The sequence below is a fragment of the uncultured Devosia sp. genome (assembly GCF_913055165.1).
Classification (GTDB): domain Bacteria; phylum Pseudomonadota; class Alphaproteobacteria; order Rhizobiales; family Devosiaceae; genus Devosia.
Genome location: NZ_CAJXJS010000003.1, coordinates 56,008 through 112,821, shown reverse-complemented (window position 1 = coordinate 112,821; position 56,814 = coordinate 56,008). Strand labels below are relative to the sequence as shown.

Below are 56,814 nucleotides of genomic sequence, written 5' to 3'. Positions count from 1 at the left end.
AAGCCAATCTCTGGGCAGGGCGGGTCTCTGTCCGACGTTGGTACCGGTGCGGCGCCACCCCCGCCACCGCCCCCGCCACCCCCGCCACCGAAGCCCCAAGAGCCCGTTGTGACCGAGGAAGAGGAGGAGGAAGAGGAAGTGGTGGATCCGTGCCCCGGTGGCAGCGTCAATCCCTGCGGCGGTTGCTTCTACCCGACCTGACATGACCAAGCGGGTCTTGCTCGCCTGGGAAGGCGGCGCGGGCCGAGGGCATGTCGTGACCCTGAAGGTCATGGCCGAAGCGCTCGGCCCGCAGCATCACTACGAAGCCGCACTCTGTCGCATGGAACATGCAGCGGAGCTGTCGGCTGTTTGCGATGAGGTCTACCCTTCGGCCGGGCTTTACCTCCATGCCGGTCCCCGCAAGAAATTGGGCTGGCCACGGACGGCAAACTGGGCCGACTTTCTCGGCGATCTGGTGTTCGCTTTTCCTGAGCGCTTGAAAGTGCAGTTTGACTGGTGGATCGAGGTCTTGCGCTCTCGCCGCATCGACCTCGTCATCGCCGACTTCGCACCGATTTCCATGCTCGCGGCAAAGGCGCTCGATATCCCCTCGGTCTGTGTGGGAACGGGCTATTCGGCGCCTCCGCCAGGTATGAAAACGTTCCCCATCCTGCTGCCGGAGTACACGACGCTGGTGCATGACGAACGACACCTGCTGGACAACGCCAACGCCCTTCTGGCGCCCTTTGACATCGAACCCCTCAAGGCATTTTCCGATGTCTATCGTGCGTCTGTCTCCATGCCACGCACCATCAGGCAACTTGATCCCTATGATGGATTGAGGTCATCCCCTTTGCTCCCGCCGTTGAACGAAGCAGTGCCGCGTGGAACCGGCGCTGGTGAGGACATTTTCGTATATTTCTCGACCGCCGAGACCGCCTATGCCCCGCTGGTCGATGCCTTGTGCGGGCTGGATCTTCCGGTGCGCGCCTTTCTGCCGGGCGCAAGCTTGGAATTGCTTGATCGACTGGGCCGGGCTGGCGTCATAGTGGAAACCGCGCCAGTGCCGGTGGAACTGATTGCCCAGCGCAGCCGGCTGATGCTCAATGCCGGCCAGCACGGCTCGCTTTGCATGGGACTGGGACTGGGCATTCCGCAACTCACACTCCCCCAGCACCTTGAGCATCTTTTTCATGCTCGGCGCGCCTCCGATCTTGGAGTGGCCGAAATCGTCCCTTATCGGTCTTGGGAAGCCTGGCAGATCATCGCCCTGGCACGCGAGATGTATTTTGATCCGACCCGCCAGAGCCGTGCGCGCGAACTGGCCGATGCGCTCTATCCGGATCTCTTCGGCGACATCTCCGGCCTGGTGCGGGAGCGTGTCGAACCGCTTCTGGCCTGAACGCGGCAAATCAGTCTTTGCCCCCCGCGCCATGCCTTGCTAAAAGGCGCGCAAATTCTTCCCGAACCGATTGCCGATCCATGAACGACACCGCTCAAAGCGCGACCGATAAAGACTATTCGGCCACGCTCTTCCTGCCGGAAACCAACTTCCCCATGCGCGCCGGGCTGCCGCAGCGCGAGCCCGACTGGCTCAAGCGTTGGGAAGACATGGATATTTACGCCCTGCAGCGCGAGCAGGCCAAGGATCGGCCACTGTTCACCTTGCATGACGGCCCGCCCTACGCCAACGGCAACATCCATATCGGTCACGCGCTGAACAAGACGCTGAAGGACCTGGTCAGCCGCTCCATGCAGATGCTGGGGTACAACTCGGCCTATGTGCCGGGCTGGGATTGCCACGGCCTGCCCATCGAATGGAAGATCGAGGAGCAGTACCGCGCCAAGGGCAAGGACAAGAACGAGGTTCCCGTCGTCGAATTCCGCCAGGAATGCCGCGCCTTTGCCGAGCAATGGGTCGATGTGCAGCGCGAGGAGTTCAAACGCCTCGGCATTCTGGGTGAGTGGGACAATCCCTACCTCACCATGAGCTTCGACGCCGAAGCCCAGATCGCTCGCGAGCTGATGAAGGTCTCGATGACCGGCCAGCTCTATCGCGGGTCCAAGCCCGTCATGTGGTCGGTGGTCGAGCGCACGGCATTGGCCGAAGCCGAAATCGAATATGCCGACTATGAGAGCGACACCATCTGGGTGAAATTCCCGGTCTCGCGTATCCAGTCGGTCGACGGCAAGGACACCGATGAGGTCATCGCCCATCGCGAGCACTTGACCGGCGCATCTGTCGTCATCTGGACCACGACCCCCTGGACCATCCCGGCCAACCGCGCCATCAGCTTCTCGAACCGCATCGAATACGGCCTCTACGAGGTCACCCATGCGCCGGCCGAAAACTGGGCCAAGACCGGTGACAAGTTGATCCTTGCGGACAAGTTGGCAACCGAAGTCTTCGCCAAGGCCAAGGTCGAGACCTTCGTTCGCCTGCAGAGCGTGCCCGCTTCGGTGCTGGCCGGTATTTCGGCACACCACCCCCTGCGCGGCCTCGGCGGCGGCTACGAATTCGATGTGCCCCTGCTCGATGGTGAACATGTCACCGACGATGCCGGTACCGGCTTCGTGCATACCGCGCCGGGCCATGGTCTTGACGACTTCGGCATCTGGATGGAATCCACCCGCCTCCTCCAGGAGCGCGGCATCGATCCGCGCATCCCGTATTGCGTGGATGATGGCGGCTTCTACACCAAGGATGCTCCCGGCTTCGATGGCGCCCGCGTCATCGACGACAACGGCAAGAAGGGTGATGCCAATCAGCGCGTGATCACGGCGCTGGCCGAACACGGCAATATCATCGCCCGTGGCCGCGTGAAGCACCAATATCCCCATTCCTGGCGCTCCAAGAAGCCGGTGATCTTCCGCAATACCCCGCAATGGTTTGTCTATATGGACAAGGACATTGACGGCGCGGCGGGCGACACATTGCGCACCCGCGCGCTTGCCTCGATCGACAAGACCAGGTTCTACCCCGCTGCCGGACAGAACCGCCTGCGCGCCATGATCGCCGATCGCCCCGATTGGGTCCTGTCGCGCCAGCGCGCCTGGGGCGTGCCGATCACGGTTTTCGTGCATAAGCAGACCAACGAAATCCTGCGCGACGAGGCGGTCAATCACCGTATCGCCCAGAGCTTCGAGGAAGAGGGGGCCGACGCCTGGTTCAAGCCCGGTGCTGCCGCGCGCTATCTCGGGTCGGACTATAAGGCCGACGACTACGAGATGGTCACCGACGTGCTCGACGTCTGGTTCGACAGCGGCTCGACCCATTCCTTCGTGCTGCGCAACAAGCAGAAATGGCCGCATCTGAAATTCCCGGCCTCGATGTATCTCGAAGGCTCGGATCAGCATCGCGGCTGGTTCCATTCGTCGTTGCTCGAAAGCTGCGCCACCAATGGCTACGCGCCCTATGACAGCGTGCTCACCCATGGCTTCACCATGGATGGCGAAGGACGCAAAATGTCCAAATCGCTGGGCAATGTCGTTGCCCCGCAGGAGATCATTAAGCAGTTCGGCGCCGATATCCTGCGCCTCTGGGTCGCTTCGTCCGACTATTCGGAAGATCTGCGCCTGGGCAAGGAAATCATCCAGACCACGGTCGACAGCTACCGCAAGCTGCGCAACACCCTGCGCTGGCTCCTCGGCAATCTCGCGCACTTCAAGGCCGAGGATGTCGTCGACGCCAAGGACATGCCCGAGCTTGAGCGGTTGATGCTGCATCGTCTGGCCCAGCTCGATGCCGGTGTCCGCGCCGCCTACAAGGAATATGACTACCGCAAGGTCGTCACGCTCCTCTCCAACTTCATGAATATCGAGCTATCGGCCTTCTATTTCGATATCCGCAAGGACACGCTCTATTGCGACCCGATCTCCTCGATCAAGCGGCGCTCGGCGCTGACCGTGCTCGACCACCTGTTCAATGCGCTCACCGCCTGGCTCGCGCCGATCCTCGTCTTCACCATGGAAGAATGCTGGCTGGAGCGGCACCCGGAAGACGGCTCTTCGGTGCACCTGCGTCTCTTCCCGGAAATCCCGCAGGCCTGGCTGGATAATGACCTTGCCGCCAAATGGCAGCTGATCCGCGCGGTCCGTCGTGTTGTGACCGGGGCTCTGGAAATCGAGCGCCGCGAGAAGCGCATCGGGTCTTCGCTCGAGGCGGCGCCCAAGGTGTTCATTGCCGATCCGCGCTATGTAGTGGCGCTCGAAGGCCAGGACCTGGCTGAAATCGCCATCACCTCGGCGATCCAGGTCAAGCAGAACGAGGGCCCGGCCGAGGCCTTCCGCCTGGACGATGTTCCTGGCGTGTCGGTGGTCCCGGCTTTGGCCGAGGGCCAACGGTGCGCCCGCTCGTGGAAAGTCCTGCCGGAAGTCGGCTCCGACCCCGAATATCCGGATGTCTCCCCGCGCGATGCCCAAGCGCTGCGCGAACGCGTTGCCGCGGGTCTCTGATCTTGAACTTGGTTGCAGACCAGCGCTTCAACATCTCGGTGATCGCCTCTCTGATGGCGGCGATCATCGCCTTTGGTCTGGATCGGGCACAAAAGGCCTATCACATAGCTGCCGAATGCTATGCCGTCGGTCAGTCTGTTTGTGTCGGGGTCCCGTATTTTTTCGAGCCACCGACCCTTACCGGCTGGCGTGGTGGCGAAATTCTGAACATCACGCCGTTCTTCGACTATGTGCTGGTCTGGAATACGGGCATTTCCTACGGCCTGTTCGACAGCCTGCCGGTCTGGGCATTGGGCGTTCTCATGCTGGTGGCCATCGCCGCGCTGTCGGTCTGGTGGTGGCGCAGCCGGGATATTCTGGTCCGCCTCGGTCTGGCGCTCTGTGTCGGCGGCGCCCTCTCGAACGCGCTTGATCGCCTGATCTATGGCGCGGTGGCCGACTTCTTCCATTTCCATTGGGGGAACTGGTCGTTCTACATCTTCAATCTCGCCGATGTAGCCATTACCCTCGGCGTGGTGCTGCTGTTTGTCGACCTGCTGGGTCTGTTCAAACGCCGCGCCAAGGGGACGACTTAGCCTGGGGCAATCACCTTGCTGCCAGAATCTGGCCTTACCGCTGGGAATGCGCTATAGAAGCCGCCGATATCTTAAGGGAAGTTGCATGCGTATCGCATTGACCAGGCAGAATGCTGCCGCTTCTGCCGCCATGCGTCTGGGTCTGGCGGCTCTCGGGCTTGTTGCAGGTCTGGCCCTATCGGCCTGCACGACGGTGGAAGGCACCAATGCCATGGGCGACTTCGGCACTTTTGAGCGCGAGGTGTTGAACACCACCGCGCGCGGTGTCGGCCTCATCCCCGGCGATCCGCCAAAGGAAGATCTGACGGCCGCCCGCGCGCCCCTCGTGCTGCCCAAGTCCGACGCCAGCCTGCCAGCGCCCACCACTCAGGTCGCGGCGGCTCAACTGCCCGCCAATAGCGATACCGTGCAGCTCGATACCACCAACCTTACCCAGGCTGACATCGCGCTGCTGCGCAATGCGCGCGTTGTTGACATGCGCACACTTGGCGGCCGTCCACTGACCGAGGCCGAGGCTCGCCAGCTTACTGCTCGCATGGTTCAGGCCAATATGGCGGTCACTGCCAATAATGAGCGTCCTCTTTATCTGCCGCCCGCCGAGTACTTCACCCGCGTCGGTGATGCGCAACTGGTCTGCCGCGCCGCGTCGGGCGAGCTTGTTCCGCTCAGCGACGATCGCTGCCCCGCCGATGTGCGCCGGGCGCTACAGAAGCAGGGGCCGACCTCTGGTGGCCTGGGTACGCAGGGCGCCCGCTTGACGGCATCAGACACCCAAAACTGAGCTGCCTGAGCTCTAGACTATCGGCGGCCGGGTTATCCGGCCGCTCTGCATTCATTACCGCGCCGCCCGCCCCAGCGATCCCGCTCGGGGCATAATGGGTCCCGCATGTCAGAAAGTGCTCCAATGAGCGACACTCCCAAACAGCCCGAATCCGCAGACCGCTTGGCTAAAGTCATTGCCCGTGCAGGCCTCTGCTCCCGTCGGGATGCCGAAGGCTGGATTGCCGATGGCCGCGTATCGGTCAACGGCAAGAAGGTTATCACCCCGGCCTTCAATGTCACCAGCAAGGACAAGATCGAGGTCGACGGTCTGCCGCTTGCAGCGCGCCAGGGCACTCGCGTCTGGCTTTATCACAAGCCTGCCGGTCTGGTCGTCACCGAGAAGGACCCTGAGGGCCGGCCGACCATATTCGAGGACCTCGACCGCAAGGGCTTGCCGCGCGTGCTCACCGTCGGTCGCCTCGATATCAACACCGAAGGCCTGTTGCTGCTGACCAATGACGGGGGGCTCAAGCGGGTGCTCGAATTGCCCTCCACCGGCTGGCTGCGGCGTTATCGCGTGCGCGCCTTCGGCTCGGTCACGCAAGCCCAGCTCGACAGCCTCAAGCACGGCATCACCGTCGACGGTGTCCAGTATGGCCCAATCACCGCCACGCTTGAGCGCGAGCAGGGCAGCAATGTCTGGATGGTGCTCGGTCTGCGCGAAGGCAAAAACCGCGAGGTCAAGAATGTTCTCGGTTCTCTCGGTCTCGAAGTGAACCGCCTGATCCGCATCTCCTATGGTCCTTTCCAGCTCGGGGACCTGCCCGAAGGCGGCGTCGAGATGGTCAAATCGCGCATGCTGCGCGATCAGCTCGGCAAGAAGCTGGCCGAGTCGGCCGGTGTCGACTTCGAAAGCGAAGCGCCCGATATGGTCCAACCCGCGCCGCGCGACGATCGTCCCGTACGCTCACCACGCGATCGCGCGCCACTGCGTCCGCGCCCGGCAGGTCGTGATTCCGATCAGCGCGGCTTCCGGGATGAGCGCGAGGCGCGTCCCGGACGCCCACGTCGCGTCCATTTCGAGGATGAGGAGGGACGCGCACCTGAGGCCTATGAGCCCAAGGGCGCTGGTCGCCCGCGGCGTGATTCCGAGGAACAGCCGGCCCGCAGCTTCGGTAAGCCGGCTGCCCGTCCTGAACGCGGCGAGCGCCCGGATCGTGCCGAGGGTCGCAAGTCCTTCGGCGACCGGCCCAAGCGCGACTTCGGCAATAAGCCCGCCCGTTCCTTCGGCGAGCGTCCGGCGCGCGGACCGCGTCCGGAGGGGCGCGTCGAGGCCCGTCCCAAGCGCAGTATTGGCGACAAGCCGGCGCGCGGTGGGTTCTCCGACCGTCCGAAGAAGGATTTTGGGGATCGTCCCAAGCGGGACTTTGCTGACAAGCCCATCCGCTCGTTCGGCGACAAGCCCGTCCGCGGTCCACGCCCGGAAGGCCGCTTCGAAGACCGGCCGAAGCGTGACTATGGCGATCGGCCGCAGCGCTCCCATGGTGACAAGACGGCCCGCGGTCCACGGCCCGAGGGCCGTTCCGGAGATCGTCCACGCCGTGATGGTGCTCCGGGTGGCAAGCCGTTCGGTGACCGCAAGCCCTTTGCTGGCCAACGTGACGAACGGCCGCAGGGTGGTCGCCCGGGTGGCAAACCCTTTGCCGGCAAACCCGGCGCGCGTCCCACGGGTGGCCGCCCTTCTGGCAACCGTCCTTCCGGCGGTCGGCCCTCCGGCCCGCGCAAGCCGCGCGGCTAGACCATGCGCATCGTCGCCGGAAAGTTTCGTGGCAAACAACTGAGTTCGCCGTCGGACGACAGCGTTCGTCCGACGTCGGACCGCGCTCGCGAATCCATCTTCAATATTCTGGGTTCGCGTCTTGGCCCGGTTCTGGTGGGAAAGCGTGTGCTTGACCTGTTTGCGGGCACCGGTGCTCTGGGGCTCGAGGCTCTGTCGCGTGGCGCCGAGCATGTCACCTTTGTGGATACCGGCGTCGAGTCCCGTGGGCTCATCCGCGACCATATTCAGGCCTTTGGTGTCGCAGGCATCACCAAGCTGTTGCGCCGTGACGCCACCGCCCTCGGCACGCCTGGCACTTTTGGTCAGTTCGACCTCATCTTCCTGGACCCGCCCTACAATCGGGGCCTGGGCGAAAAGGCCCTTGTCGAACTCGCCTCCAATGGCTGGATAGCCCCGGGCGCCACCATTGTCTGGGAGGAGGCCGTCGACGCTGATGTCTCCATCCCGCCCGGCTTCGAACTGGAAGATACGCGCGAATATGGTGCCGCGGCCGTTCGCTTTCTGACGTTCACATAACACACCAGAGGCGTCTTTGCCGTTACGCGGCCGCCTTCAGGCAGGCGGCGCATTTGCCGCGGATTTCCATGGTTGTGCGTTCGGTCTTGAAGCCCGTATCCTTGGCCCAGGCCCCCAGGCGCTCCTCGATGACCTCGTCGGCGAATTCATCCACCTTGCCGCAGGCCTCGCAAATCGCGAAAGCGATCAGGCCTTTGCGGTGGCAATGGGCATCTGCGCAGGCCACAAAGGCGTTGAGGGATTCCAATCGATGCGCAAGGCCGCGCTCGACCAGTTTGTCCAGGGCTCGGTAGATCTGCAAAGGCGCCCGCAAGCCCTCGCTCCTAAGCTTGTCGAGAATGTCATAGGCGGATAGCGGGGCCGGGGCGTGGTTCAAAGCACCCAACACCAGTTCCTGGTTGCGGGTCAGGTCCGCCGGCATTCCATGGTCATGCGCCATTGCGTTCTCTCCTGCCAAACAGTCGCGATGTGGGCACTGCCAGCGACACAAGGAAAAGCGCCAGCGCCATCACCACGATGGATGGTCCAGAAGCGGTATCCCAGGTCCGCGATCCGAACAAGCCGCCGACGACCGACAGTCCTCCGAGAACGGCGGCCACCAAGGCCATCATCTCTGGCGTCGCGCTTAGCCGTCTTGCGGTGGCGGCGGGGATGATCAGCAGCGAGGTGATTAGCAACACGCCCACTAGTTTCATGGCAATCGCGATGACGCTGGCCATCAGCACCATCAGAATAATGCGGCTGACTTCTGGCCGTAGCCCCTCGGCCTCGGCCAATTCCGGGCTCACCGTGGCGGCCAGCAGGGGCCGCCAGTTCAGCACCAGGATCGCGAGGATGGCAGTGCCGCCGCCATAGATGATGGCAATGTCTTCCACTGATACAGCCAGGATGTCGCCGAACAGGAATCCCATTAGGTCGATGCGCACCTGCGTCAGGAATCCCACGATCACCAGACCCACGGCAAGGCTCGAATGGCTGAGAATGCCCAGCAGCGCGTCGGTGGAGAGTGTGTTTTGTCGCTGCAGCAACAACAGGGCCCCGGCCACCAGCGCCGCCACAGCAAAGACACCCAACGTCACATTGACTGAGAGCAGGATGGACAGGGCAACGCCCAGCAGCGCCGAATGTGCCATGGTGTCCCCGAAATAGGCCATGCGCCGCCAGACCACGAAGCAGCCCAGCGGGCCGGTTACCGCCGCAAGGCCCAGTCCCGCGATCAGCGCGCGCGAAAAGAAATCACCGAACAGGGGTGTGCTCCCCATGCTCGTGATGGTGATGCACGTGCTCATGGCCATCTTCAGCGCCCACCACGCACCCATCGTCGTGATGTTCATGGTCATGGTGATGCTGATAAAGTGCCAAGGCCGAACTCCGCTCGCCGAAAAGCCGCAGATATTCTGGGCTCGTCTTCACCACGCTGGGCGTGCCCCGGCAACACACATGCCCGTTGAGGCAGATCACCGTGTCGGTTTCGGCCATCACCACATGCAGATCGTGGCTGATCATCAAGATACCGGCATGCGTCGTATCCCGGATTTTCCGGATCAGCTTGTAGAGCGCCACCTCCCCGGAAAAGTCGACACCCTGCACAGGCTCGTCCAGAACCAAGAGGTCAGGCTTCCGGATCATCGCCCGGGCAAACAAAACCCGTTGAAACTCACCCCCGGACAGCTCCTGCACCGCCGCCTTGAGCAACCGCGTCGCACCGACTGCTTCCAACGCGGCGTCGATTTCGGCCGGCGAGAAGCGCCCGGTCAGTGTCATCAGCCGCTCCACCGTCAGCGGCAGCGTCCAGTCGATGCTGAGCTTTTGCGGCACATACCCGATTGTCAGGTCGGGCCTGCGGTTGACTGTACCCATGCTAGGCTTCAATACGCCCGTGACCATCTTTGCGGTCGTCGATTTGCCTGAGCCATTCGGCCCGATCAATGTGACGATTTCGCCGCGGGCAATGGTCAGGTCTATGCCCTCGACCAGCACGCGGCCACCACTCCGTACCCCCGCATTGCTGAGGGTGATCAGGTTTTCTTTGGGCGCTTTGTCCAGCATCGGGCAGCTCTACTCCTTCGCCCCTTCGAAAGGCGGGGCGGGGTGTGAAGTCGGGTGGCCGCCTGGGATCAGCAGAAACGCAGACAATCCGTCTTGACGACCTTGAATACGTTATAGCATAACGTCGCCGCAAGCGTAATAACATAACATGTCGCTTCCGATCTTCCACTCCCAAGAGGCCCGACGATGACCAGTAACTCCTTTGCCCTTGCAGCCTTGTCGACGGCACTGCTCACTGGCACCGCCTGGGCCGCCCCCGCTGTCGTGGCATCGACCAAGCCCGTCCACTCGCTCGTATCGGCTGTCATGGGTGATCTGGGTAGTCCCACATTGTTGGTCAAAGGCGCCAATTCGCCCCATACCTATTCCCTCCGGCCCTCCGATGCGGCCGCACTTGAAAGCGCCGACCTGGTCTTCTGGACCGGTCACGGCATGGAGCTTTTCCTGGCCGACGCGCTCGAAGCGCTCTCTACCAATGCCACGGTTGTCGAATTGGCCGAAGCCCCCGGCATCACGCTGCTTCCCGTCCGTGAGGGGGGCGCCTTTGAAGCACACCTGCATGACGGCGACGATCACGATCATGATGACGCTGGTCACGAACACGATGACCACGATCATGACGGCCATGAGCACAGCGAAGGGGACATGCATTTCTGGCTCAATCCGGACAATGCCAAGCTGATGGTGACCGAAATCGCTACCGTATTGGCCGAAGCCGACCCCGAAAATGCGGTGACCTATCAGGCAAATGCGGCGGCCGAACGGGTTCGTCTCGATGAATTGAGTGAAGAGATCCGCCAAACCCTGGCGCCCGTCGCGGACAAACCCTTTGTCGTCTTCCACGACGCCTACCAGTATTTTGAGAACCGCTTTGGCCTGGCTGTCGCCGGTTCCATAACCGTCTCGCCTGAGGCAATGCCCGGGGCAGCCCGCATCGATGAATTGCGGGCCAAGGTCGCAGAACTTGGCGCCACCTGCGTCTTTGCCGAGCCCAATTTCGAACCAGCCATCGTCAACACCATTATCGAGGGGACAACAGCCAAGGCCGGCACGCTCGACCCGGAGGGCGCTGCCCTCTCGGAAGGACCCAACCTTTACCCGGAGCTTCTGCGCAGCCTCGCTGCCGGTCTCGTTGATTGCCTGGGATAGCCGGTGGCATCGGCTAGCTGGCAACGGTGAAGACGCCGCCGGACCTGACTGGACTTTGGTCAAAGCGCAATGGCGGCTGAATGAACATCGAGCTGCGCTCGGCCCATCGGTAGCCCTTGCCATTTCATCCGGGGCTTTCATTCGATCTCGTCTCACCGATCTGGTCACAACACTCAAGCTTCATCCCATTCGCGCAAAACGAATGTAATGTGCTAACATTTCAGAGGTAGATATGCACAAGACCCTTCTCCTGTCCCTGCTGGCCGTCACTGCGCTCAACGTGCCGGTTTTCGCCGATGATGAGATCAGCGCCTGGCGGCTCTTCGTGGGGGACCATACCGCCCCGCAGGTCACGGCTATAGACCTGACCACTGGCGCGCCCCTTGCCACTTTTCCCCTTGCCGGTCCTGCCAGCCTCTACACCACCGATGGCGCCGTCTTCGCGGTGCAGGGAGCGGCCAATCAGGTTTCCGCCATCGCCTCCGGCATAGAGATCGATGATCATGGCGACCATGGTGACATTGAGATCACCGAGCCAGCTTTGCTCCAAGCCACCCTCAGCGGAGAGAAGCCGGCTCACTTCGTCGAACACGATGGCAAGGTTGCCATGTTCTTCGATGGCTCGGGCCTGGTTAGCCTCTTTGATCCGCACACCTGGGTTCACGACAGCGCTTTGACGACGACGGAACTGGACAGCGGTACCGCCCATCATGGCGTTGCCATTCCTTGGGGCGACTACACGCTGGTCTCGGTCGCCGACGCCGATGATGAAAAGAAGCCCCGCCTTGGTCTCAACGTTCTCGACGCGGAGGGAAAGGTCGTTGGCGAAACTCATCTGTGCCCGGATCTGCACGGCGAGGCTGCCTCGGGCGACATGGTGCTCATCGGGTGCAGCGACGGTCTGCTGCTCGTTTCCGGTTCAGGCGCGCCAAGTGTCCACAAGATCACCTATGAGGGCCTGCCCGAGGGCAAATCAACCACGCTGATCGGTGGCCAGGGCCTGCAGTACTTCGTTGGCAATTACGGGGCCGACAAGGTCGTCATCATCGATCCTTCCGAAGACAACCCGTACCGTCTCATCGATCTCCCAACGCGCCGGGTCCACTTCGTCACCGATCCGGTGCGCCCCAAATACGCTTACGTGTTCACCGAAGACGGGCAACTTCGCCAGCTTGATGTCGTCAAGGGCGAGATCACCAACGCGATCGAGATCACCGAGCCCTATTCCATGGATGGCGAGTGGAGCTTGCCACGACCGCGCCTGGCAGTCGCTGGCGGCGTAATTGCTGTCACCGATCCCCTGGCCGGCAAGGTGCATCTGGTCGACGCCGAGACCTTCGAGATCACCCGCGACATCACCGTGGAAGGCCTGCCCTACACCATCGTGGCCGTTGGCGGTTCTGGCACCACGCACTGACGCCGAACGGTTGCTAGCCGCATTTTACGGCAATCGAGCCAGTCGGGCAGGGGCCCGCACACGATCCTTTGTGTGGGCCCAGCCGATCCTCCCCATCGGGAAAGCGGCGGCGCCTGTCAGCTGGCAAGGCGAAACCCACCCGAACAATCTAAGGTTCCTGCAATGGCCCCGAAGAAACTCCCCGTCACCGTGCTTTCCGGTTTTCTCGGTGCTGGGAAGACCACGCTCCTCAATCACATCCTCAACAATCGCGAAGGCCGCAAAGTCGCGGTGATCGTCAACGACATGAGCGAGGTAAACATCGACGCCGCCCTCGTGCGGGACGGTGGCGCCAATCTCAGCCGCACAGAAGAAGCACTGGTCGAAATGTCCAATGGCTGCATTTGTTGCACCCTGCGAGACGACCTGCTGGCCGAAGTCACGCGCTTGGCCGGTGAGGGGCGCTTCGACTATCTGCTGATCGAATCGAGCGGTATTTCCGAGCCGCTCCCCGTCGCCACCACCTTCGACTTCCGCGACGAACGCGGCTTCTCATTGTCCGACATCACCCGGCTCGACACCATGGTCACGGTGGTGGACTGCGCCAACCTGCTCAAGGACTATGCCTCGCATGACTTTCTGCAAGATCGGAGCGAGACGGCAGGCGAGGGCGATGATCGGGCGCTGGTCGACCTGCTTGTCGAGCAGATCGAATTTGCCGATGTCATCGTGCTCAACAAGATTTCGACAGCGAGCTCGGCTGACCGGCAGGCGGCGCTGACGATTATCAAGGCTCTCAATCCGGTCGCCCGTATCATTGAAACCGACTTCGGCGCTGTAGCGCTGGAAGAGGTACTGGACACGGGGCTCTTCAACCTTGAGGCCGCCGAAGCCAATCCACTTTGGTTCAAGGAATTGAATGGCTATGCGAGCCATGTTCCCGAGACGGAGGAATATGGTGTGCGCTCCTTTGTCTATCGCGCCCGCAGGCCTTTCAATCCTTTGCTTCTGCATCGCTTCATCAATTCCGCCTGGCCAGGCGTCATTCGTGCCAAGGGCTTCTTCTGGCTGGCGACGCGACCCCATTTTGTCGGCGAGCTCAGCCAGGCTGGCTCCTTGGTACGCACGCAACGGCGTGGTTTGTGGTGGGTCGCCGTGCCCTCGCAACGTTGGCCCGATGACAGGCAATGGCGGGAGTCCATGGCGCCCTATCTCGACCCTGTCTGGGGAGATCGGCGGCAGGAGCTTGTCTTCATTGGCGCCGGGCCGATGGACGAAGCCGACATTTGCCGCAAGCTTGATGCTTGCCTGGTGCCAGGGCGCAGCATGGCGCCGGACGATTGGGCCGGCCTGCCTGATCCGTTCCCGCTCTGGAGCTGAACCTAGCCGCTACTTCAGCGGTCCCTTGAAGATGAAGAAGGCGCCGAGCGCAATCAGACCGAAGCCGATGCCGTGGTTCCAGGTGAATTTTTCGCCAAGGTAGAACACGGCGAACAGCGCGAAGACCGAGAGGGAGATCACCTCTTGAATGGTCTTGAGCTCGGCGCCTGAGTACACCCCATAGCCAATCCGATTGGCCGGGACAGCCAGCCAATACTCGAAAAAGGCGATGCCCCAGCTCGCCAGCACCACGACCCACAGCGCTGCGCCGGGAAATTTCAGGTGCCCGTACCAGGCAAAGGTCATGAAGAGATTGGAGGCAATGAGCAGGCCTATTGGGGCCAGCGTGGCAAGGTTGAGACCCAATTGGTCACCTGATGAGACGCGAATCGATACGGCACGGTGCCGCCTCGCCATCTCATCCGCGATTGATCGACAGGCAAGTGCCATCAGCGCAAATGCTTGGTCGGTTGCTCGAGCGAGAAGATCTCGTCGCTGACATCATCGATTTTCTTGCGCACCAGCGCTTGCGCGTCATAGAGGCCCCGGTTGTAGAAATAGGCGCCCATCTTGTCGGCAAAGAACTGCATCAGCATCTCGGCCGGAATGGCGCCGATCGACTGGTCCAGATCCTCGCGGAAATAATCCTGAATCTCCCCGACAATGGCTTTGGTTTCCTCTCGGCTGAATGTGATCGGCTGCATGGGCTGGATTTCGCTTTCCTGAGTTTTGATGGTTTAAAGCAAGTGAATGATATCGCGATACTTTTCGCGACGGGCGCAGTTGAAACTACAGCTTTTGCGGCCAATAAGGCTGCGTTGGGCGGGTACTGAAAATCAATGGTAATTACCAAGCGTTCTGCGTCTATCTTCGGACTTGCGGTGGCGGTCTGGCTGGTTACGGCCATCGTGATCGCTAACCGCGACATTGTCGTAACCAGCAATGGAAATGACTATTACGATGGCGGCGGAGGCATCGACACCATTGTCTTCAAAGGCCAGATCGTGCCGGTCTTGGTCGATCTCGGCCAGGGGTGGGCCCAAGGCGAGGGCATTGGTTCCGACACCCTCGTCAATCTGGAAAATATCGTCGGTGGGCGCGGTTCTGACCGCCTGCACGGTGACGCGGTCGACAATCTTATCCAAGGCCTGGACGGCGACGACGAGATCGCCGGACGCGAGGGCAATGACACGCTTGAGGGCGGTCCGGGTAACGATGTGCTGGTCGGCGGCACTGGCAATGACCGCTACATCATGCGCGCCGGCGATGGCTTTGATCACATCATCGAGGGGTTGTCCGGTGGCGGCAAGGATGTGCTGGTCTTCGAGACGCCGAATGCGCAAATGGACGTGCAGCGCTGGGGCAGTGCCCTGCTGATCAGCATCACCACAATCGGAGGCACCGATCAGGTGGTCGTCTGGGATCACTTTCTGTCTCCCGACGCCAGATTGGACGAGATCGAGCTGAACGGCAAGACCTGGGAGATCGCCCTCTGGTCCGAAGACATCGAGCCAAAGTCCGATCTGGATTGCACGCTGCTTTGGCTGTTCAACGATTGTCCCGATCGCCCTTCGATTGCGCCAATCGCGTTCAATCCAGGTCTGTAACTGGCGCATTGCGCTTCGAACGCACTTGGATCACCCTGCAAACGTCCGAGGGAGACCCTGCAATGCGCATCCGTCATCTTCTGTTCCCGCTCCTGCTTCTTGTTACCCCCGCAATGGCCGGTGACTTCACCTGTGAAGGCGCCTTTGCCCCCGACACCTCCGAAGCCCGCTTGATCGAGATCTACGGCACAGAAAATGTCTGGACAGGGATTGTACCGGGCCCGGAGGGCACCGAGATGCTGGCCACGCGAGTCCACCCCGATAGCCCGAAACGCATGCTCGAATTCGTCTGGTGGGACGAGGAGAACCGCGAGGGTCTCAGCTATGTGCAATTGCCGGCCAAGATGTCGGGTCCTGGTGGTGTCCGCACGGGCATGAGCGTGGCCGAGGTGGAAACGCTCAATGGCGAACCTTTCACTCTCTCCGGCTTCGGGTGGGATTATGGCGGCTATGCCGGGTTTGAAAGCGGTGCGCTGTCCAATTTGGCGGGAGGCTGCAATCTCTCATTGCGCTTTGGTCCCGCTGACTACCCGCCGGGCCTGGATGTGGATTCGATCATCGGCGACCAGACGGTGCAGTCGACCAATCCCCTGCTGGCCGAGGTTGAGGCACGGGTAGAGTCGGTCGCCATCGGCTATCCCCATCCTGACTTCCGCGATTGACCTGAGCACACCGCGCGCATAACACTGCCATCAGGTTGGTTCCCCGCGTCCGCAGCGGCAAGGGGATTAATAGGGAACACGGCGAGGCGTACCCAAAAGGGACCGAATCCGTGGCTGCCCCCGCAACTGTGAACGGCGAGTGCCCTCCGAAAAGCCACTGACACCCATTCGGGTGTCGGGAAGGTGGAGCGGCATGGCGACCCGTGAGCCAGGAGACCTGCCAGCCTCTGATAGATTTCCCGACTGTCGGTGGGACAGGTGGAGGCCAAGATGATCAAGCCGTCCGGCTAGCTCTGGATCGGGACTAGCTGTCCCACGCGCCTATGCTGCGAGAGTTGCATGACGCCCGTTCCTGTATTTCCCAATTCTCATCTTGGATGCCCCGATGCACATCGAACCCGAACTCGTATCCCCCGAAAAGATGCTGCTGGCCTATGGCACGGCGGCCGCCGCCGGAGCCATGACCGTCAAACTCGCAGGCGAAGCGATCCGTGAGCACGGCCCGATATCGCTGCTGGCGCGCACTGTTCTAGCGACTGCCGCTGTCTTCAATTTCTTCGAAATCTTCCCCCACTACCCAGTCGGCGTCAGCGAGGTGCACCTCATCCTCGGTTCCACCCTGCTCCTGGTATTCGGAGCGGCCCCTGCTGCGGCCGGACTGGCGCTGGGATTGCTTATTCAGGGCCTGTTCTTCGCACCCTTCGACCTGCCGCAATATTTTGCCAATGTCACCACGCTGGTGGCGCCGCTCGTCGCCATCAAGTTCGTGGCTGATCGCATCATTGCGCCCAACACGCCCTATGTGGACCTGCGCTACGGCCAGGCTCTTGCCCTCTCGGCAACCTATCAGGGCGGCGTCGTGCTCTGGGTCGCCTTCTGGGCGCTCTATGGCCAGGGTTTTGGCGCGGAGAACCTTACGTCGATCGTCACCTTCGGCGGCGCCTACATGCTGGTTGTCCTGCTCGAGCCGCTGGTTGATCTGGCCGTTCTCGCCGGTGCCAAGCTGGTGCGTGGCCTGGGCAAGACCGGTCTTGTCACCCCGCGCCTCTACGCCTGAGGCCCACACCCATCAATCATATGCGCGCCCCCGGAAACGGCGGCGCGCCATTTGACTTGCAGACGGAAACGACATGACCGCCAAGATTCCCACCACCGTCATCACCGGCTTCCTCGGCGCTGGCAAGACCACCCTCGTGCGCCACATGCTGGCGCATGCCCCCAAGGGCAAGCGCATCGCGCTCATCATCAATGAGTTCGGCGACCTCGGCGTCGACAAGGATATTCTCGCCGGTTGCGGCGACGAGACCTGCCGCGAAGAGGATATGGTTGAACTCTCCAATGGCTGCATCTGCTGCACCGTCGCCGACGAGTTTATTCCAACCATGCAGGCCCTGCTGGCGCGCGACGAAAAATTTGATCACATCGTCATCGAAACCTCCGGTCTCGCTTTGCCGCAGCCGCTGATCCGCGCCTTCAACTGGCCCGAGATCAAGGCCCAGGTGACTATCGACGGTGTCGTTACTGTCGCCGACGCTGCCGCGCTGGCAGAAGGCCGCTTTGCCAGTGACGAAGCCGCCGTCGACGCCCAGCGCCGCCAGGACGAGATGCTCGATCACGAGACGCCGCTGGGCGAACTCTTCGAGGACCAGCTCTCAGCCGCCGACATGGTCATCATCAACAAGACCGATCTGGTCGACGCCGCCATGCTCGACACCGTCGAAAACACCATCAGGGCCGAACTCCGCCCCGGTGTCGGCATCGTCCGCGCTGCCAATGGCCATGTCGATATCACAGCATTGCTGGGCATGGGTATGTCCTCGGAAGACGACATTGCCAACCGACCCAGCCACCACGAACTGGAGCATGGCGGGCAAACCCACGAGCACGACGATTTCGACAGTTTCTCCCTGACCTTGCCGTACATTCAGGGCAAAGATCACCTGCTCTCGATCATCGAGGACACCATCAAGGCCCACGATGTGCTGCGGCTGAAAGGCTTCGCCGCAATCCCCGGCGCCGCAGCGCGTCTCGCCATCCAGGCCGTCGGTCCCCGCGTCACCGCCTATTTTGATCGGCCGTGGAAGCCCAACGAAAAGCGCGAAACTGCGCTCGTCGTCATCGGCGAACAGCCGCTCGATCGCGCCGCCATCACTACGAGCCTGGAGCAGGCAGCGGCCTAAGATATGCACCTCCTCTCCGCCCAGGCCGGTGCGATCCAGCAGGAGGGCGAGGCCATTGACCTCGCCCAAAGCCCCGGCGCCTACATCTTCGCCTCCTCGGCGGACAGCGAACTGGCCATGCTGGCCGGCGCCGCCGACAGGGCGGGAGAGGACGGCCTACGCCTCGCCAATACCCTGCGGCTCTCGAACAATCTCTCCGTCGACATGTGGGTGGAGCAAACCGTCAGCCGTGCCCGCCTCGTCGTTCTCCGTCTCATCGGCGGTGCTGCCTATTTCCAGTATGGCGTCGACGAGCTAACCGCCCTCTGCACCAATCACCGCATCCCGCTGGTTCTCTTGCCCGGCGACGCCAATCCCGACCCCATCCTGCAAGCGCGCTCCACCATCCACCCCGACGACTGGGCCACACTCCACCGCCTCTTCATCGCCGGCGGCCCCGACAATGCCGACGCAATCTTGCGCGCCATCGCGGCCCTCGCCACACCTCTCCCTGGGGGGAGAGGTCGCCGCGAAGCGGCGGGTGAGGGGGCCTTGCTGTCCGACGAACTGCCACCCCACCCCTTCCCCCGCTTCGGCATCTGGCACCCCGCCACCGGTATGACCGAGGAAGCCGGCCTGCGCGCCCTTCACGTGAAGTGTTCCGCCAGCCCTCATGGTGAGGTGCGCCCACAGGGCACCTCGAACCACGAGGGCGACCATCCCGGCCCCCACATCCCCATCCTCTTCTACCGCGCTGCCCTCGAAGGCGCCGGCACCGCCACGCTCGAAGCCCTCATTGCCGAACTCGAAGCCCGCGGCCTTGCCCCGGTCCCGCTTCTGGTCTCCTCCCTCAAGGAGGCCGCCTGTGTCCGTTTCGTCCAGAATGCGCTCGCCGCCTTCCCGCCCTCGGCGATTCTCAACCTCACAGCATTTGCCCTCGGCGTGGCTGATCTCGACGACAAATCGAACCCCTTCGCCGGCACCGACGCTCCGGTAATCCAGCTCATCCAGTCGGGCCGCTCCGAGGCCCAATGGCTGGCTGACCCGCAGGGTCTCTCCTCAAAAGACATGGCCATGTATCTGGTCATGCCCGAAGTCGATGGCCGCATCGGCGGCATCCTCGTCGGCCACAAGGCCGACGCCGTCTGGCACGAACGCACCCAATGTCCCCTCAGCGCTTATGCTCCCGATCAAGGCGGCATAACCCGCGCCGTCGATCTCGCCTTCAACTGGGCCCGCCTGCGCTCGACCTCGCGCGCCGACCGCCGTATCGCCCTTGTCCTCGCCAACTACCCCATCCGCGACGGGCGCCTTGCCAACGGCGTCGGCTACGACGCGCCGGAATCGACGGTGCGGATGCTGATGGAACTGGAAAGGGCGGGATATGAGGCGTCGGACTATCCCCACACCTCTGCCGACCTCATCACCCTCCTCACCTCCGGCCCCACCAACGCCGACCCACAGCGCGGCCAGTCCGACGCGATCCTCCCCCTCGCTCACTACTCCGAGCTCTTCGCCACCCTGCCCGAAGAAATCCGCACCGCTGTTACTGCCCGTTGGGGCGATCCCGCTTGCGATCCGTTCATCCGCGACGACGCCTTCCACCTCCCGGGCCACCGCTTCGGCAATATCACCATCCTGCTCCAGCCCGCTCGCGGCTGGCAGGTCGACGAGACGCTGAGCTATCACGACCCCCATCTCGTACCGCCCCACGCCTATATCGCCGCCTATCTCTGGCTGCGCCACGACTTCGGCGCCCACGCCCTCATCCACAATGGCAAGCATGGCACGCTCGAATGGTTGCCCGGAAAATCCGCGGCTCTGGATGCCGACTGCTATCCCGACGCCCTTTGGGGCCAGTTGCCGCATCTCTACCCCTTCATCGTCAATGACCCGGGCGAGGGCACCCAGGCCAAGCGCCGCACCGGCGCCGTCATCATCGACCATCTCGTGCCCCCGCTCACCCGCGCGGAAACCTATGGGCCACTCAAGGACCTCGAAGCCCTGCTCGACGAGTATTACGCAGCCGCGGGCATGGACCGCCGCCGCCTCGCCGATCTCCGACGCCGCATTCTCGACTTCACCCGCGACAGCCGTCTCGATCAGGACATCGGCCTGCCCGAAAGCGAGGCCGAGGCCCTGATCAAGATCGACAACTTCCTCTGTGATTTGAAGGAAGCGCAGATACGCGACGGGCTGCATGTCTTCGGCTCGTCGCCAGGGGTAGGGATGGCGCGAGACCTTGCCGTCGCGCTGGCCAGAGTGCCAAGGGGCGAAACGCCCGGGGATAATTCGCTGATCCGCGCCGTGGCCGACGATCTCAAACTCGGTTTCGACCCACTGGCGGCCAAACTGGGCGACCCCTGGTATGGGCCGCAACCCAAATTCTTCTCCTCCCCCTGCCAGGGGGAGGCCGAGCGGGGGTCTCTCATCCGCACCGCGGGCGACATAGTCGAACGCCTCGAGCTGATTGCCGCCGATCTCGTCTCCGGCACCATGGCCTGCCCAACGGACTGGCGCGCCACCCGCGCCGTTCTCGACACGGTCGACACCCTCATCAAGCCCCGCCTCGTCGCGTCCGGCCCCGCAGAAATGCAGGCCTTTCTCGATGCGCTCGATGGCAAATTCGTTGCCCCCGGTCCCTCCGGCGCCCCCTCGCGCGGACGCCTCGATGTCCTGCCCACGGGGCGAAATTTCTACTCCGTCGATGCCCGCGCCGTCCCCACGCCAAGTGCCTGGGAACTCGGCAGAAAATCTGCCGAAAGCCTCGTGTTGCGGCACCTCCAGGACCATGGTCACCACCTGCGCGCCGTCGCTCTTTCGGTTTGGGGCACGGCCAATATGCGCACCGGCGGCGACGACATCGCCCAGGCACTAGCGCTGATTGGCGCAAAACCCACCTGGGATCCCGGCTCGCTTCGCGTTGCGGGCTACGAGATCATCCCGTTGGCAAAACTCGGCCGCCCACGTGTCGACGTCACCCTCAGAATTTCCGGCTTCTTCCGCGACGCCTTCCCGGCCCAGATTGCCCTGTTCGACCGCGCCGTCCGCGCCATTGGCGCACTAGACGAACCAGAGGATGACAATCCCATCGCCGCCCGCATGCGCGCTGAAGCGCTAGGTCTCATGGCGCAAGGCCAATCCGAAGCCGACGCCGCACTTGCAGCCGGCGCGCGAATTTTCGGTTCAAAACCTGGCACCTACGGCGCCGGGCTCGGCCAGCTCATCGACAGCGGCAACTGGTCAAGCAAGGCCGACCTCGCCGATCAGGCCGTGATCTGGGGGCAGTACGCCTACGGCGCAACCGTCACTGGTACGCCCATGCATGACCGCTTCCGCGCCCGTTTGAGTGAGATCGACGCCGTCATCCACAATCAGGACAATCGCGAGCACGACCTGCTCGACAGCGACAATTACTATCAGTTCGAGGGCGGTCTCTTCCTCGCTGCCGAAACCCTGTCCGGGCACAAACCCGCCGCCTATCACAGCGATCACTCTCGCCCCGAAACGCCGAAAATCCGCACGCTGGACGAGGAAATCAGCCACGTCATGCGCAGTCGCGTCGTTAACCCGAAATGGATTGCCGGCATGATGCGTCACGGCTATCGCGGCGCCTTCGAGATCATCGCCACGGTCGATTTCATGTTCGCTTTCGCCGCAACAACCGGCGCGGTGAAAACCCATCATTTCGACCTCGCCTTCGAGGCCTTCATTGAAGACGACGCCGTGCGGCAGTGGCTGATCGAGGCCAATCACTTCGGTTATGACGAATTGATCGCCAAGTTCAACGAAGCCCGTAGGCGCGGCCTCTGGTCGCCGCGCTCTAATTCCGCCTATGCTTTGCTTGGGGAGTAATCGTGAACAACACCATCGTCTACCTCATCGGCCACTTTGGCGTGGGCAAATTGACGGTTGCCCGGGCAATCTGTGCCCTTACCGACGCCAGGCTGTTCGATAATCACTTGGCCAACAACGTCATTTTCTCCCTGATCCGTGCTGATGGCAGAACGCCCCTTCCCGAGGGCGTCTGGGACCTGATTGGCATCATCCGGGACCAGGCCTTCAAGGCAATCGAGGAGATGACACCACGCAATGCCAGCTTCGTGTTGACCAACTGCCTAATCGAAAGTGACCCTAGAGATCACGCTGCCTATGAGCAGGTGAAGGCCGTCGCCGCGCGGCGAGGCAACGTGTTTGTCCCAGTCCTTTTGGCCGCGTCGGATGCGGCCCACGCCGCCCGAGTCAACTCTCCTGACCGATCCGAGCGCCTGAAACTTACCGATGTCGAGGGCGCGGCGCGTAAGCGGCGCACGGAAGACTTGCTGCGCATTGAACACCCGAACCGTCTCGATCTCGACACCTCGGATATGCCGCCTGAAGAAGCGGCGCGCAGTATCATTGCCCACGCGGAGCGCCTGAAATGACTGACAAGCCGATCAAGAAGACCGACCTCATGACCGAGGCGGAGCGTGACGCGTACCACGCCGAAAAGATGAAGAAGAAGAAGGCGGCGCGCGACAAGATCCTCTCGACCAAGACTGAGGAAAAGGGCCTGCTCGTTGTCCATACCGGCAAGGGCAAAGGCAAGTCGACGGCCGCCTTCGGCATGGTGTTCCGGGCTCTGGGCAATGGCATGCGCGTGGGCGTGGTGCAGTTCGTCAAGGGTGTCTGGAACACCGGCGAGCGCACTGTGCTCGACAAGTTTCCCGACCAGGTGACCATCAATGCCATGGGCGAAGGCTTCACTTGGGATGTCGCCGACCGCCAGCGCGATCTCGCCGCCGCCCGCAAGGCCTGGGATCAGGCCAAGGCGCTGATCGCCGATCCGAGCTACAATATGGTGCTGCTCGACGAGCTCAACATCTGCCTGCGCTACGACTACCTACCCATCCAAGAAGTGGTCGAAGTTCTCGCCAACAAGCCGCGCGACAAACATGTCATCGTCACTGGCCGCAACGCAAAGGATGAACTGATCGAAATCGCCGACCTCGTGACCGAAATGACGGAGATCAAGCATCACTTCCGCGCTGGGGTGAAGGCGCAGAAGGGTATCGAGTTCTAGCAGCCTATCGGCTCAAACGACCGCACAAGACCCTCTATCACCGCATGCATCCCTGCGAGATCGCTGGCCGGATACACTGCCCGGAACGCCGCATAGCTGTTTGCGCCGCACAGCAGGATCATGCGTTGATACATCACCGTGTCATCGTTGGTGCCAGACCAGCTTGCCCAGTGCGGCGTCGCGGCGTGGTAGCTTATCGTCCACGCCCCTTTGTCCTTGCCAAACCGATCCGCCGCCTCGTTCTCGAAGGAGGGTGAGGTCACGCCCAGCAGCCCACCCCACACGGTGAGTTCCTGCTGCTGCCCTGGCAGATAGAAAACCTGCCCGTCGCCATTCTCGCTTTCGCCTTGACCTTCGTAGCCCGGCGGAATGTCCAGCTCATAGCCGAAGCGGGCATTCACATAATGCGACCAGAATTGCGCCGCCGCGGGGACGGTCACTAGCATCGCAATGATCAGAGCAAGTGCACGCATACTGAGGTCAGATTGCCTCTGTCCGATTTGTGGCGCAAGCGCCTCACAGGACGACAATGCCGGCGTGCTTGGCCTTGTCCTCGGGTTCAACATGAATGGTGATCTGCACGTCCTTCACAGACTCGCGCAGACGCGATTCGATGCGGTCGCAAATGTCATGCGCTGCCTCGACGCTCATCGCGCCGGGGACCACGAGATGAAAGTCGATGAATGTCATCCGGCCAGCTTGCCGGGTGCGGATATCGTGGGCCTCAATGGCGCCGTCTGCGCTGGTGGCGATGACCTCGCGAATGGTCTTCTGCGTATCGCCCGAGACCGCCACATCCATCAGCCCGCCGACACTTTCTCGGATCACGCCCCATCCGGACCAAAGAATGTTGAGCGCCACCAGCGCTGCCAATCCGGCATCGAGTTGCGCCCATCCGGTTGCGTATACCAGAACCAGGCCGATCAGCACGCCAAACGTGGAAACGACATCGGTCATCAGGTGTTTGCCGTCGGCGGAAATGGCCGGCGATCGTGCTGTCCGCCCTTGGCGCAGAAGCACCAGAGCCCAGACCAGGTTAATCGCACTGGCGACCCCGCTCACGGCCAGTCCCTGGATGGGAGCCTCTGGCATCGCAGGGCTGAGTATGCCCATCACAGCTTCGCGCATGATGAGTATGGCCGCGAGGATGATCATGACGCCCACCAGCACCGCCGAGAAGTATTCCGCCTTGTGATAGCCATAGGGCAGGCTCGCGTCAGCAGGGCGCTGGGCCAGCCGCACCGCGATCAGGGCCGCGATGGCGGTCACCACATTGACGATCGATTCCAGCGCATCGGAGAAAAGCGCAATTGAGCCGGTGAGCCACCAGGCCAGGAACTTCAGTCCCAATACGATCAGGCCCACGCCGATGCTTGCAGTGGCAATGGCCAGCGTGCGATTGATCGCCATGGGTGCCCTCCCTGTCCGAACCGTGGCCTTAGCGGAGCCAGCGCCTACGAGCAACCCATTGTTTTTGCGAACGATTTTCAGAAGCATTTGAAGGTTTCGCCCGGCTTCGGCAGGTCTGTCGCCAAGCCTTTGATTGACCACATACTTTGCCCGTCCTAGAACCGGGTTCAGCGCAGCGTTCCCAGGATGGAACTGAAACAGAGCTCGGTGCGGTCGACCAATTTGCGGGACCAAGCCCGGGGCTGCTCCGGTTTTGAGTGATGCTGCCTCGGTGGAACGAGGCGACGATGAAGAAAGCCCATGCCGGCATAGGGCTGGCCCCAGACACGGTTCCGCACTCGGCTGTAGCGGGCATCGGCTTGCGCAGTCGCGCAAGCGCCGCCGACGTGCTGACCTTATTGGACCATTGCCTTCACATGGTTGCCTTGGACCGCGGCGGTCTCGTGGCGCTGGCAACCCTCGAGGCCAAACGACGCCATCCCGCGATGGTCGCCGCGGCCGCCCAACTCCGACTGCCGATCCTTGCGGTAGACGTCGGCCTGCTGCGCGCGGATGTTCCCAATCCCTCCGAATGCGTCGAGCGCCACCTGGGCGTGCCGTCCGTGGCGGAGGCGGCCGCTATGCGCTTTGGCTCCCTGTTGCTTGAAAAGCAGCGAGGACAACATCTGACGTGCGCCTTGGCGCAGCTCACAGCTGGCTATGTGCTGCCGTCGTGCAGGGCCGCCACGGCTGCCTCGACACTGTCCACCTCATGGGCCGGTCCATAGATGGGGCGCTCGATCATCACCACACGGACATCCAATTGCCGGGCCGCTTCCAGCTTCGCGGCCGCCTGCGTGCCGCCGGAATTCTTGCTGACAAGGTGGGTGATGCCGTGACGCCGCATCAGCGCTATCTCGTCGGCAAACAGATAGGGCGGGCGACTGACGATCAGTTCGGCATGACGGGGCAGCGGCATTTCCGGTGCCTCGATCACGCGGATAAAGAACTGACATTCCTGCCGCTCAAGAAAGATGTCGAGCCCTGCATGGCCGGTGGTCAGCAGCACCTTGGCGTAATGGGGCAGGGCGTCCGCCGCCTCCCTGGCGGAACCGACGATCAGCCATTGCTGCCCCGGTGCAGGTTCCCAGGCGGGACGCATCACCCGCACCAGCGGGACGCCGTTCGCCTGGGCAGCAGCCACCGCGTTGATCGAAATCTGCCCGGCAAAGGGGTGCGTCGCATCGACCAATTGGTCGATTCCCGCCGCCCGCAGATAAGCACTCAGTCCGGGAATGCCGCCGAATGGACCCATGCGGAGCTTTCCCTTGGGCAGGATCGGGTCCTGCGTGCGTCCAGCCAGCGAGGTGACCACATCGTGTCCCAACGCAACGAGGCGCTCGGCCAATTGCCTAGCTTCGGTCGTCCCTCCCAGGATCAGGATTTTCATAATCTGGAATCCATTGATGTGCGCCAATGTGCCCGCGCCGCCCGCGCCACTCAAGCCTCGGGGACGCAAAATGGCCGATAGCCTTTTTGCGCGCCTCTCCGATGCCGATTTCCCCATTTTCGCGCCTGGCAGCGTCTGGCTGGTCGGTGCGGGTCCTGGAGGGCCGGGCCTGCTGACCCTTCTTGCTGTCCACGCCCTCGGGCAGGCTGATGCGGTCGTCTATGACGCCCTGGTATCACCCGACATACTGGCCCTTGCCCGGACGGACGCAGAACGCATTCATGCCGGTAAGCGCGGTGGCAAGCCATCACCCAAGCAGGCCGATATCACGCTCCAACTGATCGCACTGGCGCGGCAGGGTCGGCGTGTGCTGCGCCTCAAGGGGGGCGATCCATTCATGTTCGGACGGGGCGGTGAAGAAGCCGGCGCTCTGGCCGCCGCCGGCATTCCATTCCGTATTGTCCCCGGCATCTCCGCTGGCTTGGGTGGCCTAGCCTATGCCGGTATTCCTGTGACGCACCGCGAGACCAATCACGCGGTCATTTTTCTCACCGGTCACGACGAAACTGGTACCGTCCCAGGCGCCGTCGACTGGGCGGCGGTGGCCAGTGCCGCTCCAGTGATTGTCATGTATATGGCGGTCAAGCACCTGCCCGCCATAGCCGACAAGTTGCTGGCCGCCGGACGGAGCTCTACCGAGGTTGTGACAATCGTCTCTCACGTGGCCAGTCGCAATCAGTCCGTGCTGGAGACCACACTGGGCGCGGCCGGGGCCACGGTTGACGTGCCAACTCCGGCCATCGTCGTTCTGGGGCCGGTATCCCGCCATCGTGGCGCGCTTGATTGGTATGTCGGTGAAGTGCGGAGGCATGTCTTTGGCTAGGGGTCTGGTCGTTTCCGCGCCCCGGTCGGGATCGGGCAAGACGGTCTTCACGCTCGGCCTGCTTGGCGCATTGCGCCGACGTGGCCTCGTTGTTGCGCCGGCAAAATCCGGTCCGGACTATATTGACCCTCACTTTTCCAGCCTGGCTGCTGGCCGCGAGGCCATCAATCTCGATCCCTGGGCCATGTCCACCGGACATCTCAAGGCCCTGGCAACCCAGCAGGCTACGGGCGCCCACCTGCTGGTGGTCGAAGGCGCGATGGGCCTCTTCGATGCGGCAGCGGACGGACAGGGATCAACCGGCGATCTGGCTGAAACGCTTGGTCTGCCCGTTGTATTCGTGGTGGATGCCGATCGGCACAGCCAGTCTGTCGCGCCTCTGGTGGCGGGTTTCGTGCATTGGCGTCCGGGCGTCCGCATCGCCGGGGTGGTGCTGAACCGCGTCGCCAGTGCCCGTCATGAACGCATGCTGGTCTCGGCGCTGAGGCAAACCGGCATCCCATTTTTGGGCGCTATCCCCCGCCGTCCTGAACTCGTTACCCCCGAACGGCATCTCGGGCTCGTTCTGCCCCAGGAGGTGAGCGACTTCGCGCGTTTCCTCGAACATGCAGCCGATAATGTCCGTGACTACATCGATCTCGATCTCGTGCTGGCGCAGGCCGCCCCGCTGGCAGAGGTTGGAGCGCCCCCCCCGGCGCTTCCGCCACTTGGGCAGCATGTCGCTATCGCCCAGGACCGGGCCTTTGCCTTTCTCTACTCACATCTTTTGGATGGCTGGCGCGCGGCGGGCGCTGAACTCAGCTTTTTCTCGCCTCTCGCCAATCAGGGACCATCCGCAGCCGCCGATGCCGTGTTTTTGCCAGGGGGCTACCCTGAACTCCACGGCGCCGCACTGGATGCGGCCGACAGGTTTCGGGCTGGACTGATTGCAGCCAGGGACAGGGGTGCCCTCATCTATGGCGAGTGCGGTGGCTTCATGGTCCTGGGCGAAGGACTGGTGGACAAAGATGGCACAAGGCATGCCATGACCGGCCTCCTGCCCACCGTCACGCGCATCGACCGACCCAAGCGCGTCCTCGGTTATCGCCGCCTGTTGCATGCGGGTGCCCTGCCTTGGCCCGCTGGGCTCAATGGCCACGAGTTCCACTATTCCTCGGCCAAGCAGAGCGACCTCCCCCCCTTGTTCGAGGCGCTTGATGCGGAAGGCATCCGCCAGCCGCCAATGGGGGCGGTGCTCGGGCGCGTCATGGGGTCTTACGCCCATGTCATTGCTGCGCCATAAGGCTGCCATGACCAAAGCCTTGATGTTCATGGGTATAGGCTCCGACGTCGGCAAGTCCCTCCTCGTGACGGGCCTTTGCCGCGCTCTGGCCAATCGCGGTCTCTCAGTCGCCCCCTTCAAGCCGCAGAACATGAGCAACAATGCCGCGGTCACCGCGGATGAGGGCGAGATTGGCCGGGCCCAGGCGCTGCAGGCGCGGGCCGCCCGCCGAGCGCCACTGACGGCCATGAACCCGGTCTTGCTGAAGCCCGAGGGCGAGACCGGATCGCAGGTGATCGTCCGCGGCCAGCGTCGCGCCAGTCTCAGTGCCCGGCAATATTGGGCCAACCGCGCCCAGCTTCTACCCGAAGTCCTCAATGCATTCTCGAACGTAGCCGCTGACGCCGACTATGTCCTCGTCGAGGGCGCTGGCAGCGCCTCCGAGGTCAATCTGCGGCAGGGCGACATTGCCAATTTTGGCTTTGCCCGGGCCGCAAATGTCCCCGTGGTGCTGATTGGTGACATTCACCGCGGCGGCGTCATTGCGTCCATTGTTGGCACCTTGGCGGTTATCGATCCGGCCGATGCGACGCTGGTTCGCGCCAGCCTGATCAACCGCTTTTTCGGCGATCCGGCCCTCTTCGCGTCGGGCGTGTCCTTTCTCGAGACCCGCACAGGCCTGCCCTGTTTCGGCCCGGTGCCGCATTTCGCCGATGCGGCGAAATTGCCTGCGGAGGACGCTCTGGCTCTCGAAAGCCTCGAGACAGGGCAGGGGGCCTTTCACATCGCTGTGCCGCGCCTGCCGCGCATTGCCAATTTCGACGATCTCGATCCCCTGCGCGCCGAGCCGGGGGTGGCAGTGACCCTTGTGCAGTCCGGACAGTCGATCCCGCGAGACGCCGATCTGATCCTCCTGCCGGGTTCCAAGGCCACCCGCGCTGACCTGGCTGCCCTGCGCGCCAATGGCTGGGACATCGACATCCTCGCCCATTTCCGCTCCGGCGGCCGGATCATGGGCATCTGCGGCGGCTATCAAATGTTGGGCCGCACCATAGCCGATCCTGATGGTCTCGAAGGACCACCCGGCACCAGCGAAGGGCTTGGATTGCTGGACGTTGAAACCATGTTGGGCCCGGCAAAGCAGTTGCGGGTCGAAACGGCCACGCACCTGGCCTCGGGCGAGGCGCTGTCGGGCTATCATATGCATATGGGTGTCACGACCGGTTCAGACACGGCGCGCGCCTTCGCCCGGGTCGGCAGCCAGTTCGAAGGCGCCATCAGCGCCAATGGGCGCGTCGCGGGTACCTATCTGCATGGACTGTTTGCGTCCGACGGCTTCCGGCGCGCCATGCTCGGGTCTGCCGCCAGTCCCGATCTCGCGTTTGAAGCGCAGGTGGAAAGCGCACTCGACGGGCTTGCGAACCATCTCGAAACCCATATCGATATCGATCATTTGCTGGCCCTGGCCGAAACTGTAAAGACCTGAGACATGGACCCGCTGATTTCCCCCCTGGCGCTGGCGCTGGAACGACAGCTTGGTTATCCCCAGAGACTGTCCGCCACCATCGGCCATCCAGTCGTTTGGTTCGGCAAGCTCATCAGCTTCTGCGAAGAGAGGCTGAACACGACAAGCCGCACTGCGGCCCAGCGAAAGCTGGCCGGCATCGTGGCCCTTTGCCTTCTGCTCCTGTCAGTCTTGATCGTCACCGTCGGCATCCGGACCATCCTCTCCTGGATCCCGCTTGGATGGCTCCTCGAAATGCTGCTGGCCACGACGTTGCTGGCGCAAAAGGAACTTGGTCGCGCGGTTGAGGCCGTGTCTGAAGCGTTGCGCTCATCCCTCGCCGCCGGCCGGGACGCCGTCAGCCATGTCGTGGGGCGCGATCCGCAATCCCTCGATGAGGCGGGGGTGGCGCGCGCTGCTGTTGAAACGCTGGCCGAAAGCACCTCGGATGGCGTCGTCGCGCCCTGGCTTTTCCTGTTGCTCTTCGGTCTGCCCGGCATAGCCGTCTACAAGGCCGTCAACACCGCCGACTCCATGATCGGGCACCTTGATGACCGCTATCGCCACTATGGCTGGGCGGCCGCAAGGCTGGACGATGCCCTCAACTGGGTTCCGGCGCGCCTGACGGCGGTCTTGGTCACCATTGCCTGCTTCTTCACCCCCGGCGCCAGCCCGGGGCGGGCCTGGGAAACGGCTCGGCGCGATGCCGCCAAGCACGCTTCGCCCAATGCGGGTTGGCCCGAAGCCGCTTTTGCTGGCGCGTTGAACTTCCAGCTCGGTGGCCCGCGCCATTACGACGGGGAATTGGTCGACCTTCCGGCCTTCGGCAGCGGGAAAGCAGGGCTGGGCGCCAGCGATATCATGCTGGCCCTGCTGCTCTATCGCCGCACCCTGGGTGTGCTCCTGGGGCTGAGCTGTGCCATCGCCCTGATGATGCTGATCAGCTGACCAGGCCTGGCGGCTCGCCTTTCATGGTCATGGGCAGGCCGGCGGCGATGAAATAGACATCATCGCATATTTCCGCCAACCGTTGATGCGTCGACCCCGCCAGATCCCGGAAAGTGCGTGCCATGGCATTGTCGGGCACGATACCCATGCCGACTTCGTTCGAAACCAGAATCACCTTGGCCTTCTGCACTTCGGCCAGCGTGCCGTAAAGCTCGGTGACGGCGGTGGCGACGTCCTCATTGGCCAGCAGCAGATTGGTGATCCACAAGGTCAGGCAGTCCACCAGGATGACATCATGGGCGGCACCGGCCTTGAGGATGGCGTGCGAAAGCTCGATCGGCTCTTCGATGGTGGTGAAGCGCTGCTCTCTGCTGGCCTGGTGGCTGCGAACCCGTTCATTCATTTCCGCATCAAGAACTGTCGCTGTCGCCAGATAAGCCGGTTTGGAGCCGGCATGCAGCGCAAGGCTTTCCGCGAAAGCGGTCTTTCCTGAGCGGGCACCACCCAGGACCAGGCAATGTCGTGTCATGGTCATCCTCTGCAGGGCGCCGCCGCTGCCCTTCTCGGTCCAGAACAGTTTCGCTCCAAACGGGCCAATGAGGCAAGCCGTTCCGCTTGTCCATTGTCAGCTCAAGCTGCGGATAGGGTAGGCGGATGCGGCGTCGATATTTTATTGGGTCTACTACTTTCGTCTTAGCGCCTTTCGCATTATGGTCCGCGCCGAATTGACCACCTAGTCTGGGAGCGCTAGGGCAGGGCGTTCGCGTCTTGCCTTTGAGCCTCCCACACATCCACGGAGATGCCTTTCGTGCCGCGATATTACCTTGGCGTTGACGGAGGCGGCACCAATTGCCGCGTGCGCCTGGCCAATGAGAATCTGGAGACGCTGGCAGAGGTCAAGAACGGTCGCTCGAACCTGCAGATCGACGGCGGCGAGCCCGCTTACAAGGCGATCAGTGCGGGCGCGCGCGATGTCTTCAAGGCCGCGGGCATTGATTTTGCCGAGGCGGCCAACACCTATGCCTGTTTTGGCATGGCCGGCGGTCGCATGGATTCGGCCCGCGATGCCTTTGCTGCGCGCCCCTGGCCGTTTGCCGGGGTCAGGGTCTATGACGACATCGACATTGCCCATGCCGGCGCCTTGGGCGGCGGCGAGGGCGGCGTGGTCATCATCGGTACCGGTTCGGCGGCCATGTCCATAGTCAATGGAAAGCGCCATCAGGCCGGCGGCTGGGGTTTCCACATCGGTGATCAGATGAGCGGTGCCATTCTCGGGCGCGAATTGGTGCGCTATTCGGTCGAGGCCGAGGATGGTCTGGTCGAAGCCTCGCCCTTGACCAAAGCGGTGATTGCGGCGCTTGGCGGCGACAATCAGGCCGTTATGACCTGGTCCTTTGCCACCGAGATGGATTTGAAGCTGTTGAGCCGCGACGGGTCCGAGGGTTGCGATGATGCCCTGGTTGGCCGCGCGCCGGGCGAATTTGGCAAGCTCATGCCGCTTTTCTTCGATTATCTCGAACAGAACGATCCAGTCGCCCGCAAGCTGCTGGCCATCGAGATCGGCTACATCGATACCTATGTGAACTGGTTCAAGTCGCATGGCGCCACGGTGATGGCCATTGTCGGCGGCCTGGGACAGCGCCTGTTCCCGACGCTCCAGCAGCATTATGGCGATTTCGTCGCTCTTCCAAAATTCGAACCCCTGCATGGCGCGATTATCCTCGCCCGGCAGAATTTCGCGTCAAACTGAGGGACGTCCACACGTGTCCAGCCGTATCATTCCCGTCCAGCCCTTCGACTATGTGGTGTTTGGCGCCACCGGCGATCTGACAAAGCGCAAGCTGATCCCGGCGCTCTACCACCGCTTCAAGGATGGACAGTTCGACGAGCAAAGCCGCATCATCGGCGTCTCGCGGTCCAAATTGACCAACGCCGAATTCCAGCAGCTTGCCGGCGATGCCATCGCCCAGTTCGTCGAGAAGGACTACCAGGACGCCGCCACCATCAAGCGGTTCCTGACGATCTTCTCCTATGTGATCAACGACGTCTCCGATGAGGCCGGTTGGGGCGACATCAAAAAGGCACTGCGCGATGACCCCAAAGTGGTCCGCGCGTTCTACCTGGCGGTCGCGCCGGATCTGTTCGAGCCCATCGCCGAACAACTCGCCAAGACCAAGGTCTACCGCCGCGATGCGCGGGTGGTCATCGAAAAGCCGCTGGGCCACGATCTGGCCTCGTCGATCGAAATCAATGACGGTGTGGCCAAGATCTTCAAGGAAGATCAGGTCTACCGCATCGATCACTATCTCGGTAAGGAGACGGTGCAGAACCTGCTGGCGCTGCGCTTTGCCAACACCCTGTTCGAGCCGATCTGGAATTCGGCCCATATCGACCATGTGCAGCTGACCGTGGCCGAAAGCGTCGGCGCCGGCACGCGCGGCTACTACGATGAGAGCGGCGCCCTCCGCGACATGATCCAGAATCACATGCTGCAGCTCCTCTGCCTGGTGGCCATGGAGCCGCCAGCCAGCGACGACGCCAACGCGCTCCGTGACGAAAAGCTCAAGGTATTGCGCGCTCTCCGGCCCATTACCAATGGCGAAGTGGCCACCAAGACCGTGCGCGGACAATATCGCGGCGTGAAGTCCGAGACCGCGGCGGTGGCCAGCTATCAGGACGAATTGCCCGAGGACAAGAAGGGCAGCCACACCGAGACCTTTGTCGCGCTCAAGGCCGAGATCGACAATTGGCGCTGGGCTGGCGTTCCCTTCTACCTGCGGACCGGCAAGCGCATGGCTGAGCGGGTCTCGGAAATCTGCATCCAGTTCAAGCCCATTCCGCATTCGATCTTTGATCACGCTGAAGGGGCACCCAAGGCCAATAAGCTCATCATCCGTCTGCAACCGGACGAGGGCGTCAAGCTGATGATGATGATCAAGGACCCGGGTCCCGGCGGCATGCGCCTGCGCCAGGTGCCGCTCAATCTGAGCTTTGCGGAAACCTTCACGGAACGCACGCCTGAAGCCTATGAACGGCTGTTGCTCGACGTGGTGCGTGGCAACCAGACCCTGTTCATGCGTCGTGACGAACTCGAAGCCGCCTGGATGTGGGTCGACCCGATCCGCCAGGCCTGGGACCGGTCTTCCGAGCCGCCGCAAACCTATACCGCTGGCACCTGGGGCCCGAGCGGAGCGGTGGCGCTGATCGAGCGCGACGGTCGGACCTGGTATGAAGGACCGCATTCGTGACCATCGAGCGCCGAAGCTTCGCCGACAAGTCGACCCTGGCCAAGGAACTCGCCGAGTCGGTCGCCGATCGCATCCGCGCCGCCATTGCCGAGCGCGGGTCGGCCTCCATCGCGGTGAGCGGGGGGTCAACACCGGGAAAGTTCTTCCAGGCCTTGGGCAAGACCAAGGACATCGACTGGTCCAAGGTCGTGGTGACCCTGGTTGACGAGCGCTGGGTCGACGAAACCAGCGACCGGTCCAACGCCGCTTTGGTCAATGAGAAGATGTTGCAAGGCCCGGCCGCCACAGCGCGCTTTTTCCCGCTCTATTCCGGTGGCGACGAGCCCAGCGATGGGGCGATTGCCAAGACCAACGCGCTGATGGCGGACCTGCCCCAGCCCTTCGCGGCCGTGGTGCTCGGCATGGGCAATGACGGGCATACGGCCAGCTTCTTTCCCGGTGGTGACACGCTTGACGCGGCGCTGACCGCGCCCGGGCCGACGCTCGCTATCCGCGCCCCGGGCGCTGGTGAACCGCGCGTGACCTTCACCCTGCCAGCCCTGCTCAAGACCGAGGGCCTCTACTTGCACATTGAAGGCGAGGGCAAGGCCGAGGTGCTGGAATCCGCGCTGGGTGATGGCCCGGTAGAAGACATGCCGATCCGCGCCGTCTTGCGTTCCGGCGCGCCGGTGACTGTTTACTGGTGTCCATAAGGCTCCTGGGGTGGTCCCCAATTGACCACCCTGGCCGCTGAACGACACCGGTTTGTTGATGCAAGGATAACCGCGCCAGCGGCCCCCTTCTGGCGTGTCCTTGCCTAGCTTTGGAGACTTGCCATGACCGTCCGCCAGGCCATCCAGGATGTGACCGACCGCATTGCCGCGCGCAGCCGCGACAGCCGTCGCGATTATCTCAATCGCCTCGATGCCGCCCGGGAACAGGGCGTCTATCGCGCGGCGCTCTCTTGCGGCAATCTCGCGCATGGCTTTGCCGCCTGCTCGCCGACTGAAAAGGCGGCGCTGGCCGGCAACAAGACGCTGAACCTGGGCATCGTCAACAGCTATAACGACATGCTGAGCGCCCATCAGCCCTATCAATTCTATCCCGACATCATCAAGGAAGCAGCCCGCGAGATCGGCGCTACCGCGCAGGTGGCCGGTGGCGTCCCGGCCATGTGCGACGGCGTTACCCAGGGCCAGCCCGGCATGGATCTCTCGCTGTTTTCTCGCGATGTCATCGCCATGGCCACGGCCATTTCGCTCAGCCACAACATGTTCGACGCGGCAGTCTATCTTGGCATCTGTGACAAGATCGTGCCGGGTCTTGTCATCGGCGCCCTTTCTTTCGGCCACTTGCCGGCGGTCTTCATCCCGGCCGGACCCATGCCCTCTGGCCTGCCCAACGACGAAAAGAGCAAGGTTCGCCAGCTCTATATGGAAGGCAAGGTCGGCCGCGCCGAATTGCTCGAGGCCGAAAGCAAGTCCTATCATTCGGCCGGCACCTGCACGTTTTACGGCACGGCCAATTCCAACCAGATGCTCATGGAGATCATGGGCCTGCACCTGCCCGGCGCCAGCTTCGTCAATCCCGGCACCCCGCTGCGCGACGCACTGACCCGCGAGGCCACCAAGCGGGCCCTGTCGCTGTCCGCCTTGGGGAACAATTATACGCCCATCGGTCACATCATGGACGAGAAGGCCATCGTCAATGGCCTGGTTGGGCTGCACGCCACGGGCGGCTCGACCAACCACACCATGCATTTGATTGCCATGGCGGCGGCGGCCGGGCTGCAGGTGACCTGGGACGATATGAGCGATCTCAGCGATGCCACGCCTTTGCTGGCGCGAGTCTATCCAAATGGCGTTGCCGACGTGAACCATTTCCACGCCGCGGGCGGCATGGGCTTCCTCATCAAGGAATTGCTTAATGACGGCTATCTGCATGAGGACGTCAAGACCGTCTGGGGCACGGGGCTTTCGGGGTACACCGTCGAAGCCAAGCTGATCGAGGACAAGCTCAGCTTCGAGCAGGCGCCTGCCGAGAGCGCCCTGCCCAAGGTTCTGACCGGTACCAAGGCGCCGTTCCAGCCCACCGGCGGCCTAAAGCTGCTCAAGGGCAATCTCGGCCGCTCGGTCATCAAGGTCTCTGCCGTCAAGCCGGAGCATCGCGTGGTCGAGGCACCGGCCCGGGTGTTCCATGGCCAGGAAGGTCTGCAGGCCGCATTCAAGGCCGGCGAATTGACCGGCGACATGATCGCTGTGGTGCGCTTCTCCGGCCCCAAAGCCATCGGCATGCCAGAACTGCACAAGCTGACCCCGGCCCTGGGTGTGCTGCAGGACCGCGGCTTCAAGGTGGCCCTGCTGACCGATGGACGCATGTCCGGCGCATCGGGCAAGGTGCCGGCCGCCATCCACATGACACCTGAAGCCATGGATGGCGGGCCGATCAGCAAGATCCGCGACGGCGACATGATCCGGCTCGACGCTAATGAAGGCACGCTGACATTCCTGGGCGACGAGAAGGAGTTCTTCTCCCGCACTCCGGCCACTGAAGACCTGCGCCCGCAACACTTCGGCATGGGCCGCGAGCTCTTCGCCGGCTTCCGCAGCCTGGTGGGCGTGGCGGACAAGGGGGCGAGCGTCTTCAACTGATCTCGGGCTCCGGTCCTATATATCGCGCCCGCGGCCTTATGAGCGCGCCTGTTTCCACCTGCTCCAGCGCATGGGCGATCCAGCCCACGCTGCGGGCCAGCGCGAAAATCTGCAGGGGCGCGTCCGCGGGCAGGTCAAATGCGGCGGTCATGGCGGCCAAGGCGAAGTCGATATTGGGTTTTTCGCCGGCCAGGCGCTCGCCCGCAGCGGCCAGCTCAGCGAAGACCGGAGGCAGCGGGAAAGCCTGCATCAAGGCTGCGGCGCGCACATCGCCATCGGGGTAGAGCCGATGGCCGAAGCAGACCAGTTTCTGCCCTTGCCGCAAATATGCGGCCACCGCCGCTTCGGCGCCCTGCCGCTGGGCCTCCTCGGCCAATCGGGCCATGCTCTGGCTGGCATTGCCATGCAGGGGGCCGGACAGCGCCGCCAGCCCGGCCATGACCGCAGCGGACAGAGGCGCGCCGGTCGAAGCCGTTACGCGCGCCGCGAAGGTCGATGCATTAAGCTCGTGCTCGGCCAGCAGCACCAGCGCCCGCCGGATCGCATCGGCAGCGTTCGGTCGCGCCCATTGCAACGCCAGGCGCTGATGCACCGGCACTGAGCCCGGCGACGCCAGTGCCCCGGCCAGGAAGGCCACCGTGCGCGCCGCATCGCCCAGCAGCACGGTGCGACTGCGCCCGACTGAGGGCATATCCGTTGCTGCCAGTTCAGCCACTGCACGATAGGCGGCAGCCATGCCGGGCGCCTGCGCTCGCGCGCGACCGGCAAAGTCAATTTCGCCCCCAGCGCTCCAAAGCAGACGCGCCGCAGCGCCGAGCGTGGCGGTTTTGGCCAGCGCCACGGCATCCTGCCCGCGGTAAAACAGGCGCCCGTCCCGAACGGTCGCGATGCTGGTTTCCAGCACCGGCTCGCCCCAGGCGATGGTCTCTGCCGCCACGGTGCCTGCGGGGCGCCGTCCCCTCTGCCGCGCCGCCAGCCGCTCGACATCTTCCTGCCGGTAGAGGCTCCGCCGGGGGTCGTTCGGGTCAGGCCGGGCGCCGATCCGGCCACGGCTGACATTGGCATAAAGCGTCTGCGGCTTGGTGCCCAATTGCGCCAGGGCCTGTTCGGCAGTGAGCCAGCTCATGCGACCTCGCATTGATCAATTGCATCAAGATTGACGTCAATCTTGATTAGCTCGATTGAAAAGGAAACAGCAAGGAGATGCAACATGTCTGGTCTTGATGATGTGATCGCTGCCGAAACCCGCCTCAGCGAAGTCGACGGCGCCAATGGCCGTCTTGTGATTTGTGGCCACAGCCTGGATTCCCTGGCCGCACGCAAAAGCTACGAAGCCGTCCTGGCATTGCTGCTGCCCGATTTGCTCTCGGCCAATGAAGAGGCGGTGCGTGCCGAACTGGGGCAGGCGCGGCTTCGGGTGTTCCGGGAGGTCGCATGGCTCGATGCGGATCTGATCTCCCTGTCTGTCACCGAAGGTCTCCGTGCTCTTATGGCACGGCTGCCAGATGGGGAGGACAAGTCGGTGGCTCTGTTGCAGATTGCTGCGCCTGCCGTGTTCCTGCCGGCATTGATCCGCGTCAGGCAGGGGCAGAAGCCGGTGCCGCCCCATCCGGGCCTGAGCCACGCCGCCGACATGCTGGCCATGCTGAATGGCCGGCAGCCAACGGCAGCGCAGGCCCAGGCGCTCGACACCTATCTGGTGACGGTATCCGACCATGGCCTCAATGCCTCGACCTTCACCGCCCGCGTCGTGGCCTCCACCCGTGCCGGCTATGCCTCGGCAGTGCTGGCCGCCCTTGGCGCGCTCAAGGGGCCGCTGCATGGTGGCGCACCCGGACCTGTGCTCGACATGCTCGATGCCATCGGCATGCCGGACAAGGCCGGTCCCTGGATCGCCGCGCAACTGGCGCGTGGCGAGCGGCTGATGGGCTTTGGACATCGCATCTACCGCGTCCGCGATCCACGCGCCGACGCCCTCAAGGCGGCACTGACGCGTCTCGGCGCGGCCGGCGGCATGAATACGAACCGGCTCGCCCTGGCCGAGGCGGTAGAGGCGGCCGCCTTGTCTGCATTGCGCGCCGCCAAGCCCAGTCGCCCGCTCGAGACCAATGTCGAGTTCTTCACCGCTCTCCTGCTCGAAGCCCTCGGCTTCCCCCGCGAGGCCTTCACTGGCGTCTTCGCCGCCGGCCGCGTTGGCGGCTGGGTGGCCCATGCCCATGAGCAGATCGAAACCGGTCGGCTCATTCGCCCGCAGTCACGTTATGTCGGGCCGAAAGCGGCTTAGCGATCTCGGCGGCCGGCGATTGTCATTTGAGGCAGGGTTCGGCGGAGCGCATGGGCGTTTTGAGCGGCGGAACCAGCTTTGGGAGCCAGAGGGCGGGATCTTCGCCCATTTCGGCCCCCTTGCCGGCCGGGCTCGGCATAGGCTTTGGCGCCAGATCGCGGCAGCCTGAAAACAATTCGCCCTCCTGAGCCGCCCCCGCGGGCACGCAAGACAACAACAAGCAGGCCAGCCCAAATACAATGCGCATTTTTGTACCCCCTTTGTTCCCAAAGCAAAGGTTGCGCTTTTGTTCTTCCAAGTCAATAACAATTCATTAACGACTTCTGCCGAACAGCCGTTCGATATCGTCCTTCTTGAGCTCCACATAAGTGGGGCGGCCATGGATGCACTGGCCTGAATGGGGGGTTGCTTCCATGTCGCGGAGAAGCGCATTCATTTCGTCGACGCGCAGCCGCCGCCCCGAACGCACCGAGCCGTGGCAGGCCATGCGGCCGATGATGGCCTCCATGCGCGCGGTCAGCGCGGCGGCGCTGTCCCATTCGGCAAGGCCATCGGCCAGGTCCCGGACGAGGCCGGAAATATCGGTATTGCCCAGGAGGGCCGGGGTCTCGCGCACGGCGATGGCGCGGGGGCCGAAGCGGTCGAGATAGAGCCCGAATTTTTCCAGCTCCGGCGCGGCCTCCTCGAGGCGGGCGCAATCCTCTTCGGGCAGTTCCACAATCACCGGAATGAGCTGCGCCTGGCTGGGGACCGGGCCCGAGGCCAGCTGGGCCTTGAAGCGCTCATAGACGAGCCGCTCATGGGCCGCGTGCTGGTCAATCAGCAACAGGCCATTGCCGTTCTGGGCGATGATGTAATTGTCGAACATCTGCGCGCGGGCAGCGCCGAGCGGATGGTCGACAGGTTCGGCCTGCGGCTCGAATTCTTCGACCCGGGCGCTGGGCGCCGTAAAGCCGGCAAGCTGGCTCGGGTGCCGGTCGAAATGGAGCGGGCCCCGATCCGGGCGCCCGTCAAAGCGTTGCGGCTGATGGGAAGATGCCGCCGGGGCGACCGGCGCCGGCGCGGATGGCTCGGCCATTTCCGGGGCCGAAAAAGCCCCCAGAATGTCCTCGGCCACGCTGGTCGAGGCCTTGAAGCCGGCGCTGGCGAGGGCCGTGCCGATGGCCTTGATGACTGCGCCGCGCACCGCGCCCTGATCGCGGAAGCGCAATTCGGCCTTGGCCGGATGCACATTGACGTCCACCTCGGCCGGGTCGATGGCGATATAGAGCGCGACCACGGGAAACCGGTCGCGGAACACATAGTCGGCAAAGGCCGCCCGCACCGCGCCCACCAGCACCTTGTCGCGCACCGAGCGGCCATTGACGAAATAGAACTGGCTGAGGGAATTGGCCCGCGTATAGGTGGGCAGCCCGGCCATGCCGGCCACCACGATGCCGTGCCGGGCGGTGGCGAGGGTGACGGCATTGTCGACGAAGTCGGCGCCCATCACCTGGCCGAGCCGGGCACCCAGCGCGCCTTCGCCGGTGACGGCCGGCCAGTTGGCGGCAGTGCGATCCGAACCCTCGAGCACGAAATGCACGGCCGGATTGGCCATGGCCAGGCGTTTGACCACATCGGTAATGGCGGCGGTTTCCGCCCGGGCGGATTTGAGGAATTTGCGCCGCGCCGGCACCTGGGCGAAGAGATCACGCACCTCGATGACGGTGCCCCGGTTCATCGCCTGCGGGGCCGGGCCGCTGCGACGGCCATTGTCCACCACCAGCGCCAGCCCGCTTTCGGCCTCGGCAGTGCGGGAGGCGACCGACAGCCGCGCCACCGAGCCGATCGAGGCCAGCGCCTCGCCGCGGAAACCAAGGGTGCGGATGTCGTCGAGATCGTCGGCACTGAGCTTGGAAGTGGCGTGCCGCTCGACCGAGAGCAGGAGGTCGTCCCGATCCATGCCATGGCCGTCATCGGCAATGCGGATCAGGTCCATGCCGCCATTGGCAGTGGTCACGGTGATGCGACGCGCGCCGGCATCGATGGAATTTTCGATCAGTTCCTTGACCACGCTGGACGGCCGCTCGACCACCTCGCCGGCGGCGATGCGGTTGATCAGGTCTTCGGGCAATTGGCGGATGGGCAAGGGCGATTCTCCTGTCAGCCAATATAGGCGAGCGCGCCACCCCTGCCGACCCGCATCGGCGATTGTACCCAACCGAGATTGCCGCCCCGGCCATCTGGCCTCGCGGTTACGAGAAAAGAGCGGAGTCCCGAGACGACCGTCGTCCCTGAAACTAAAAAACTGAGACGAAAGCCGCCTCGGGAACGCCGGGATTTCTCGATAGGGGATAACTTGGCGAGCTGTCCGGCACGAGCACCCCCAGGGCACCCGCTTTCAGCTGCCGATCAAAAGACCGACAGCAGGCGCGAACTCTCACCCGCCGACCCCCAGACCATGACGGCACGCGACTGCCCCATGCCCGGCTTTCCCTCCCGCCACTGGTCGCTGCAGGCCGCCCTATCGCGAGAGGAATGAGGGCATTATGCGGGAGGTTTTTGGGGTGGGGATAAGATGGATAGGTGCTATGATAAGAGAATACCCCAACCCAGCCTCCTTGCCTTCGCGCCTGAATTCGCTCGACTTGAGCGACGTTGCCTCGGGCCGGTTCGAAAGGTGGCGGGCAGTGGGTGGCGAACGCCTTCGCCACGGGTCTGCCAGTGTTGCAGAAGTCGACGGAATTGCGAACGGTTGCACAGGGATATCGACATCACGATACTCTCGTCTAGCGCCGATTGCGGGAGTGCCTTTCGCTCACCTGCTTGCCGCCATGGCTTTAGAGAGGTTTATCTGCAGCGGCTCCACACTTCTTTTTGGGGGCACTCAGCTTCGACACGCTATCGAGAGTACTCAAACTGTAATATCGATCTGTGCAGAGCCCAATCATGGAGCTAAAAGTGCGTTTAGCGTTTCTCCTGGCCGCTGCGTTCGCCGCCTACTCGGTCGCTGTGGCCGCACTCTCCACAAATCAAATCACGCTCTGGCCGCTCGTTGGCGTCTTAGTTAGCGCGGCAGTTGGTTTGGGTATTAACATCTTTAATCGATGGGACACACAAGGCGACAGGCGGCGCCTAAAAGCCGAAATCATCACACTGTTGTCCGCAGAGATGCACAACTTCACCCGGCAGCACGCTACAAATCTCAGCAAGTTGTCTCAACTGTTGGGCGAGCGAATAACTAAGCGGGACGTTCTGGAGGCCCTTGAGCGATTTAGTTTCAGGGGAAGGCCTGGTTCGGGCGAGGAGGAGCTTTTCAAAGTTACCAGTGTCGAGCAACTAGCTCATCTGCCCAGATTTTTGTCGCGCGATTTCATGCGAGTTCACATAATCGCCCGAAATCTAGAACGCGATATCGAGCGAACGTTGAGTCGCATCAGACCTGCAAGAGAAGTTGGTGGAAAGTTTCAATCGCTCGTCACAGATGAACTGTATCGACTCGGACTGCGACTGGAAAGGGCGACGGTTCAAGGCCAGTTGCTGCTTGAACGTTTGGAAGCGTACGAAAACCGCAATCCAATCGTCCGCTACCTAAGGTCGCGCTCCCGACGGTGGTCGCAACGCGCGATCGTCAGTAAAATTTCCTATAGAGATAGGCCGATGCAGCCTGATGATACCAGGGCATACGAAGAATTGAGTAGATGGCGCGATTTGGTCCAGAGGCGAAGCAGTGTGCCAGCGAGTGAGGTGTTGGAAGTTGCTGCATTGGTGGAGGGCGGACAGCTTACTGCTGTCCAAGAACGTCACGAGGGCACTTTCAATCAAGTCTTTGTTGTCAGGTCAGCTGAAAGGGATTTGTGTATAAGGAGAAAGAAAAATAAAGAAATATTCCGATACGATCAATCAATATTTAAAGAATCATTCGTAGGAAAATTGTATGAATTGACGGATGATGGTGAATCAATTACTTCTGAAGTGTTAAGAAGTGCGTTGATTTATGCTGAGTCGAAGGATGTTGACTTCTTTAATAGGGGCGTAATAAGCCGCTATCCTGGACCGGATATTTATGGTTTTGGCGTTCATCTTGGGCATCAATATGTGGTTTCGGAGTGGTTTGAGGGACAGACAGGTGCCTCGTTTTCTACACCCCGGAATTACTATGAACTTGGATGCATCATAGCTGCTATGCACGACAGGAAATTCGCGCGCGCGCTGACCTCCCTTGAAAAGGATGGATTGGAGGCGCGAGCGTATTTGGAGGCGGTCAAGAAAGAGATCATCGACAGAAATGAGTCCAGCGGGTTGATCGTGGAACGAGGTCAGCTTGAGGATTGGGTAGAGAATAGGATGACTACAGGTCATCAGTCTTTTGAGGGAAATCACCCCTTTGTTTTATGTCATAACGATCTTCATCCTTTTAATTTGTTCCTGACGAGAAGTGGTATTAGAATTATTGACTGGGACAACACTGTTATTTCGCACCCATATCTGGACTTCGTAAAGCCGAAGTATTGGTCGGACGTTAGCAATGGGCGGCTTGCCGGATCGGGCGAGTGTTTCAAGAAATTTACCGAGGGTTACTCTAGAATTTTGGAGGGCATGAATAAAAGGCCCTTACCAGAGATGAACATCGACCCAATTTTCCAACTTCATGAAATGCTGTGGCTATTCAGAATTTGGACATTCGAGACTGGTCGATTATCGAAGGGGGCGACGGACTTGGGGCCGTTCCAACCGCCAGGGTACTATGAGCCCATAATTTGGGATCTTGCGAGAAGATGATTGTGGGTCGAAGACGAACCAGGAACAGCTTGCTGGCAGCTGGAGAGTCACGGGTGAGTTCGTCTTGTAGGGAGTGATCTTGTTGATCGACGCGATCTAGAGGCCTTCCCCAAACCAGCCTGCGCAACACCGCCTGATCGCCCCGTCCCACCATTGACCCGCCTCGCCATCCGGGTTCACCTAGCGTCATGACGACCACCCATCCCCGTGTGCCGAAGGATTGGGCCCAGCGGGGCAATGCCGTGTGGGATGCGGTGGCCTATCATCTGTCGCCGCCCGGGCTGCTCGTCGGGTCGGTTTTTTTCGCGCTGTCGCTCACGCCATCGCTGCTGCCGCGGACCGAACTGGTGCAGGGCGTGCTCTCGGGCGGCTGCTTTGCGCTGGGCTATGGCATCGGCAATCTGGCGCACTGGCTCTGGGGCTATCTCGGGCTCAAGGTGCCGCCGGGGCGGGTGACGCGCCTGTTGGGCGTGCTGGTCGGACTGGTGTGCCTGGGCCTGGTGCTGGTGGCGCTCTGGTATTCCAATACCTGGCAGAACTCGGTCCGCGCGGTCATGGGCATGTCTCCGGTCGATGAAAGCCAACCCCTGGTCATTGCCTCGGTGGCCCTGCCCATTGCGGCGGTCATCCTGATCATTGGCAAGCTGCTGGTGACGATCATTCGGCTGGTCTGGCATTGGCTGACCCCGCATATGCCCCGGCGGGCCGCCTTCGTGCTGGCCACGGCGCTGGTGGCGATGCTGGTCAGCATTCTGGTCAACAATCTGTTCCTGCGCGCCGCCTTGCGGGCGGCCGACAGTTCCTATCAGCGGCTGGACGCGCTGGTATCGACCGATGTGGCGCCGCCGGCCGATTGGCGCCAGACCGGCAGCGCCCAATCGCTGATCGACTGGGACACGATCGGCCGCGATTCCCGCATCTATGTGCAATCGGGCCCCGATGCTGCCGAGATCGCTGCCGTGACCGGGCAACCCGCCCTGGAGCCGCTGCGGACCTATGTCGGCCTGCGCTCGGCACCCACCGCACAGGACCGGGCGCAATTGGCGCTGGCCGAACTGGTGCGCATCGGCGCCTTCGAGCGCTCGGTGCTGGTGCTGGTCATGCCGGTTGGCACGGGCTGGGTCGACCCGGCGGCCATCGACACGCTCGAATTCCTGCATCATGGCGATGTCGCCAGTGTCGCGGTGCAATATTCCTACCTGCCCAGCGTCCTGTCGCTGTGGATCGAGCCGGAGCTTGGCACCGAGACCGCCCAGGCGCTGTTCAACACCGTCTATGGCTATTGGACCCAATTGCCGCGCGAAGAGCGGCCGCGCCTTTATCTCCATGGCCTGAGCCTGGGGGCCCTGGCCTCGCAGAACTCGACCACTGTCTATGACGTGCTGGCCGATCCCTTTGATGGCGCGCTCTGGGCCGGGCCGCCCTTTTCCAGCCCCATCTGGAGCCGCATGACCGAAAACCGCGTGCCCGGCAGCCCGGCCTGGCTGCCGCGTTTCGGCAATTCCTCGGCCGTCCGTTTCATGAACCAATCGGGCAGCAACACCTGGGATGGGCTATCCTGGGGGCCGATGCGGATCGTCTTCCTGCAATATGCCAGTGACCCGATCGTGTTCTTCTCCTTTGACGCCGACTGGCAGCGGCCCGATTGGCTGCGCGAGCCGCGCGGGCCTGATGTGTCGCCGGCGCTCAACTGGTATCCGGTGGTGACCTTCCTGCAATTGGCGCTGGATGCGGCACTTGCCCAGACGCCGCCGGTAGGGCATGGCCATGTCTATGCCCCGGAGCACTATATTGACGCCTGGGTCGAAGTGACCGCGCCGCCGGGCTGGACGGAGGCGGGACTGAATGGGCTGAAACAGGCCATGGCGGCCAGGGATTACACGGTGGGACCCAAGTGAGCGATGCGACCGGCGCCAAGCCGATGGACCTGGCCCTGGCCCTGGCCGAAGAGGCCGTGCAGCATGGCGAAGCACCTGTCGGTGCGGTGATCGTGGAGGGTGGGACAGTGCTGGCCGCCGAACGCAACCGCATGCAGGCGCTCAGGGACCCCACTGCCCATGCCGAATTGCTGGCCATCCGCAAGGCGCTGTCCGTGCGCGGCACCGGCCGGCTGGATGGCTGCGACCTCTATGTGACGCTCGAACCCTGCGCCATGTGCGCCGGGGCCATCGCCCATGCGCGCCTGCGGCGGGTCTATTTCGCGGCCGAGGACATCAAGGCCGGGGCGGTGGAAAACGGCATCCGCCTGTTTGAGCAGCCCACCTGCCACCATCGGCCCGAGGTGATTGGCGGCCTCTCGGCTGGCCGCGCCGAGGCGATGCTGCGCGATTTCTTCCGCAAGCTGCGGGACTGAGAGCCGCCCGGCCGACGTCCGGTATGTTCGGTCCATATCACACCATGTCAAAAATCCTTGACACAATGTTTGAAATGATCGATATGAGGGCAATCAAACTTACCATTGAGGCTCGTCATGACGATGCGTGAAAAGGTGGCCTGGATCTCGGTGCTGACGGCGCTGGTGATCTTCGGCTGGTATTTCTGGAGCGTGTGGACGGACTTCGCCGTCCGCAATCTGGATGGCGACGTCCTGTTCTGGCGCTTCCTCTGGTGCTTCGGCATCGCGGTCGTCATCATGCTGCCCGCCAGCCTGTTGGCCGCATGGCTGGGCAGGCAGGATTTCGACCCGCCGGCAGACGAGCTTGAAACGCAGATCGAGGCGGTCTCCAATCGTTTCGGCCTGGCGCTGCTCGAGGTGGCGTTGGTCGCAATCGTCCTGTTGAGCAAGGCTGTTACCGATATTGCCCGCGCCGATTTCGCGGCGGACCCGGCCGGCGCCACGGCCATCATGCTGGTCAATCTGGTGCTGTTCGCCACGGCGGTGGCAGCGCTGGTGCGCGATATCATCGTGATCGTGCAATATCGGCGGTATGCGTGATGCCTCCGCCGCCTCCCATCACCAACACCATCCGCCGCCTGCGCTTTGACCATGGCGAGATGACCCAGCAGCAATTGGCTGACGCCATCGGCATGACGCGCCAGACCGTCGCTGCCATCGAGCAGAACAAATATTCCCCCTCGCTCGAAGCCGCCTTCCGCATCGCGGAGGTCTTCGGGGTCGAGATCGGCGAGGTCTTCCAGTGGAAGGCCGGCGCCAAAAAGGGCCCCTAGGTCCAAAGGAGCGATGACATGAAAGCCTGGTTTGCCCGCCGCTATGGCGGTCCTGAAGTGCTGCGCCTGGAAGAGGCGCCCAAGCCCGTTCCTAAGCCCGGAGAAATCCTGGTCAAGGTGCATGCCACTACGGTCAATTCAGGAGACCGCCGCATCCGCGCCTGCGATTTTCCGCCGGGCATGAAGACGCTGGGGCGCCTGGCGCTGGGCTGGAACCGTCCGCGCCAGCCCATTCTGGGCACGGAACTCGCCGGCGTGGTCGAGGCCATTGGGCAGGGAGTGACCAAGTTCTCGCCCGGCGAGGCGGTCTATGCCTTTCCCGGCGGCAAGATGGGCGCGCATGCCGAATATGTCGTGCTCAAGCAAGACGGCCCGGTGGCAGTCATCCCCCAAGGTGTCGACATGCAGACCGCCGCGGCGCTGTGCTTTGGCGGCAGCACGGCGCTGACCTATCTGCGCCGGGGGGGCGTCGAGGCCGGCCAATCCATGCTGGTGCTCGGCGGATCGGGGGCCGTTGGCTCGGCCATGGTGCAACTGGGCAAGCTCAAGGGCGCTGAGATCACCGCGACCACGAGCGCGGGCAATCTCGATCTGGTCCGGTCTCTCGGCGCCGACACGGTGATTGATTACCACAGCACGGATGTGAGCGGGCTGGCCGAGCGCTTCGACGTCATCGCCGATACGGTCGGGGCGATGGATTTTGCCACGGCGCAGAAGCTGCTCAGGCCCAATGGCCGCTATCTCGCCATTGCCGGGGCCATGAAGGAAATGCTGGGCAGCCTGCGCAAGGGGCCGGAAGGCAAACGGATGATCGCCGGGCCCGCCGACGAGCGGCTGGAGGATATTGTCGAGCTGGGTCGCCTGGCGGCTTCAGCGCACTATCGGCCGCCTATCGATCAGATCTACGACTGGGCCGACATGCCCGCCGCCCACGCCCAGGCCGATACCGGCCGCAAGCGGGGCAGTGTCGTGGTGCAGGTCGCTCAGTAGGGTCAGTCGTTGGGGTTGGAGTCGATCGGTTCGATCTGGTTCTGGATATAGGCTTCGATCTTGTGCGCCAGCATGCGTTTGAAGCGGTCTTTTTCCGCATCGGCATGGGCGATGATTTCCCGCACCCGCCAGAACTCCATGGCGCCGATATGGGAGACGCGCGGGCGGATATAGATATCGGGCGGATAGGCCGCCATCATGTGTGCGGTCAGGGAATGCATCATGATCTGGGCCGAGCCGAACCAGATGTCGATGGCCTTGTGGTCGGTCTTGGTCAGGTTGGCCGAAGGGTCGCCGGCAACATCGATGCCGATCAGGAAATCGGTGCCGATATCGGCCTGATCGAGCGGCAGCGGATTGACCACGCCACCATCGACCAGAAGATGGTTGTTATAGACCACCGGCTTGAAGAAGCTTGGGATCGCCAGCGAACCGGAAATGGCAGGGCGCAGCAGGCCCGAATTGAACACCACCTGGTGCCAGGACTGGAAATCGGTGGCCACCACATAGAGCGGCACCTTGAGGTCCTTGAATTCCAGCGGGAAATTCTCGGGCAGGAAGGCATCGACCACATTGGTCGCCTCGATCTGCATGGAAATGCCGTTCTTGAGAAGGCCCCCCAGGCCACGGATCTGGGTGGCCCAGAGGCGGCTGGCGATGGTGCGCAGCGTGCCCAGCACTTCGAAGGAGTGTTCGCGCAATTCCTGGCCGGTCATGCCGGCGGCCCAGCCCGACCCGATGAGGGCGCCGATCGAGGTGCCGGATATCACCGCTGGCTTGAGGCCGAGTTCGTCCATGGCCTCGATATAGGGGATGTGGGTCAGCCCGCGCGCCGAACCACCGCCCAAGGCGACGCCAATTCTCGGTAAGCCGCTCGTGTTCATCCTGGCACGCTCCGCACCCCTCCTGCGCAGCTTGTCCGCCAGGGCGAGCCCACGCCTTTGCAGTGGCGTCAGCGGGCGTTCGGGCGGGCCTGCGTCAAAGACGGTCCGAAGGTAGCTTAGCGTCTTTAGATTGAAGAATGGTTCAGCTTTCGCGGGCGATTTCGCGCCAGCCGATGTCGCGCCGGCAGAAGCCTTCTGGCCAAACAATTGCGTCCACGCCTCTGTAAGCACGTTCCTGTGCCTCGCTGACCGATGCCCCGAGCGCGGTAACATTGAGCACGCGCCCGCCATTAGCCAGTAAACGCCCGCCCTCGCGCTTCGTTCCGGCGTGGAACACAGTCAGCGTATCGCTATCGAGCCCGTCGACGCCGCCGATCTCGCTGCCCTTGCCATAGGCGCCCGGATAGCCCTTGGTCGCCATGATGACGGTCAGCGCATAGGCGTCCTTCCAGGCCACCTCATGCCCGGCCAGGCTTCCAGTGGCCACCGCGTGGAGCAGGGGCACGATATCGCTCTCCATGCGCATCATCATCACCTGGCATTCCGGATCGCCGAAGCGGGCATTGTATTCGACGAGCTTCGGGCCGTCCTCGGTCAGCATCAGCCCGGCATAGAGCACTCCGGCATAGGGCGTGCCGCGCTGAGCCATGCCACGCACGGTCGGCTCGATGATGCGGGCCATGGTCTCGTCATAAATGGCCTTGCTCATCACCGGAGCAGGGGAATAGGCGCCCATGCCGCCGGTATTGGGACCCTGGTCACCATCGAAGGCGCGCTTGTGATCCTGGGCCGTGGTCAGCGGCAGGATCGCTTCGCCATCGGTGAGCACGAAGAGGCTGACTTCCTCGCCCTCCATGAACTCCTCGATCACCACGGAGGCGCCAGATTGTCCGAAAGCGCCGGCAAAGCAGTCGATGATGGCGGCTTCCGCCTCTTCGACACTCATCGCGACGGTGACGCCCTTGCCGGCAGCCAGGCCATCGGCCTTGATCACGATGGGCGCGCCCTGCGTATAAAGATAGGCCAGGGCCGATGCCTCGTCCTCGAAGCGGCCATAGGCGGCGGTCGGGATATCGAATTGGTCGCACAGCGCCTTGGTGAAGCTTTTCGAGCCTTCGAGCTGACCAGCCGCTTTGGAGGGACAGAAACAGGTGATGCCGGCGGCGCGGACATCATCGCCCAGCCCGGCCACCACCTGTGCATCGGGGCCGACGACGACGAAGTCGATGGCGTGCTCTTGTGCCGCAGCGATCACGGCGGCATGGTCGGTGATGTCGATGCTGAGGTTGGTGGCCAGACCCTCGGTCCCGCCATTGCCCGGCGCCACGAACAGCGCTTCGACCAGCGGCGACTGCGCAATCTTCCAGGCCAATGCATGTTCGCGCCCGCCCGAACCAATGACCAATACGCGCATGTCGTGCCTCCGTGCCGTTTGCGGGCGTGATGCACGAGACGGCGAAGAGAGGCAAGGGGAAGGTGCAGGTTATCGCCGGGCCCTGTGGGTCGACCCCTCCCCCAAGGGAGAGGTGAAGAGTGTTAGGTCGTAGGCTCCAACCTCAGTCGCAGGGCGCCCCCTAAAGCTCGGCTTCCGTGAAGATCGGGGTCAGGTCGCCATTCCATTCGCCATGGAACTTGTCGAGCCAACGTTGGGCCGGGGCCTTGCCGGTGCGGATGGTTTCCTCGAGCGGGGCGAGATAGATGGTTTCGTCCTGGCCGGACCCATTGAGCCGGTTGCGACGAACCAGACCGGCTTCGGCAATGCCGACGGCCTGGGCGGCAATGTCGAAGATCGATGAGCGGTCAAACGGCGTATCGAGGCCGAGGCGGGGCACTTCGCGGCGCAGATGCTCGCGGTCCTCGTCGGTCCAGTTGCGGATCAGCTCCCAGGCGCCTTCGAGCGAAATTTCGTCATAGAGCAGGCCCGTCCAGAAGGCGGAGAGTGCCACGACATGGGCCTGGTCGCCCATGTCGGCGCCGCGCATTTCGAGGAACTGCTTGAGGCGCACTTCCGGGAAAAGGGTCGAGAGGTGATCCTCCCAATCCTTGATGGTCGGCTTCTCGCCCGGCAATTGCGGCAGGCGGCCATCGAGGAAGTCACGAAAGCTCTCGCCGGCCACGTTGATGTATTTCTTGTCGCGGATGACGAAATACATCGGCACGTCCAGCGCATAATCGGCATAGCGCTCGAAGCCGAAGCCGGGTTCGAACACGAAAGGCAGCATGCCGGTGCGATTGTCGTCCGTATTGCGCCAGATCTCGCTGCGGTAGCTGAGATAGCCGGTCTCCCGGCCATTGGCGAAAGGCGAATTGGCGAACAAGGCCGTCGCTACCGGTTGCAGAGCCAGGGACACGCGCAGCTTCCTGACCATGTCCACTTCGCTGGAAAAATCGAGATTGGTCTGCACCGTGGCCGAGCGATACATCATCGATGTGCCCAGCGTGCCGGTTTCGCCCATATATCTGGTCATGATCGCATAGCGCGACTTGGGCATGGAGGCGATTTCCTCCACCGCCCAGAGCGGGGTGACGCCCAGGCCGAGAAAGTGAATGTCGAGCGGGGCTGCGACCTTCTTGGCGACCCGCATATGTTCGGCAAGCTCGGTCGCCGTGCCATGCAGATCGGCCATCGGCGAGCCGGAAAGCTCGAACTGGCCGCCTGGTTCGAGCGAAATGCCGCCCGCGATCTCGTTATTCCTGAGGCCGATGGGATGGTCGCCATCATAGAAGGGATGCCAGCCGGTTTCCTTCTCGATGCCGTCCAGCAGCGCCCGGATGCCCTGTTCGCCCTCATAGGCAACGGGGCGCAGCGGATTGGTGTGAAACACATGCTTTTCGTGTTCGGTGCCGATGCGCCACTGATCCGCCGGCTTGGCGCCGCGTTCCATCGCCTCGATCAGGTCTGCTCGCGATTCGATCTGGGGCGAGAGGGGATCGACGCCGGCCATGTGGTCCTCATTGTTGAGGGTTTAGACTGGGGCGCGAACATAGCGAGAGCAAGGCGGAAAGCAATCGCCTTTTATCGCCAATCACCGATGGTCGCCTGAATGACGGCGAGCGCCGCCACCGCCGCGGTGTCGGCGCGCAGGATTCTGGGGCCCAGGCTGATCGGCCGGACGAAGGGCAGGGCGCGCAGTTTTTCCCGCTCGCTGTCGGAAAATCCGCCCTCGGGCCCGATAAGCAGGCCAATGCGCTGGCCGCGCAACTGTTCCAGGGCATGGACCGGCGAGGACGAGGCCTCGCTTTCGTCGGCGAACAGCAGCACGCGGTCTTTGTGCTCGTTCGGCCAGGTGTCCAGCAGCCGGTCCAGGGTGATTTCGGGCGCCACCTCGGGAACAGTGAGCACCTCGCATTGTTCGGCCGCCTCGATGGCATTGGCGCTGAGACGCTCCGGCTTGAGCCGATGGTTCTGGGTGAACTGGGTGATGACCGGCTGGATGATGCCCACGCCCATCTCGACCGCCTTCTGGACCACATAGTCCAGCCGCTCGGATTTGAGCGGGGCAAAACCGTACCAGAGATCGGAAGGCGGGGTTTGCGGGGCGATCTGCTCGACCGTTTCCAGCGTCACCGATTTTTTCGAATCGCTGGTCAGCCGGCAGAGCCAGGCGCCGTCGCGGCCATTGAACAACACCACCTCGTCACCGACCGCCTTGCGCAGGACTGCGGCGAGGTAGAGGGATTGGTCCTTGTTGAGGGCCAGCTGTGCCCCGGCGGCGAGATCGGGTTCGACAAACAGGCGGGGGAGCTGGGCGTGGCTGCGGGGCATGGGCGGTCGCTGGTTGATTGCGAGCCCAACATAGTTGTTGTGGTCAGACCAGCAACCCCCACCCTGGATGGGGAGGGGTTGAGGCTGGGGTGGTGCGTCGCGCGCCGGACCGTTATGAATTGCGCGACCAAAGCCAAGGCCCGCTCGCATGAACACCACAAACCCCACCGGCACCGTCGCCGATGCGCAAAAGGATAACTGGCTCGATCGCTATGCGCCCGGGCCGGTCAAACCCTATGGGCGCCTGGCGCGCTGGGATCGGCCTATCGGGTTCTACCTGCTGTTCTGGCCCTGCGCCTGGGGCATTGGCCTCGCGGCGGTGGCCCAGCCCGCATTCGGCTTTGGCTGGTGGGCGGCGATCCTGATGTTCCTCGGCGCCATCCTGATGCGCGGGGCGGGTTGCACCTTTAACGACATTGTCGACCGCGACATCGACATGCAGGTCGCCCGCACCCGGTCGCGGCCCATTCCCTCCGGCCAGGTGACGACCCGCGAAGCCTTCTATTTCCTCATCGCCCAGGCGCTGCTGGCCTCGGCAATCCTGTTCCAGTTCAACCGCTTCACGGTTTACGCCGCCATAGCCTCGCTGGTGCTGGTGGCGATTTACCCGTTCATGAAGCGGATCACCTGGTGGCCGCAGCTGTTCCTCGGGCTGGCCTTTTCCTATGGCGCGCTGGTGGGCTGGTCGAGCCAGACCGGAAGCCTGGGCTGGGCGCCGGTGGTACTCTATGCCGGCACCATCCTCTGGGTCATCGGCTACGACACCATCTATGCGCTGCAGGATATCGAGGACGATGCCCTGGTCGGCGTCAAATCCACCGCACGCCTGTTCGGCGACAATGTCCGCCCGGCTGTCGCGGTGCTCTATGCCGGCGCGTTCCTGCTCTGGAACGTGGCCGCAATCATGGCCGGTGGCGGGGTGATCTTTGCGGCGCTGTCGCTGGTGGCGGCCGGCCTCATGGCCTGGCAGCTGTGGACGCTGGACAGGGACGTGCCCCTCAACCCGTTCCACCGCTTTTACAACAACCACTATGTCGGCATGGCGCTGACTTTGGCGCTACTGGCCGAGTGGGTGTGGTAGCTGCCGACAGAAAAGCCGAAAGGGCCGACCGCACCACCGGTCGACCCTTTTCGGCTTGCTTTGGAGAGCAATAAATTCAGTGCGCGTCGGCCTGGCCGGGCTTGCGGCGGTTGAGGAAGCGGGGGCGGCGCGAGGCGTCGGCGGCGAGCTTGCGGCGCGGGGCGGTCTGGCCCAGCATGACGCCGTCGACCTGCTGGGAATAGGGCATATAGGCCCCATCGCCGGCCTTGATGAACAGCGGCAGGCGGAGCTTCTTGCCCCAGTTCTGCCATTCGGCGACGACGTTGTGATTGCCCTCTTCCTCGAACACCTTGTAGTTCAGCTCGGCATCGGAATGGACCAGTTCGATCGAGCTGGTCAGCATGCCGTCTTCGGAGATGGCGGTGGCCACGGCAACGCCGATGAACTCGGTGACCGGGACCTTGATCTTGATGGCCACGCCGCTCTGTTCGAGCATTTTGCGCACGGTGACGGTCTTGACCGGATCCTTGGGGCCATTGTCGTTTGCCGCCATGAAGCGGCGCTCGGCTACGGCCGGGCGGCCGAAGGCCAGAACGACTGATGAGCCTTCCATCGCAACGCCATGAACCATTTTTGATGCCTTCCTGTAACTTCGAGAGCTTGTTTTTTTGGCTCCGTTTGTGAGGCCAATCTAGCGCACCCCCTTACCCAGCCCCTTAATCGGTTCGGTTAAGTTTATGTTGTTTTCCCGGAGGGTTAGCAGGGTATTGCACCCAGTCAGAAGCGGTTAACCCCGTCCGTTGCCGGGCCATTTACCCTGCCGTTTCCGCCATTGGGCTCCGCTTGGGGACAGCATGTGGCAAAACCGTTGCCAGTTTCGCGAAAAAGGCTCTACAAGGCCCCGCATAATGCCGGCTTTCGCCCCACCCTATGAAGACGATCTCGAACTGCTCCGCTCCACAGCGGTGGCAGCGGGCATTATCGCCTCGAGCTATTTCCGGCGCGACATCAAGACCTGGACCAAGGACAATGCCTCCCCGGTGAGCGAGGCCGATATTGTGGTGGACCGGTTTCTGGCGGCCAATCTCCTGCAGGCGCGCCCCAGCTATGGCTGGCTGAGCGAGGAAACGGTCGACAATCCCAGCCGGCTCGATTGCGAACGCGTCTTTGTGGTCGATCCCATCGATGGCACGCGCGCCTTTCTGCGCGGCGAGGACTATTGGACAGTTTCTCTGGCCGTGGTGGAGAACGGCGTACCAGTGGCAGGGGTCGTTTATGCGCCGGCACGCGATGAACTCTACCAGGCCTGCAAGGGTGGCGGCGCCAAGCTCAATGGCAAGCCGCTCACCCGCCATCGGCGCGCCGGCACGCCGCCACTGATTCCTGCCCCGGGCGCGGTGCACCAGGAACTGCAGGCCGCCGGGCTCGACTATACGCGCGGTCCTGCCTACCCGTCTCTCGCCTATCGGCTGGTGCAGGTCGCGACCGGCAAGCTGGACGCGGCCGTGGCGCGGCGTGGGTCGCAGGACTGGGATATCGCCGGTGCCGCCGTGATCCTTGCTGAATGCGGCCTGGACTTCGCAGATGTATGCGTCGGGTTCCCACAATTGAACAAACGAGATGTGCGCCACGGGGCGCTTGCGGCGCTGGGCGACATGAGCCTAAAACCCCTCGTGCATGCGGCGCTGGTCAAGGTCTATGGTTGCCCCCAGACCCTGGATGGTGTTGATGCGGCACAAACACAAATGCCTCAAACGCGGGACTGACTGATGGCTGAAAAGACCGACAAGCAATTGCTGCACCTGGTGATCGGTGGCGAACTTGCCAGTGGCGAGGGCGTGACCTTTGCCGACCTCGACCAGGTCGACATCGTCGGCGTTTACCCAAACTATGCCGCCGCCGAGAAGGTGTGGCGGGCCAAGGCGCAGCAGACCGTCGATAGCGCCCAGACGCGCTATTTCATCGTGCATCTGCACCGCCTGCTCGATCCCGATACGGACGCCACCAAGGGCTAGGCGCCGGCCAGACCCAGCGCGTCGAGAATGGCGGCCAGGGCACCCGGGCCGCCAATGCGCTCGCGGCCTATGGCACCAAGACGCTCGCGCTCTGCATCATCGCCCAGCAGCGTATTGAGAGCAGGGGAGAGCTTGTCGACATAAGCCTCCACCACAATGCGGGCCGGACCGAACAGGCGCTGCTCGTCCTCGAAGCGCGAACGGCGATCCCGCGGGTTGATGAAGGTGATCGCGGGCTTGCCCAGGCCTAGCGCCTGGATGGTGGCGGTGCCGGCCTGGCTCAGCACCATGTCGGAAGCGGCCAGCAGATTGCCCATGGCCCGGCCGCGCGCCATGTTGATGGTCAGGGTTTCATCGCCAAGCTGTCCCAGATCGTCCGGCTCCGCACTCAGCATCGAGGTGCGCTGCAGGCCCGCTGCCTTGGCCAGTTCGGCAATGCTGACATTGCCCGCCACAGCTAGGAAGACATCGGGACGCAATTCCTCCGGCACCCGCCGCAGCGCGGCCACCTGCAGGGCGAAACTTTCCGACGTCAGGGCCCGGCTCCCGGGCAGCAGCGTCAGACCCAGTGGCCGGGACCGGCGTCCGGCTGCGTCATAGTCACCAATCGGGATCGTATCCATCATCAGATTGCCGGCGCAGCGGGCGTCGACGCCCCCGTCCCGCAATAGTGCTGCCAGATTGTCGGCGCGGCAGAACACCAGGGCGCAAGCACGCCTGATGGCCTGCCGTTCCAGTGCCGAATAGAGGCGCGCCGAACCGGTCTTGTAGACATCGATATAGACCAGGTCGCGGTGGCCGGTCGCCATCGCCGCCAACACCCCCACCATGTCGCCGATCACCAGGACCCGGTCGTAGCGGCCCCGCGCGGAGCGCAGGAAGCGTAGCGCCGGCGGGATGGTCAGCAGCCCCCCATTGATCACATCGCGGCGCAGCGAGCCCTTGACGTTGCGCCAGCCCTCGGAGGCCAGGGTGGCGCGCGGACCGACAATGGGGC

At 62.9% G+C, this 56,814-nt stretch carries 53 protein-coding genes and 1 riboswitch (2 of these 54 cut by a window edge); of the genes, 36 read left to right on the top strand and 17 right to left on the bottom strand.

All coding sequences use genetic code 11. The annotated features are described in order from the left end of the window. The 7 genes from QZ564_RS02435 to rsmD all read left to right on the top strand — a co-directional run. On the top strand, positions 1-201 hold the 3' portion of the coding sequence (locus tag QZ564_RS02435) for a hypothetical protein (RefSeq protein ID WP_297104052.1). 189 nt of this gene lie to the left of the window's left edge; only the last 201 of its 390 coding nucleotides appear in the window; its start codon lies off the left edge, out of view; its stop codon occupies positions 199-201. Between the two features lies 1 nt (position 202). Then, positions 203-1,384: a hypothetical protein gene (locus QZ564_RS02430; RefSeq protein ID WP_297104051.1), complete on the top strand. Its 1,182-nt coding sequence runs from the start codon at positions 203-205 to the stop codon at positions 1,382-1,384. An 80-nt stretch (positions 1,385-1,464) separates the two neighbouring features. Then, positions 1,465-4,437: an isoleucine--tRNA ligase gene (ileS, locus tag QZ564_RS02425; RefSeq protein WP_297104049.1), complete on the top strand. Its 2,973-nt coding sequence runs from the start codon at positions 1,465-1,467 to the stop codon at positions 4,435-4,437. 2 nt (positions 4,438-4,439) lie between these two features. After that, on the top strand, positions 4,440-5,012 hold the full coding sequence (gene lspA / locus QZ564_RS02420; protein WP_297104047.1) for a signal peptidase II: 573 nt from the start codon (positions 4,440-4,442) through the stop codon (positions 5,010-5,012). Between the two features lie 85 nt (positions 5,013-5,097). Beyond that, positions 5,098-5,793 (top strand): hypothetical protein, encoded by a 696-nt coding sequence (locus QZ564_RS02415; RefSeq protein WP_297104045.1) that lies wholly within the window; start codon positions 5,098-5,100, stop codon positions 5,791-5,793. A 123-nt stretch (positions 5,794-5,916) separates the two neighbouring features. Next, positions 5,917-7,572 carry a pseudouridine synthase gene (locus tag QZ564_RS02410; RefSeq protein ID WP_297104043.1) on the top strand — a complete coding sequence of 552 codons (1,656 nt, stop codon included), beginning with the start codon at positions 5,917-5,919 and terminating at the stop codon, positions 7,570-7,572. A 3-nt stretch (positions 7,573-7,575) separates the two neighbouring features. After that, positions 7,576-8,130: a 16S rRNA (guanine(966)-N(2))-methyltransferase RsmD gene (rsmD, locus tag QZ564_RS02405; protein WP_297104041.1), complete on the top strand. Its 555-nt coding sequence runs from the start codon at positions 7,576-7,578 to the stop codon at positions 8,128-8,130. Between the two features lie 22 nt (positions 8,131-8,152). Here the strand turns inward: rsmD and QZ564_RS02400 are convergent, their stop codons facing one another. Genes QZ564_RS02400 through QZ564_RS02390 form a run of 3 tightly spaced genes read right to left on the bottom strand, consistent with a single transcriptional unit; the run spans position 8,153 to position 10,179 of the window. Next, positions 8,153-8,569: a Fur family transcriptional regulator gene (locus QZ564_RS02400; RefSeq protein WP_297104039.1), complete on the bottom strand. Its 417-nt coding sequence runs from the start codon at positions 8,567-8,569 to the stop codon at positions 8,153-8,155. Further along, the gene (locus tag QZ564_RS02395) at positions 8,559-9,425 is read right to left on the bottom strand and encodes a metal ABC transporter permease (protein WP_297104086.1); all 867 of its coding nucleotides are present in this window, start codon (positions 9,423-9,425) and stop codon (positions 8,559-8,561) included. The genes QZ564_RS02400 and QZ564_RS02395 overlap by 11 nt, the downstream gene beginning before the upstream one ends. Continuing rightward, a complete protein-coding gene (locus QZ564_RS02390; RefSeq protein ID WP_297104037.1) occupies positions 9,367-10,179 on the bottom strand; it encodes a metal ABC transporter ATP-binding protein in 813 nt (270 codons plus the stop codon). Before QZ564_RS02390 ends, QZ564_RS02395 begins: the two co-directional genes overlap by 59 nt. 186 nt (positions 10,180-10,365) lie before the next feature. Between QZ564_RS02390 and QZ564_RS02385 the strand changes: the two genes are divergently transcribed. The 3 genes from QZ564_RS02385 (at position 10,366) to QZ564_RS02375 (ending at position 14,104) form a co-directional block, all read left to right on the top strand. Continuing rightward, positions 10,366-11,328, top strand: coding sequence for a zinc ABC transporter substrate-binding protein (locus tag QZ564_RS02385; protein ID WP_297104035.1), 963 nt, complete (start codon positions 10,366-10,368; stop codon positions 11,326-11,328). 232 nt (positions 11,329-11,560) lie between these two features. After that, positions 11,561-12,745, top strand: coding sequence for a zinc metallochaperone AztD (gene aztD, locus QZ564_RS02380; RefSeq protein WP_297104033.1), 1,185 nt, complete (start codon positions 11,561-11,563; stop codon positions 12,743-12,745). Positions 12,746-12,907: 162 nt separating this feature from the next. Beyond that, positions 12,908-14,104, top strand: a complete 1,197-nt coding sequence (locus QZ564_RS02375) for a GTP-binding protein (RefSeq protein ID WP_297104032.1) — start codon at positions 12,908-12,910, stop codon at positions 14,102-14,104. 9 nt (positions 14,105-14,113) lie between these two features. On the opposite strand, the gene QZ564_RS02370 is transcribed toward QZ564_RS02375, so the two are convergent. Further along, the gene (locus QZ564_RS02370; RefSeq protein ID WP_297104030.1) at positions 14,114-14,470 is read right to left on the bottom strand and encodes a DMT family protein; all 357 of its coding nucleotides are present in this window, start codon (positions 14,468-14,470) and stop codon (positions 14,114-14,116) included. An 83-nt stretch (positions 14,471-14,553) separates the two neighbouring features. Continuing rightward, complete coding sequence (locus QZ564_RS02365) at positions 14,554-14,808, bottom strand: DUF2164 domain-containing protein (RefSeq protein WP_297104028.1); 255 nt, start codon at positions 14,806-14,808, stop codon at positions 14,554-14,556. A gap of 135 nt (positions 14,809-14,943) precedes the next feature. Here QZ564_RS02365 and QZ564_RS02360 point away from each other — a divergent pair, with 135 nt between their 5' ends. From QZ564_RS02360 to cobO, 7 genes are all read left to right on the top strand, one after another. Then, positions 14,944-15,711 (top strand): hypothetical protein, encoded by a 768-nt coding sequence (locus QZ564_RS02360; protein WP_297104026.1) that lies wholly within the window; start codon positions 14,944-14,946, stop codon positions 15,709-15,711. Positions 15,712-15,773: 62 nt separating this feature from the next. Continuing rightward, a complete protein-coding gene (locus QZ564_RS02355; protein WP_297104024.1) occupies positions 15,774-16,373 on the top strand; it encodes a hypothetical protein in 600 nt (199 codons plus the stop codon). Positions 16,374-16,392: 19 nt separating this feature from the next. Then, a riboswitch (cobalamin riboswitch) is annotated at positions 16,393-16,613 on the top strand. A gap of 145 nt (positions 16,614-16,758) precedes the next feature. After that, complete coding sequence (locus tag QZ564_RS02350; protein ID WP_297104022.1) at positions 16,759-17,430, top strand: energy-coupling factor ABC transporter permease; 672 nt, start codon at positions 16,759-16,761, stop codon at positions 17,428-17,430. A 73-nt stretch (positions 17,431-17,503) separates the two neighbouring features. After that, the gene (cobW, locus tag QZ564_RS02345; RefSeq protein ID WP_297104020.1) at positions 17,504-18,553 is read left to right on the top strand and encodes a cobalamin biosynthesis protein CobW; all 1,050 of its coding nucleotides are present in this window, start codon (positions 17,504-17,506) and stop codon (positions 18,551-18,553) included. A gap of 3 nt (positions 18,554-18,556) precedes the next feature. After that, positions 18,557-22,387: a cobaltochelatase subunit CobN gene (gene cobN, locus QZ564_RS02340; protein ID WP_297104018.1), complete on the top strand. Its 3,831-nt coding sequence runs from the start codon at positions 18,557-18,559 to the stop codon at positions 22,385-22,387. A 2-nt stretch (positions 22,388-22,389) separates the two neighbouring features. After that, on the top strand, positions 22,390-22,956 hold the full coding sequence (locus QZ564_RS02335; protein WP_297104016.1) for a hypothetical protein: 567 nt from the start codon (positions 22,390-22,392) through the stop codon (positions 22,954-22,956). After that, positions 22,953-23,594: a cob(I)yrinic acid a,c-diamide adenosyltransferase gene (gene cobO / locus QZ564_RS02330; RefSeq protein ID WP_297104010.1), complete on the top strand. Its 642-nt coding sequence runs from the start codon at positions 22,953-22,955 to the stop codon at positions 23,592-23,594. The genes QZ564_RS02335 and cobO overlap by 4 nt, the downstream gene beginning before the upstream one ends. On the opposite strand, the gene QZ564_RS02325 is transcribed toward cobO, so the two are convergent. Both QZ564_RS02325 and QZ564_RS02320 read right to left on the bottom strand, forming a co-directional pair. Further along, positions 23,591-24,067 (bottom strand): hypothetical protein, encoded by a 477-nt coding sequence (locus tag QZ564_RS02325; protein ID WP_297104008.1) that lies wholly within the window; start codon positions 24,065-24,067, stop codon positions 23,591-23,593. The two genes, cobO and QZ564_RS02325, sit on opposite strands and share 4 nt — an antisense overlap. A gap of 43 nt (positions 24,068-24,110) precedes the next feature. Continuing rightward, the gene (locus tag QZ564_RS02320; RefSeq protein ID WP_297104006.1) at positions 24,111-25,004 is read right to left on the bottom strand and encodes a cation diffusion facilitator family transporter; all 894 of its coding nucleotides are present in this window, start codon (positions 25,002-25,004) and stop codon (positions 24,111-24,113) included. A gap of 260 nt (positions 25,005-25,264) precedes the next feature. Here QZ564_RS02320 and QZ564_RS19180 point away from each other — a divergent pair, with 260 nt between their 5' ends. Then, positions 25,265-25,771: a cobalamin biosynthesis protein gene (locus tag QZ564_RS19180; RefSeq protein ID WP_363311393.1), complete on the top strand. Its 507-nt coding sequence runs from the start codon at positions 25,265-25,267 to the stop codon at positions 25,769-25,771. Here the strand turns inward: QZ564_RS19180 and QZ564_RS02310 are convergent. Then, entirely contained in the window at positions 25,702-26,433 is a 732-nt protein-coding gene (locus QZ564_RS02310; protein WP_297104002.1) for a cobalt-precorrin-6A reductase, read from the bottom strand. The two genes, QZ564_RS19180 and QZ564_RS02310, sit on opposite strands and share 70 nt — an antisense overlap. Positions 26,434-26,503: 70 nt before the next feature. Here QZ564_RS02310 and cobA point away from each other — a divergent pair, with 70 nt between their 5' ends. Genes cobA through cbiB form a run of 4 tightly spaced genes read left to right on the top strand, consistent with a single transcriptional unit; the run spans position 26,504 to position 31,029 of the window. Then, positions 26,504-27,316: a uroporphyrinogen-III C-methyltransferase gene (gene cobA, locus QZ564_RS02305; protein WP_297104000.1), complete on the top strand. Its 813-nt coding sequence runs from the start codon at positions 26,504-26,506 to the stop codon at positions 27,314-27,316. Beyond that, entirely contained in the window at positions 27,303-28,598 is a 1,296-nt protein-coding gene (locus QZ564_RS02300) for a cobyrinate a,c-diamide synthase (protein WP_297103997.1), read from the top strand. Before cobA ends, QZ564_RS02300 begins: the two co-directional genes overlap by 14 nt. Positions 28,599-28,605: 7 nt before the next feature. Continuing rightward, positions 28,606-30,063 carry a cobyric acid synthase gene (locus QZ564_RS02295; RefSeq protein WP_297103995.1) on the top strand — a complete coding sequence of 486 codons (1,458 nt, stop codon included), beginning with the start codon at positions 28,606-28,608 and terminating at the stop codon, positions 30,061-30,063. Positions 30,064-30,066: 3 nt separating this feature from the next. Then, positions 30,067-31,029, top strand: a complete 963-nt coding sequence (gene cbiB / locus QZ564_RS02290) for an adenosylcobinamide-phosphate synthase CbiB (protein WP_297103993.1) — start codon at positions 30,067-30,069, stop codon at positions 31,027-31,029. Here cbiB and cobU read toward each other — a convergent pair. Continuing rightward, entirely contained in the window at positions 31,022-31,558 is a 537-nt protein-coding gene (gene cobU / locus QZ564_RS02285) for a bifunctional adenosylcobinamide kinase/adenosylcobinamide-phosphate guanylyltransferase (RefSeq protein WP_297103991.1), read from the bottom strand. The genes cbiB and cobU overlap by 8 nt on opposite strands. A gap of 279 nt (positions 31,559-31,837) precedes the next feature. Here cobU and QZ564_RS02280 point away from each other — a divergent pair, with 279 nt between their 5' ends. The 4 genes from QZ564_RS02280 (at position 31,838) to edd (ending at position 36,907) form a co-directional block, all read left to right on the top strand. Beyond that, on the top strand, positions 31,838-32,779 hold the full coding sequence (locus QZ564_RS02280) for a BadF/BadG/BcrA/BcrD ATPase family protein (protein WP_297103989.1): 942 nt from the start codon (positions 31,838-31,840) through the stop codon (positions 32,777-32,779). A 13-nt stretch (positions 32,780-32,792) separates the two neighbouring features. Further along, positions 32,793-34,277, top strand: a complete 1,485-nt coding sequence (zwf, locus tag QZ564_RS02275) for a glucose-6-phosphate dehydrogenase (protein WP_297103987.1) — start codon at positions 32,793-32,795, stop codon at positions 34,275-34,277. Beyond that, positions 34,274-34,969: a 6-phosphogluconolactonase gene (gene pgl / locus QZ564_RS02270; RefSeq protein WP_297103985.1), complete on the top strand. Its 696-nt coding sequence runs from the start codon at positions 34,274-34,276 to the stop codon at positions 34,967-34,969. The genes zwf and pgl overlap by 4 nt, the downstream gene beginning before the upstream one ends. Positions 34,970-35,092: 123 nt before the next feature. Continuing rightward, positions 35,093-36,907, top strand: a complete 1,815-nt coding sequence (gene edd, locus QZ564_RS02265) for a phosphogluconate dehydratase (RefSeq protein WP_297103984.1) — start codon at positions 35,093-35,095, stop codon at positions 36,905-36,907. Here the strand turns inward: edd and QZ564_RS02260 are convergent. Next, positions 36,900-38,033 (bottom strand): citrate synthase family protein, encoded by a 1,134-nt coding sequence (locus QZ564_RS02260; protein WP_297103983.1) that lies wholly within the window; start codon positions 38,031-38,033, stop codon positions 36,900-36,902. The genes edd and QZ564_RS02260 overlap by 8 nt on opposite strands. 84 nt (positions 38,034-38,117) lie before the next feature. Here QZ564_RS02260 and QZ564_RS02255 point away from each other — a divergent pair, with 84 nt between their 5' ends. Then, positions 38,118-39,191, top strand: coding sequence for a citrate synthase (locus QZ564_RS02255; protein ID WP_297103982.1), 1,074 nt, complete (start codon positions 38,118-38,120; stop codon positions 39,189-39,191). A 313-nt stretch (positions 39,192-39,504) separates the two neighbouring features. Here the strand turns inward: QZ564_RS02255 and mutL are convergent, their stop codons facing one another. Then, positions 39,505-41,319, bottom strand: a complete 1,815-nt coding sequence (gene mutL / locus QZ564_RS02250; RefSeq protein WP_297103981.1) for a DNA mismatch repair endonuclease MutL — start codon at positions 41,317-41,319, stop codon at positions 39,505-39,507. 800 nt (positions 41,320-42,119) lie between these two features. Between mutL and QZ564_RS02245 the strand changes: the two genes are divergently transcribed. From QZ564_RS02245 to QZ564_RS02220, 6 genes are all read left to right on the top strand, one after another. After that, positions 42,120-43,952 (top strand): aminoglycoside phosphotransferase family protein, encoded by a 1,833-nt coding sequence (locus QZ564_RS02245; protein WP_297103980.1) that lies wholly within the window; start codon positions 42,120-42,122, stop codon positions 43,950-43,952. A 188-nt stretch (positions 43,953-44,140) separates the two neighbouring features. Continuing rightward, positions 44,141-45,850, top strand: coding sequence for an alpha/beta-hydrolase family protein (locus tag QZ564_RS02240; RefSeq protein ID WP_297103979.1), 1,710 nt, complete (start codon positions 44,141-44,143; stop codon positions 45,848-45,850). Positions 45,851-45,873: 23 nt separating this feature from the next. Then, positions 45,874-46,305, top strand: coding sequence for a nucleoside deaminase (locus QZ564_RS02235; protein ID WP_297104084.1), 432 nt, complete (start codon positions 45,874-45,876; stop codon positions 46,303-46,305). Between the two features lie 117 nt (positions 46,306-46,422). Further along, entirely contained in the window at positions 46,423-46,887 is a 465-nt protein-coding gene (locus tag QZ564_RS02230; protein ID WP_297103978.1) for a hypothetical protein, read from the top strand. After that, positions 46,887-47,120 (top strand): helix-turn-helix transcriptional regulator, encoded by a 234-nt coding sequence (locus QZ564_RS02225; RefSeq protein ID WP_297103977.1) that lies wholly within the window; start codon positions 46,887-46,889, stop codon positions 47,118-47,120. The genes QZ564_RS02230 and QZ564_RS02225 overlap by 1 nt, the downstream gene beginning before the upstream one ends. 18 nt (positions 47,121-47,138) lie before the next feature. After that, positions 47,139-48,110 (top strand): NAD(P)-dependent alcohol dehydrogenase, encoded by a 972-nt coding sequence (locus tag QZ564_RS02220; protein WP_297103975.1) that lies wholly within the window; start codon positions 47,139-47,141, stop codon positions 48,108-48,110. Positions 48,111-48,112: 2 nt separating this feature from the next. On the opposite strand, the gene QZ564_RS02215 is transcribed toward QZ564_RS02220, so the two are convergent. The 4 genes from QZ564_RS02215 to QZ564_RS02200 all read right to left on the bottom strand — a co-directional run bounded on the left by QZ564_RS02215 (position 48,113) and on the right by QZ564_RS02200 (position 52,760). Beyond that, a complete protein-coding gene (locus QZ564_RS02215; protein WP_297103973.1) occupies positions 48,113-48,994 on the bottom strand; it encodes a patatin-like phospholipase family protein in 882 nt (293 codons plus the stop codon). A gap of 142 nt (positions 48,995-49,136) precedes the next feature. Next, on the bottom strand, positions 49,137-50,408 hold the full coding sequence (purD, locus tag QZ564_RS02210; protein ID WP_297103972.1) for a phosphoribosylamine--glycine ligase: 1,272 nt from the start codon (positions 50,406-50,408) through the stop codon (positions 49,137-49,139). Between the two features lie 160 nt (positions 50,409-50,568). Continuing rightward, on the bottom strand, positions 50,569-51,939 hold the full coding sequence (locus QZ564_RS02205; RefSeq protein WP_297103970.1) for a glutamate--cysteine ligase: 1,371 nt from the start codon (positions 51,937-51,939) through the stop codon (positions 50,569-50,571). Between the two features lie 71 nt (positions 51,940-52,010). Further along, positions 52,011-52,760: a 16S rRNA (uracil(1498)-N(3))-methyltransferase gene (locus tag QZ564_RS02200; RefSeq protein ID WP_297103967.1), complete on the bottom strand. Its 750-nt coding sequence runs from the start codon at positions 52,758-52,760 to the stop codon at positions 52,011-52,013. Positions 52,761-52,908: 148 nt separating this feature from the next. On the opposite strand from QZ564_RS02200, the gene ubiA reads away from it, so the two are divergent. Next, positions 52,909-53,841 carry a 4-hydroxybenzoate octaprenyltransferase gene (ubiA, locus tag QZ564_RS02195; protein ID WP_297103965.1) on the top strand — a complete coding sequence of 311 codons (933 nt, stop codon included), beginning with the start codon at positions 52,909-52,911 and terminating at the stop codon, positions 53,839-53,841. A 76-nt stretch (positions 53,842-53,917) separates the two neighbouring features. Here the strand turns inward: ubiA and QZ564_RS02190 are convergent, their stop codons facing one another. Then, positions 53,918-54,433: a DUF6101 family protein gene (locus QZ564_RS02190; protein ID WP_297103963.1), complete on the bottom strand. Its 516-nt coding sequence runs from the start codon at positions 54,431-54,433 to the stop codon at positions 53,918-53,920. Between the two features lie 277 nt (positions 54,434-54,710). On the opposite strand from QZ564_RS02190, the gene QZ564_RS02185 reads away from it, so the two are divergent. Together QZ564_RS02185 and QZ564_RS02180 are read left to right on the top strand one after the other, a co-directional pair. Then, entirely contained in the window at positions 54,711-55,568 is an 858-nt protein-coding gene (locus QZ564_RS02185; RefSeq protein WP_297103961.1) for a 3'(2'),5'-bisphosphate nucleotidase CysQ, read from the top strand. Positions 55,569-55,571: 3 nt separating this feature from the next. Then, the gene (locus tag QZ564_RS02180; protein WP_297103959.1) at positions 55,572-55,817 is read left to right on the top strand and encodes a DUF4170 domain-containing protein; all 246 of its coding nucleotides are present in this window, start codon (positions 55,572-55,574) and stop codon (positions 55,815-55,817) included. On the opposite strand, the gene QZ564_RS02175 is transcribed toward QZ564_RS02180, so the two are convergent. Next, positions 55,814-56,814, bottom strand: partial view of a hypothetical protein gene (locus QZ564_RS02175; protein ID WP_297103957.1) — the 3' portion only. The gene runs 154 nt beyond the window's last position; only the last 1,001 of its 1,155 coding nucleotides appear in the window; its start codon lies beyond the right edge, outside the window; its stop codon occupies positions 55,814-55,816. The genes QZ564_RS02180 and QZ564_RS02175 overlap by 4 nt on opposite strands.

Coding starts and splice junctions, on each gene's coding strand:
- QZ564_RS02225 (WP_297103977.1), top strand. CDS start 46,887: ATGCCTCCGCCGCCTCCCATCACCAACACCATCCGCCGCCTGCGCTTT.
- purD (WP_297103972.1), bottom strand. CDS start 50,408: ATGCGCGTATTGGTCATTGGTTCGGGCGGGCGCGAACATGCATTGGCC.
- QZ564_RS02395 (WP_297104086.1), bottom strand. CDS start 9,425: ATGGCCATGAGCACGTGCATCACCATCACGAGCATGGGGAGCACACCC.
- QZ564_RS02300 (WP_297103997.1), top strand. CDS start 27,303: ATGTCTTTGGCTAGGGGTCTGGTCGTTTCCGCGCCCCGGTCGGGATCG.
- QZ564_RS02325 (WP_297104008.1), bottom strand. CDS start 24,067: ATGCGTGCACTTGCTCTGATCATTGCGATGCTAGTGACCGTCCCCGCG.
- QZ564_RS02205 (WP_297103970.1), bottom strand. CDS start 51,939: ATGGCCGGCGTCGATCCCCTCTCGCCCCAGATCGAATCGCGAGCAGAC.
- QZ564_RS02390 (WP_297104037.1), bottom strand. CDS start 10,179: ATGCTGGACAAAGCGCCCAAAGAAAACCTGATCACCCTCAGCAATGCG.
- cobN (WP_297104018.1), top strand. CDS start 18,557: ATGCACCTCCTCTCCGCCCAGGCCGGTGCGATCCAGCAGGAGGGCGAG.
- QZ564_RS02310 (WP_297104002.1), bottom strand. CDS start 26,433: ATGAAAATCCTGATCCTGGGAGGGACGACCGAAGCTAGGCAATTGGCC.
- QZ564_RS02400 (WP_297104039.1), bottom strand. CDS start 8,569: ATGGCGCATGACCATGGAATGCCGGCGGACCTGACCCGCAACCAGGAA.
- QZ564_RS19180 (WP_363311393.1), top strand. CDS start 25,265: ATGCTGCCTCGGTGGAACGAGGCGACGATGAAGAAAGCCCATGCCGGC.
- QZ564_RS02180 (WP_297103959.1), top strand. CDS start 55,572: ATGGCTGAAAAGACCGACAAGCAATTGCTGCACCTGGTGATCGGTGGC.
- rsmD (WP_297104041.1), top strand. CDS start 7,576: ATGCGCATCGTCGCCGGAAAGTTTCGTGGCAAACAACTGAGTTCGCCG.
- cobU (WP_297103991.1), bottom strand. CDS start 31,558: ATGACACGACATTGCCTGGTCCTGGGTGGTGCCCGCTCAGGAAAGACC.
- cbiB (WP_297103993.1), top strand. CDS start 30,067: ATGGACCCGCTGATTTCCCCCCTGGCGCTGGCGCTGGAACGACAGCTT.
- QZ564_RS02365 (WP_297104028.1), bottom strand. CDS start 14,808: ATGCAGCCGATCACATTCAGCCGAGAGGAAACCAAAGCCATTGTCGGG.
- QZ564_RS02200 (WP_297103967.1), bottom strand. CDS start 52,760: ATGCCCCGCAGCCACGCCCAGCTCCCCCGCCTGTTTGTCGAACCCGAT.
- QZ564_RS02360 (WP_297104026.1), top strand. CDS start 14,944: ATGGTAATTACCAAGCGTTCTGCGTCTATCTTCGGACTTGCGGTGGCG.
- cobW (WP_297104020.1), top strand. CDS start 17,504: ATGACCGCCAAGATTCCCACCACCGTCATCACCGGCTTCCTCGGCGCT.
- QZ564_RS02430 (WP_297104051.1), top strand. CDS start 203: ATGACCAAGCGGGTCTTGCTCGCCTGGGAAGGCGGCGCGGGCCGAGGG.
- QZ564_RS02385 (WP_297104035.1), top strand. CDS start 10,366: ATGACCAGTAACTCCTTTGCCCTTGCAGCCTTGTCGACGGCACTGCTC.
- ubiA (WP_297103965.1), top strand. CDS start 52,909: ATGAACACCACAAACCCCACCGGCACCGTCGCCGATGCGCAAAAGGAT.
- ileS (WP_297104049.1), top strand. CDS start 1,465: ATGAACGACACCGCTCAAAGCGCGACCGATAAAGACTATTCGGCCACG.
- aztD (WP_297104033.1), top strand. CDS start 11,561: ATGCACAAGACCCTTCTCCTGTCCCTGCTGGCCGTCACTGCGCTCAAC.
- QZ564_RS02410 (WP_297104043.1), top strand. CDS start 5,917: ATGAGCGACACTCCCAAACAGCCCGAATCCGCAGACCGCTTGGCTAAA.
- QZ564_RS02220 (WP_297103975.1), top strand. CDS start 47,139: ATGAAAGCCTGGTTTGCCCGCCGCTATGGCGGTCCTGAAGTGCTGCGC.
- QZ564_RS02260 (WP_297103983.1), bottom strand. CDS start 38,033: ATGAGCTGGCTCACTGCCGAACAGGCCCTGGCGCAATTGGGCACCAAG.
- QZ564_RS02415 (WP_297104045.1), top strand. CDS start 5,098: ATGCGTATCGCATTGACCAGGCAGAATGCTGCCGCTTCTGCCGCCATG.
- QZ564_RS02185 (WP_297103961.1), top strand. CDS start 54,711: ATGCCGGCTTTCGCCCCACCCTATGAAGACGATCTCGAACTGCTCCGC.
- QZ564_RS02245 (WP_297103980.1), top strand. CDS start 42,120: ATGGAGCTAAAAGTGCGTTTAGCGTTTCTCCTGGCCGCTGCGTTCGCC.
- QZ564_RS02235 (WP_297104084.1), top strand. CDS start 45,874: ATGGACCTGGCCCTGGCCCTGGCCGAAGAGGCCGTGCAGCATGGCGAA.
- QZ564_RS02230 (WP_297103978.1), top strand. CDS start 46,423: ATGACGATGCGTGAAAAGGTGGCCTGGATCTCGGTGCTGACGGCGCTG.
- QZ564_RS02255 (WP_297103982.1), top strand. CDS start 38,118: ATGTCTGGTCTTGATGATGTGATCGCTGCCGAAACCCGCCTCAGCGAA.
- QZ564_RS02190 (WP_297103963.1), bottom strand. CDS start 54,433: ATGGTTCATGGCGTTGCGATGGAAGGCTCATCAGTCGTTCTGGCCTTC.
- QZ564_RS02375 (WP_297104032.1), top strand. CDS start 12,908: ATGGCCCCGAAGAAACTCCCCGTCACCGTGCTTTCCGGTTTTCTCGGT.
- QZ564_RS02295 (WP_297103995.1), top strand. CDS start 28,606: ATGACCAAAGCCTTGATGTTCATGGGTATAGGCTCCGACGTCGGCAAG.
- QZ564_RS02355 (WP_297104024.1), top strand. CDS start 15,774: ATGCGCATCCGTCATCTTCTGTTCCCGCTCCTGCTTCTTGTTACCCCC.
- cobO (WP_297104010.1), top strand. CDS start 22,953: ATGACTGACAAGCCGATCAAGAAGACCGACCTCATGACCGAGGCGGAG.
- edd (WP_297103984.1), top strand. CDS start 35,093: ATGACCGTCCGCCAGGCCATCCAGGATGTGACCGACCGCATTGCCGCG.
- cobA (WP_297104000.1), top strand. CDS start 26,504: ATGGCCGATAGCCTTTTTGCGCGCCTCTCCGATGCCGATTTCCCCATT.
- QZ564_RS02350 (WP_297104022.1), top strand. CDS start 16,759: ATGCACATCGAACCCGAACTCGTATCCCCCGAAAAGATGCTGCTGGCC.
- QZ564_RS02240 (WP_297103979.1), top strand. CDS start 44,141: ATGACGACCACCCATCCCCGTGTGCCGAAGGATTGGGCCCAGCGGGGC.
- QZ564_RS02215 (WP_297103973.1), bottom strand. CDS start 48,994: ATGAACACGAGCGGCTTACCGAGAATTGGCGTCGCCTTGGGCGGTGGT.
- QZ564_RS02320 (WP_297104006.1), bottom strand. CDS start 25,004: ATGGCGATCAATCGCACGCTGGCCATTGCCACTGCAAGCATCGGCGTG.